General features: G+C 71.8%; 47 protein-coding genes, 1 tRNA gene and 2 pseudogenes (1 of these 50 only partly in view). 28 read left to right on the top strand and 22 right to left on the bottom strand.

Annotated elements, in window-relative coordinates; genetic code table 11:
* Positions 1-25 precede the first annotated feature (25 nt).
* Both A3Q37_RS09505 and A3Q37_RS09510 read right to left on the bottom strand, forming a co-directional pair.
* Positions 26-672: pseudogene (locus tag A3Q37_RS09505) on the bottom strand (uridine kinase).
* Between the two features lie 63 nt (positions 673-735).
* Positions 736-1452 (bottom strand): helix-turn-helix domain-containing protein, encoded by a 717-nt coding sequence (locus tag A3Q37_RS09510; RefSeq protein WP_176711384.1) that lies wholly within the window; start codon positions 1450-1452, stop codon positions 736-738.
* Positions 1453-1537: 85 nt separating this feature from the next.
* Here A3Q37_RS09510 and A3Q37_RS09515 point away from each other — a divergent pair, with 85 nt between their 5' ends.
* Both A3Q37_RS09515 and A3Q37_RS09520 read left to right on the top strand, forming a co-directional pair.
* Positions 1538-2749 carry a pyridoxal phosphate-dependent aminotransferase gene (locus tag A3Q37_RS09515; RefSeq protein WP_065480772.1) on the top strand — a complete coding sequence of 404 codons (1212 nt, stop codon included), beginning with the start codon at positions 1538-1540 and terminating at the stop codon, positions 2747-2749.
* Positions 2746-3393 (top strand): C39 family peptidase, encoded by a 648-nt coding sequence (locus A3Q37_RS09520; RefSeq protein WP_065480775.1) that lies wholly within the window; start codon positions 2746-2748, stop codon positions 3391-3393. The genes A3Q37_RS09515 and A3Q37_RS09520 overlap by 4 nt, the downstream gene beginning before the upstream one ends.
* A gap of 255 nt (positions 3394-3648) precedes the next feature.
* Here the strand turns inward: A3Q37_RS09520 and A3Q37_RS37180 are convergent.
* The 5 genes and pseudogenes from A3Q37_RS37180 to A3Q37_RS09540 form a co-directional block, all read right to left on the bottom strand.
* Positions 3649-3734 (bottom strand): annotated as a pseudogene (locus tag A3Q37_RS37180).
* 34 nt (positions 3735-3768) lie between these two features.
* Positions 3769-4500, bottom strand: coding sequence for a hypothetical protein (locus A3Q37_RS09525; protein WP_065480779.1), 732 nt, complete (start codon positions 4498-4500; stop codon positions 3769-3771).
* A gap of 44 nt (positions 4501-4544) precedes the next feature.
* Positions 4545-5924: an SWIM zinc finger family protein gene (locus A3Q37_RS09530; protein ID WP_065480782.1), complete on the bottom strand. Its 1380-nt coding sequence runs from the start codon at positions 5922-5924 to the stop codon at positions 4545-4547.
* Positions 5925-5932: 8 nt separating this feature from the next.
* Positions 5933-8974: a DEAD/DEAH box helicase gene (locus A3Q37_RS09535; protein WP_065480784.1), complete on the bottom strand. Its 3042-nt coding sequence runs from the start codon at positions 8972-8974 to the stop codon at positions 5933-5935.
* A gap of 139 nt (positions 8975-9113) precedes the next feature.
* Positions 9114-9308: a hypothetical protein gene (locus tag A3Q37_RS09540; RefSeq protein WP_065480787.1), complete on the bottom strand. Its 195-nt coding sequence runs from the start codon at positions 9306-9308 to the stop codon at positions 9114-9116.
* A 61-nt stretch (positions 9309-9369) separates the two neighbouring features.
* Here A3Q37_RS09540 and A3Q37_RS09545 point away from each other — a divergent pair, with 61 nt between their 5' ends.
* Complete coding sequence (locus tag A3Q37_RS09545; protein WP_065480795.1) at positions 9370-9723, top strand: hypothetical protein; 354 nt, start codon at positions 9370-9372, stop codon at positions 9721-9723.
* 25 nt (positions 9724-9748) lie between these two features.
* Here A3Q37_RS09545 and A3Q37_RS09550 read toward each other — a convergent pair whose 3' ends face one another.
* Entirely contained in the window at positions 9749-10447 is a 699-nt protein-coding gene (locus tag A3Q37_RS09550; protein ID WP_065480799.1) for a bifunctional 2-polyprenyl-6-hydroxyphenol methylase/3-demethylubiquinol 3-O-methyltransferase UbiG, read from the bottom strand.
* Positions 10448-10535: 88 nt separating this feature from the next.
* On the opposite strand from A3Q37_RS09550, the gene A3Q37_RS09555 reads away from it, so the two are divergent.
* Positions 10536-10901, top strand: coding sequence for a DUF6343 family protein (locus A3Q37_RS09555; protein ID WP_079137717.1), 366 nt, complete (start codon positions 10536-10538; stop codon positions 10899-10901).
* Positions 10902-10910: 9 nt separating this feature from the next.
* On the opposite strand, the gene A3Q37_RS09560 is transcribed toward A3Q37_RS09555, so the two are convergent.
* The 3 genes from A3Q37_RS09560 to A3Q37_RS09570 form a co-directional block, all read right to left on the bottom strand.
* Positions 10911-11279: a tetratricopeptide repeat protein gene (locus A3Q37_RS09560; RefSeq protein WP_065480801.1), complete on the bottom strand. Its 369-nt coding sequence runs from the start codon at positions 11277-11279 to the stop codon at positions 10911-10913.
* Positions 11280-11385: 106 nt separating this feature from the next.
* On the bottom strand, positions 11386-11988 hold the full coding sequence (gene coaE / locus A3Q37_RS09565) for a dephospho-CoA kinase (RefSeq protein WP_065480804.1): 603 nt from the start codon (positions 11986-11988) through the stop codon (positions 11386-11388).
* A gap of 31 nt (positions 11989-12019) precedes the next feature.
* The gene (locus A3Q37_RS09570) at positions 12020-12958 is read right to left on the bottom strand and encodes a PAC2 family protein (RefSeq protein WP_079137718.1); all 939 of its coding nucleotides are present in this window, start codon (positions 12956-12958) and stop codon (positions 12020-12022) included.
* A 274-nt stretch (positions 12959-13232) separates the two neighbouring features.
* Between A3Q37_RS09570 and A3Q37_RS09575 the strand changes: the two genes are divergently transcribed.
* Positions 13233-14192, top strand: coding sequence for a right-handed parallel beta-helix repeat-containing protein (locus tag A3Q37_RS09575; protein WP_065480807.1), 960 nt, complete (start codon positions 13233-13235; stop codon positions 14190-14192).
* A 94-nt stretch (positions 14193-14286) separates the two neighbouring features.
* Here the strand turns inward: A3Q37_RS09575 and rpsA are convergent, their stop codons facing one another.
* Positions 14287-15804 carry a 30S ribosomal protein S1 gene (gene rpsA / locus A3Q37_RS09580; protein WP_003969826.1) on the bottom strand — a complete coding sequence of 506 codons (1518 nt, stop codon included), beginning with the start codon at positions 15802-15804 and terminating at the stop codon, positions 14287-14289.
* Between the two features lie 408 nt (positions 15805-16212).
* On the opposite strand from rpsA, the gene A3Q37_RS09585 reads away from it, so the two are divergent.
* Positions 16213-17061 (top strand): class I SAM-dependent methyltransferase, encoded by an 849-nt coding sequence (locus A3Q37_RS09585; protein WP_065480811.1) that lies wholly within the window; start codon positions 16213-16215, stop codon positions 17059-17061.
* 63 nt (positions 17062-17124) lie between these two features.
* On the top strand, positions 17125-19716 hold the full coding sequence (hrpB, locus tag A3Q37_RS09590) for an ATP-dependent helicase HrpB (protein ID WP_065480814.1): 2592 nt from the start codon (positions 17125-17127) through the stop codon (positions 19714-19716).
* Here the strand turns inward: hrpB and A3Q37_RS09595 are convergent.
* The 3 genes from A3Q37_RS09595 to A3Q37_RS09600 form a co-directional block, all read right to left on the bottom strand.
* Complete coding sequence (locus tag A3Q37_RS09595) at positions 19703-20668, bottom strand: DUF3068 domain-containing protein (RefSeq protein WP_065480825.1); 966 nt, start codon at positions 20666-20668, stop codon at positions 19703-19705. The two genes, hrpB and A3Q37_RS09595, sit on opposite strands and share 14 nt — an antisense overlap.
* 26 nt (positions 20669-20694) lie before the next feature.
* Complete coding sequence (locus A3Q37_RS36410; protein ID WP_107471513.1) at positions 20695-20832, bottom strand: SPW_0924 family protein; 138 nt, start codon at positions 20830-20832, stop codon at positions 20695-20697.
* 157 nt (positions 20833-20989) lie between these two features.
* Positions 20990-22750: a lytic murein transglycosylase gene (locus A3Q37_RS09600; RefSeq protein ID WP_065480828.1), complete on the bottom strand. Its 1761-nt coding sequence runs from the start codon at positions 22748-22750 to the stop codon at positions 20990-20992.
* A 212-nt stretch (positions 22751-22962) separates the two neighbouring features.
* Between A3Q37_RS09600 and A3Q37_RS09605 the strand changes: the two genes are divergently transcribed.
* Positions 22963-23832: a DUF4184 family protein gene (locus A3Q37_RS09605; protein WP_065480836.1), complete on the top strand. Its 870-nt coding sequence runs from the start codon at positions 22963-22965 to the stop codon at positions 23830-23832.
* Positions 23833-23919: 87 nt separating this feature from the next.
* Here the strand turns inward: A3Q37_RS09605 and polA are convergent, their stop codons facing one another.
* Positions 23920-26631 carry a DNA polymerase I gene (gene polA, locus A3Q37_RS09610; RefSeq protein WP_065480839.1) on the bottom strand — a complete coding sequence of 904 codons (2712 nt, stop codon included), beginning with the start codon at positions 26629-26631 and terminating at the stop codon, positions 23920-23922.
* Positions 26632-26764: 133 nt separating this feature from the next.
* On the opposite strand from polA, the gene A3Q37_RS09615 reads away from it, so the two are divergent.
* The 7 genes from A3Q37_RS09615 to A3Q37_RS09645 all read left to right on the top strand — a co-directional run bounded on the left by A3Q37_RS09615 (position 26765) and on the right by A3Q37_RS09645 (position 35985).
* Positions 26765-29056: an FdhF/YdeP family oxidoreductase gene (locus A3Q37_RS09615; RefSeq protein WP_065481073.1), complete on the top strand. Its 2292-nt coding sequence runs from the start codon at positions 26765-26767 to the stop codon at positions 29054-29056.
* Between the two features lie 89 nt (positions 29057-29145).
* The gene (locus A3Q37_RS09620) at positions 29146-29616 is read left to right on the top strand and encodes a PaaI family thioesterase (protein WP_065480842.1); all 471 of its coding nucleotides are present in this window, start codon (positions 29146-29148) and stop codon (positions 29614-29616) included.
* Between the two features lie 625 nt (positions 29617-30241).
* Positions 30242-31477 (top strand): branched-chain amino acid ABC transporter substrate-binding protein, encoded by a 1236-nt coding sequence (locus tag A3Q37_RS09625; protein WP_065480845.1) that lies wholly within the window; start codon positions 30242-30244, stop codon positions 31475-31477.
* A 101-nt stretch (positions 31478-31578) separates the two neighbouring features.
* Positions 31579-32508: a branched-chain amino acid ABC transporter permease gene (locus tag A3Q37_RS09630; protein ID WP_065480848.1), complete on the top strand. Its 930-nt coding sequence runs from the start codon at positions 31579-31581 to the stop codon at positions 32506-32508.
* A complete protein-coding gene (locus tag A3Q37_RS09635; protein ID WP_065480851.1) occupies positions 32505-34340 on the top strand; it encodes a branched-chain amino acid ABC transporter permease in 1836 nt (611 codons plus the stop codon). The genes A3Q37_RS09630 and A3Q37_RS09635 overlap by 4 nt, the downstream gene beginning before the upstream one ends.
* Positions 34341-34342: 2 nt before the next feature.
* A complete protein-coding gene (locus A3Q37_RS09640) occupies positions 34343-35272 on the top strand; it encodes an ABC transporter ATP-binding protein (protein WP_065480859.1) in 930 nt (309 codons plus the stop codon).
* Positions 35269-35985: an ABC transporter ATP-binding protein gene (locus A3Q37_RS09645; protein ID WP_032778298.1), complete on the top strand. Its 717-nt coding sequence runs from the start codon at positions 35269-35271 to the stop codon at positions 35983-35985. The genes A3Q37_RS09640 and A3Q37_RS09645 overlap by 4 nt, the downstream gene beginning before the upstream one ends.
* Before the next feature lie 91 nt (positions 35986-36076).
* On the opposite strand, the gene A3Q37_RS09650 is transcribed toward A3Q37_RS09645, so the two are convergent.
* Positions 36077-36733, bottom strand: a complete 657-nt coding sequence (locus A3Q37_RS09650) for an ANTAR domain-containing response regulator (RefSeq protein ID WP_006123741.1) — start codon at positions 36731-36733, stop codon at positions 36077-36079.
* Between the two features lie 94 nt (positions 36734-36827).
* Here A3Q37_RS09650 and A3Q37_RS09655 point away from each other — a divergent pair.
* Positions 36828-36914, top strand: a tRNA-Leu gene (locus A3Q37_RS09655).
* A gap of 86 nt (positions 36915-37000) precedes the next feature.
* On the opposite strand, the gene pyk is transcribed toward A3Q37_RS09655, so the two are convergent.
* Positions 37001-38440, bottom strand: coding sequence for a pyruvate kinase (pyk, locus tag A3Q37_RS09660; RefSeq protein WP_065480862.1), 1440 nt, complete (start codon positions 38438-38440; stop codon positions 37001-37003).
* Positions 38441-38560: 120 nt separating this feature from the next.
* Positions 38561-39277, bottom strand: a complete 717-nt coding sequence (locus A3Q37_RS09665) for an SIMPL domain-containing protein (RefSeq protein WP_065480867.1) — start codon at positions 39275-39277, stop codon at positions 38561-38563.
* Positions 39278-39417: 140 nt separating this feature from the next.
* Here A3Q37_RS09665 and A3Q37_RS09670 point away from each other — a divergent pair, with 140 nt between their 5' ends.
* Complete coding sequence (locus A3Q37_RS09670) at positions 39418-41244, top strand: bifunctional UDP-sugar hydrolase/5'-nucleotidase (RefSeq protein ID WP_065480870.1); 1827 nt, start codon at positions 39418-39420, stop codon at positions 41242-41244.
* Positions 41245-41317: 73 nt separating this feature from the next.
* On the opposite strand, the gene A3Q37_RS09675 is transcribed toward A3Q37_RS09670, so the two are convergent.
* On the bottom strand, positions 41318-42745 hold the full coding sequence (locus A3Q37_RS09675; protein ID WP_065480876.1) for a lysine N(6)-hydroxylase/L-ornithine N(5)-oxygenase family protein: 1428 nt from the start codon (positions 42743-42745) through the stop codon (positions 41318-41320).
* Positions 42742-44187, bottom strand: a complete 1446-nt coding sequence (locus A3Q37_RS09680) for an aminotransferase class V-fold PLP-dependent enzyme (RefSeq protein ID WP_065480880.1) — start codon at positions 44185-44187, stop codon at positions 42742-42744. The genes A3Q37_RS09675 and A3Q37_RS09680 overlap by 4 nt, the downstream gene beginning before the upstream one ends.
* A gap of 331 nt (positions 44188-44518) precedes the next feature.
* Between A3Q37_RS09680 and A3Q37_RS09685 the strand changes: the two genes are divergently transcribed.
* The 5 genes from A3Q37_RS09685 (at position 44519) to A3Q37_RS09705 (ending at position 47964) form a co-directional block, all read left to right on the top strand.
* Positions 44519-44860, top strand: a complete 342-nt coding sequence (locus A3Q37_RS09685) for a metalloregulator ArsR/SmtB family transcription factor (protein ID WP_065480883.1) — start codon at positions 44519-44521, stop codon at positions 44858-44860.
* A gap of 77 nt (positions 44861-44937) precedes the next feature.
* Entirely contained in the window at positions 44938-46752 is a 1815-nt protein-coding gene (locus tag A3Q37_RS09690) for a SulP family inorganic anion transporter (protein WP_255311776.1), read from the top strand.
* Positions 46749-47201, top strand: coding sequence for an anti-sigma regulatory factor (locus tag A3Q37_RS09695; RefSeq protein WP_065480886.1), 453 nt, complete (start codon positions 46749-46751; stop codon positions 47199-47201). The genes A3Q37_RS09690 and A3Q37_RS09695 overlap by 4 nt, the downstream gene beginning before the upstream one ends.
* Before the next feature lie 51 nt (positions 47202-47252).
* A complete protein-coding gene (locus A3Q37_RS09700) occupies positions 47253-47474 on the top strand; it encodes an alkylphosphonate utilization protein (protein ID WP_006123749.1) in 222 nt (73 codons plus the stop codon).
* A gap of 118 nt (positions 47475-47592) precedes the next feature.
* Positions 47593-47964: a helix-turn-helix transcriptional regulator gene (locus tag A3Q37_RS09705; RefSeq protein WP_065481075.1), complete on the top strand. Its 372-nt coding sequence runs from the start codon at positions 47593-47595 to the stop codon at positions 47962-47964.
* Here A3Q37_RS09705 and pepN read toward each other — a convergent pair.
* Positions 47961-50510, bottom strand: coding sequence for an aminopeptidase N (gene pepN, locus A3Q37_RS09710; protein ID WP_065480889.1), 2550 nt, complete (start codon positions 50508-50510; stop codon positions 47961-47963). The two genes, A3Q37_RS09705 and pepN, sit on opposite strands and share 4 nt — an antisense overlap.
* Before the next feature lie 213 nt (positions 50511-50723).
* Between pepN and A3Q37_RS09715 the strand changes: the two genes are divergently transcribed.
* From A3Q37_RS09715 to A3Q37_RS09740, 6 genes are all read left to right on the top strand, one after another.
* The gene (locus A3Q37_RS09715) at positions 50724-51101 is read left to right on the top strand and encodes an ASCH domain-containing protein (protein WP_255311775.1); all 378 of its coding nucleotides are present in this window, start codon (positions 50724-50726) and stop codon (positions 51099-51101) included.
* A 77-nt stretch (positions 51102-51178) separates the two neighbouring features.
* Complete coding sequence (locus A3Q37_RS09720; protein ID WP_065480893.1) at positions 51179-52420, top strand: cytochrome P450, cyclodipeptide synthase-associated; 1242 nt, start codon at positions 51179-51181, stop codon at positions 52418-52420.
* Positions 52421-52524: 104 nt separating this feature from the next.
* Positions 52525-52917, top strand: coding sequence for a nuclear transport factor 2 family protein (locus A3Q37_RS09725; protein ID WP_065481079.1), 393 nt, complete (start codon positions 52525-52527; stop codon positions 52915-52917).
* A 16-nt stretch (positions 52918-52933) separates the two neighbouring features.
* On the top strand, positions 52934-54940 hold the full coding sequence (locus tag A3Q37_RS09730) for an AAA family ATPase (protein ID WP_065480896.1): 2007 nt from the start codon (positions 52934-52936) through the stop codon (positions 54938-54940).
* A gap of 138 nt (positions 54941-55078) precedes the next feature.
* Positions 55079-56611, top strand: a complete 1533-nt coding sequence (locus tag A3Q37_RS09735) for an MFS transporter (RefSeq protein WP_065480899.1) — start codon at positions 55079-55081, stop codon at positions 56609-56611.
* A gap of 123 nt (positions 56612-56734) precedes the next feature.
* Positions 56735-56857: the 5' portion of a carotenoid oxygenase family protein gene (locus tag A3Q37_RS09740; RefSeq protein WP_065480902.1), read on the top strand. It continues 1248 nt past the right edge of the window; the window shows 123 of its 1371 coding nt (coding positions 1-123); the start codon lies at positions 56735-56737; its stop codon lies off the right edge, out of view.

The raw sequence follows: 56857 nt of genomic DNA on the forward strand, positions 1-56857 counted from the left end.
CCCCCCCCCCCCCCCCCCCCCCGCTTCACCCCCTCCCCGGCACCCCCGACCACGCCGGGTGCGCCGGATCGTCCGCCCGGACCACCACGTCCGCCCGCTCCGTGGGCGCCACCTCGTCCTCGTACCGGGCGAAGGCGGGCAGCGTCCAGCGTTCCGGCTCCGCCGTGCGCCGCCGCAACGCCCCCGGCGACAGCCGCAGATGGACGGTGAGCGCGAACGGGAACCAGTGCCCCAGCAGGAACGGGCCGTGCACGACGACCACCCCGCCCTCGGGCAGCGGGTGGTACGGGGTGCGGGTGGCCCGGTCCCTCACGGGGTCCCAGAGGTCGGCAGCACCCGGCCGGAGCCGCCCGCCTCCAGCGGCCCGAACACCTCGCGCCACAGCGCCCCGGTGTCGAACCAGCCGTCGAGGTACGCGTCCGGGTCCCGCTTCCCGTACTCGAAGCGCAGACTCGCCGGGCGCAGGAATCCCTCGGTGGGGACCACCAGGACCGAACGACCGAGCAGCCGCAGCTCCTCGGCGAGACGTTCGGCGGTCTCGCCGGTGCGGGCGGCGGGCGCGCCGTCGACACCGAAGGCGAGCCAGGGCCCGCCGTCGGCGGCGGACAGTCCGTCGCCGTACCGGGCCAGTTCGCCGGCCAGCCGTTCCCAGGTGATCGCTTCGAGTCGCACGACCCCATCATCACCGGTCCGGAGGGAGACCGCCCCGGGCGGGCAGCTCACTCCCCGGGCAGGTCACTCCCCGCGCAGCTCCGCCGCAAGCGGGCCGTCGCCCAGCACCTCGACGCGGCCGCCCTTCACCGCCGCCGTGAGAGTCGCCGCGCCCTGCGCCAGCTCCAGGCAGACCTCCGCGCCGAGGACGATCCGGGCGTCGGGGCGGTCGGCGGGACCGTAGCCGTACACCGGCCCGTACGCCTCGGCGCCCGGCAGGACCGTCCCCGCTCCCCCACCGACATGCAGGTGGAACTCCCCCTCGTCGAGGCGGACTTCGAGGACACCCTCCCGGGTGAGCCCGGCGAGGGCGCCGAGCAGCGGCAGGGCGAACCAGTGCGCCCGCACCGCGTCGGTCGGGCGGCGCTCGGCCAGGGCGGGCGCGCCCCACTCGGCGAGGGCGGCGAGCACCGGCAGCAGGCCCAGGCCGCGCTCGGTCAGCTCGTAGACCGACGCGGCCGACGGGGGCGGCAGCTTGCGGCGCAGGGCCAGTCCGGACTGCTCCATGTCCTTCAGGCGGGAGGCCAGCACGTCCGTGCTGACGCCGGGCAGGTCGGCGTGCAGGTCCGTGTACCGGCGCGGCCCGCCCAGCAGTTCACGGACGATCAGCAGGGTCCACCGGTCGCCGACGGAGTCAAGGGCGCGGGCGGTGGCGTCGAACTGGTCGTAGCTCCGGCGACGGACGGGACGGGCCGCTGGACGTACTGCTGGACGCGCTGCTGGCTGCTGCTGACGTGGCATGCGACGCAGTCTAGACATGTTGTTGGACTTTCCAAGCTCAAGCTTGGTAAAACCAAGTACCGCAATTCGGCTCGGGAGGCAGCGCATGGAGTTCCGGCAGTCCAGCAAGCTCAACGAGGTCTGCTACGAGATCCGGGGCCCGGTCATCGAGCACGCCAACGCCCTGGAGGAGGCGGGCCACAGCGTGCTCCGGCTCAACACGGGCAACCCCGCGCTCTTCGGCTTCGAGGCCCCCGAGGAGATCGTCCAGGACATGATCCGGATGCTGCCCCAGGCCCATGGCTACACCGATTCACGCGGCATCCTCTCGGCGCGGCGGGCGGTGGCCCAGCGCTACCAGGCCATGGGGCTGACCGAGGTCGGCGTGGACGACATCTTCCTCGGCAACGGGGTCTCCGAGCTGATCTCCATGGCCGTGCAGGCGCTGCTGGAGGACGGCGACGAAGTGCTGATCCCGGCCCCGGACTTCCCGCTCTGGACCGCCGTCACCACGCTCGCGGGCGGCAAGGCCGTGCACTACGTCTGCGACGAGGAGTCCGACTGGAACCCGGACCTCACCGACATGGCGTCCAAGATCACCGACCGCACCAAGGCCGTCGTGATCATCAACCCGAACAACCCCACCGGCGCGGTCTATCCGCACGAGATCCTCGAAGGCATTCTCGATCTGGCCCGTCGGCACAACCTGATGGTCTTCGCCGACGAGATCTACGACCAGATCCTGTACGACGGCGCCGAGCACCACAGCGCGGCCGTCCTCGCTCCGGACCTGGTCTGCCTCACCTTCAGCGGGCTCTCGAAGACGTACCGGGTGGCCGGGTTCCGCTCCGGCTGGATGGTGGTGTCCGGTCCGCAGCAGCACGCCCGCAACTACCTGGAGGGCCTGACCATGCTGGCCTCCATGCGGCTGTGCCCCAACGCGCCCGCGCAGTACGCCATTCAGGCCGCGCTCGGGGGCCGGCAGTCCATCAAGGAGCTGGTCGCCCCGGGCGGCAGGCTGCACGAGCAGCGCGACCGGGCCTGGGAGCGGCTGAACGAGATCCCCGGCGTCTCGTGCGTGAAGCCGAAGGGCGCGCTGTACGCCTTCCCGCGCATCGACCCGAAGGTCCACCCGATCGTCGACGACGAGAAGTTCGTGCTGGACCTGCTGCTGCGGGAGAAGATCCAGGTGGTGCAGGGCACCGGTTTCAGCTGGCCGCGCCCGGACCACTTCCGCATCCTCACCCTTCCGTACGCCGATGATCTCGACGCGGCGATCAGCCGCATCGGCCGCTTCCTGAACGGATATCGCCAGTGACCTGTGCCCTCTGCTCCGTCCCCGTCCACACCCAGTTCGCCACGCCGGAGCTGGTGGGGGCGATCGTGGAGGGCGGGCTCGATCCGGCCGAGGACCCCGGCTGGGCCGGTTCGGGGGCCGGTTCGCCCGCCGAGTATGCGCGCTGGGCAGGTCATCTGTGCGGTATGACCTGCCTGCGCATGGCGCTCGGCGCCGACGCCCCGTCGCTGTTCGAACTGCGGGACGAGGCACTGAAGTACGGGGCGTACACGGAGGACGCGGACGGGACGATCCGGGGGCTGGTGTACGCCCCGTTCGCGGAGTACGTGAGCGAGGTGTACGGGCGCGAGGCCACGGTCCACCGGCACCTGGACGTGGCGGAGATCCCCGGGCTGCTGGACGCGGGCACGACCGTGCTGGCCTCCGTCCACTATGGGATCCGGCATCCGGAGCGGCCGGCTCCGGGGCGGGGCGGGCATCTGGTGCTGGTGACCGCGCGCACGGCCGACGGGTCCGGCGTCCACTTCCACAACCCGTCGGGGACGGACGCCGGGACGCGGGCGGCCGTGCTGCCGCTGACGGAGTTCGAGCGGTTCTTCGCGGGGCGGGGCGTGTCGCTGGGAGCAGCGGAGGCTCCGGAAACGGGAGCGGGCCCGGAGGCGTAGCCGGCCTCCGGGCCCTGTGAATGCCGCCCATGTCGCACGCCGGCACGTTTAAGGGTCCGGGTCAGTCATGATGTCGTCGCGTCCTGCCTTTGGACCACCGCAGATCGGAGCTCTGCGGGCCGGACTTGAACCGGCATCTCGACGCGCGCGGGCCCGGGCCCGTTCGATCCGGCGATCGGCGGCGAATGCTGAGTCTGGAGCAAGAGTCTGAGATTGACGGCGGCTGCCTCTGCCTGCTTGGGCTACTCCGGCCCGTGCCGGAGGGAGGAGTCGAACCTCCACTGGTACCGCGCCTTCACGACAAGCTTCAGTTTCAGCTTGCGCTCCTCGCGCACCCCGGCCCCCTTGATCGGCGACCGGGGAATCCATGGTCGGTCACCCGAAGAGGTAACCGAACACCGCATCACCCACCCGCTGGTCGGTGACCTCCGCGCCGTTGGCCTCCTCGCGGGCGAACTTCACGGCCTGCTGGAGCTTCTCGATCCGGTCCAGCAGTTCGTTGACGCGCCGCGCGGGCAGCGCCCCGGAGAACTTGACGGTCGTCCAGTACCCGACGGGGATGTCCTCGTAGTACACCTCGACCTGCGCCGGGTGCTTCTCCGTGGCCTCCGCCTTCACATGGTTGCGGGGCACCTTCTTGGTGCGGAGCGTACGGACCGGCTCGGTCTTCCAGGAGTCGGTCGACGGGTCCTGCACCCAGGCCTCGGCCGCGTCCAGGACGGGCAGCTTGCGGACGAAGGTGTTGAGGTCGGTCAGCTGCTTCTCCAGGAAGAGGAGATACGCCACCGGCACCTCGCTCACCAGCACCCGGCCGTCGACCTTCACATCGGCCCGGGCCGAGCAGTTCGCCCAGTCCTTCGTGGCGGTCACATCGAAGAGGCGGGTCAGCGTGGTCGCGGTCTCCCGCAGCACATCCTCGGCCTTGACCTGGACCAGCGTCGACTCGGGCGGAAGCTGTTCGCCCTCCTCGTCCTTGGGCTGGTAGGTACGGGAGATCCCGGCCAGCAACGCGGCCTTCTGGAGGCCGTGATGGGCCGCCGTCAGGTCCTGGTGCGCCTTGGACTTGACGCCCTTCTCCACTGCGATGATCTGATTGAGTTTCGCCACGTCGAGGACGCTAACAGGGTCAACGTCCTGCTGGCCAAAGCTTTTTACCGTACGTAGTGGGGGTCGTCGTCCCCGGCGGATTCCGGGACGGCGTCACCGGCGAGCAGCGCTTCGAGGGCGGACACCGGGTCGGGGTCCGGGGCGGCGCGCGGCCACCAGTCGTCGGCGCCGGGGTCGGACTCGTAGCCGTACCAGCGCAGGTCCTGGCCCAAGCGGAGCTGGAGCGAACCGGCCGGGTGGGTGAGGCGGTTGCGCCAGGGCGTGAAGCGCGGGAACCCGGCGGCGGCGAGCGCGGGCCGGGCCCGGTCGAAGGGGCCGGCCGGCGGGTCCCAGGGCTCTTCCAGGGCGGCCAGCCCCTCGGCCTCGCCCTGGCGCCAGGCGGCGACGGCGCGGGCCAGGTCGGTGGTGGTGCGGCCGGTGGCGTACGCCAGCTCGCGGTAGAGCGCGCGGGTGGTGGCGGTGAGTCCGGCGGTCGGGCGCGCGGCGGCGAGGCGGACGGCGTCCTGCCACTCGGTGAGCCCGGCCAGCGGATCGCGGCCGGTGGTCAGCAGAGCGTGGGCGCGGGCGACGGCGTCGGTGGCGAGGGCGTCCAGGCCCAGCGGGTCCCGGGCACCGGGCAGGTCCGGGTACGACGGTGGCTGGCCGGGATGCGGCGGGACGGGGCGGGGTGCCGGGAGCGGCGGCAGGAAGCGGGCGGCGAAGGCCTCGCCCGCCGCGACCGAGGGCATGGCCGGGGCGGCGGGGCGTTCACGGGCGGAGTGTTCGGCGTTGCGCCGGGCGAGCGCGTCCAGCAGTTCGCGTTCGCCCCGGCCGCGCATCAGCAGCAGGACGAACGGGTCGCTGTCGAGCAGCAGCGCCGTCTGGAAGCAGAGGGCGGCGACATGCTTGCAGGGCCGCCCGTGGTCGGGGCAGGTGCAGCTGGGGTCGAGGTCGTCGGCGGCGGGCAGCAGCCGGACTCCCGCTTCTTCCGCCGTACGGGCCAGGGAGTGCGGCATCTCCTTGGCCAGCAGCGCGGCCAGATGGCCGGGCCGGGCGGCGACCGCGTCGAGCAGGGCCTCCCAGCCCGGGTCGGCGAAGGTGCGCAGGCGCAGTTCAGCGCGGTAGGGGCGGGCCCGGCTGCCGTGCACATAGGCGACGACGCGGCCCGGGGTGACGGTGATCGCGGCGACCTGCCCGTCGTCGGCGTACACGCGGCCGCGGGCGAGGCGGGCCTCGTCCATCGACAGGGACTCCAGCGCGTCCACCCAGGCCCGGCCCCACCAACTGGCCGCGAAGGGCTCGCCCTCGGCTGAGGTGCGGGCGGGCACCGCCTCGAAGGTGCGCCGCAGATCGTCCGGGCCGATCCGGGCGCGCGGGGCGGATCGGCGGGCGGCCGGTCCGGTGGTCGGGCGCGGGGCGGGGCCGGTGGCCGGGCGGGGACTCATGCGCGGGCTCATGCGGGCCTCCGCAGGGACACGAGGTCGGCGAGGTCACGGTCGCTCAGCTCGGTCAGGGCGCTCTCCCCGCTGCCGAGCACCGCGTCCGCCAGGGCCCGCTTGGACTCCAGCAGCTCGGCGATCCGGTCCTCCACCGTGCCCTCGGCGATGATCCGGTGGACCTGGACGGGCTGGGTCTGGCCGATGCGGTACGCGCGGTCGGTGGCCTGCTCCTCCACGGCCGGGTTCCACCAGCGGTCGAAGTGGACGACGTGGGCGGCGCGGGTGAGGTTCAGCCCCGTGCCGGCCGCCTTGAGGGAGAGCAGGAAGACGGGGACCTCGGCGGACTGGAAGCGGTCCACCATCCGTTCCCGCTCGGCCACCGGCGTACCGCCGTGCAGGAGTTGGGAGGGGATCGCGCGGGAGGCGAGGTGCGCGGAGAGGAGCCGCGCCATCGACACGTACTGGGTGAAGATCAGGACCGAGCCGTCCTCGGAGAGGATCGTGTCGAGCAGTTCGTCGAGGAGGGCGAGCTTGCCGGAGCGGCCCGTGAGCCGGGTGGGCTCCTCCTTCAGATACTGCGCGGGGTGGTTGCAGATCTGCTTGAGCGAGGTCAGCAGCTTCATGATCAGGCCCCGGCGGGCGATGCCCTCGGCCGCCTCGATCTGCGCCATCGTCTCGCGGACGGCCGCCTCGTAGAGCGTGACCTGCTCACGGGTGAGAGGGACGGGGTGGTCGGTCTCCGTCTTGGGCGGCAGCTCGGGGGCGATGCCGGGGTCGGACTTCTTGCGCCGCAGGAGGAAGGGCCGCACCAGCCGGGACAGCCGCTCCACCGCCTCCTCGTTGCCGAGACCGGCGGCCGTGTCCGTGTTCTCCACGATCCGGGCGTGCCGGGCCCGGAACGCCTTGAGCGGGCCGAGCAGCCCGGGGGTCGTCCAGTCGAGGAGCGCCCACAGCTCGGAGAGGTTGTTCTCGACGGGGGTACCGGTCAGGGCGACCCTGGCCGGGGCGGGGATGGTACGCAGCGCCTTGGCGGTGGAGGAGTGCGGATTCTTGACGTGCTGCGCCTCGTCGGCGACGACCAGGCCCCAACTCTGCTCGGCGAGTTGGGCAGCGCTGGAGCGCATGGTGCCGTAGGTGGTGAGGACGAACCCGCCGTCCGGATCGCTCAGGCTCCGGTCCGTGCCGTGGAAGCGGCGCACGGGCACGCCGGGGGCGAAGCGGTTGATCTCGCGGTGCCAGTTGCCGAGGAGGGAGGCGGGGCAGACCACGAGGGTGGGCGAGGGGTGCGCCCGGTGCAGATGGAGAGCGATGAGGGTGATCGTCTTGCCGAGGCCCATGTCGTCGGCGAGGCAGCCGCCGAGCCCGAGCGACGTCATCCGGTCCAGCCAGGCCAGGCCGCGCAGTTGGTAGTCGCGCAGGGTCGCGTCCAGGCCGGGCGGCGGCGCGATCGCGGTGTCGTCGGCGAGGAGGCGGGTCCGGAGCGCGGCGAGGGCCCCGGCCGGGACGGCGTCGACCCGCTCGCCGTCCACCTCGGCGCTGCCGGTGAGGGCCACGGCCAGCGCGTCCACCGGATCCAGCAGCCCCAACTCCCGCTTGCGCGCCTTGCGTACGAGGGCGGGGTCGACGACCACCCACTGGTCGCGCAGCCGCACCACCGGGCGGTGCGCCTCGGCCAGGAGGTCCATCTCGGCCTCGGTCAGCCGCTCGTCGCCCAGGGACAGCTGCCAGTCGAAGGCGAAGAGGTGCTCGGCGTCGAAGAAGGACGTACCGTCGGTGGCCGATCCGGGCGCGGGCCGCACGACGGCGGCGGCGGTGAGCGAGCGGGCCAGCTCGCGCGGCCAGCGCACCTCGACCCCGGCGGCGGCCAGCCGGGATCCGGCGTCGCTCAGCAGCTCGTACAGCTCGTCCTCGGTGATCGCGAGCACATCGGGGACGGGCTGCCCCAGGAGCCGTTCCAGCGGGGCCCAGACGCGGGCGGCGCGGCGCAGGGCCAGCACCGCGTCGACCTGGGAGCGCGGCCCGAACGGCTCGCCCGCCCCGCCGTTCCACAGGGCCGCCGCGTCCACCACGTACGTCGGGTCGGCGAGGCTGTGCACCTGCACGATCGCCGCGGCGGCGGGGCGGACGGCCGGATCGTCCGCGCGCTCCGGGCGCGCGGGTCCGTCGGCGGTCTCCGTCTCCTCGCGGTCGGCGGTGAGGACGTAGGTGTCGGCGGTGTCGAACAGCTCGTACGCGGAGAGGTCCAGACGCAGCGAGACCCGCACGCCCGCGTCCAGCCCCGAGGCGACCTCGACGGCCCAGGCCGCGGCCTGGGGCAGATGCTGGGGCTCGCGGGCGGCGAACGGCGCGCCCATCGCGAACGCGGCGGCGGGCGTGCGCGGCAGTGTGTCGGCGACGGCGTCCAGGAACGCACCGATCAGCGCCTCGGCGTCGGGGAGCCGGGGCGGTACGGAGCCGGGGACCGGCACCGCGTGCCCCTCGGGCGGCAGGGCGGCGGCGACCGCCCGCAGATGCGCCACGTCCTCGGCGTCCGAAGGGCCGGCCCGCCAGGCGTCGTGGCCGTCCGCCGTGAGTCCGGGGAGGATCCGGCCGCGGGCGACGAGGTGGAGGGCGTGCAGGGCGGCGGCGCCCCAGCAGCGCGTGGCGGGGTGGGCGGACGCCTGCTGCCGGGCCCGGACGAGCAGGGGCAGCGCGTCGGCCACGGACAGCACGGCCGCGGACACCTCGGCGCTGCGGATGCCCCCGGGGCCCGCGGCGTCGTCCGGCCGGACGGCCGTGAGCCGGGCGGAGGTGTACGGGACGGTGTCGGGGCGCGCGGTGGCGTCCGCGTACGCGAAGGGCGTCCCGGCCCGCTCCGGCGCGGGGTCGGCGCGCCACGGGTCGCCGTCGGCGTGGGAGCCACCGTCGGCGTGGGGGTCCCAGAAGGCGATGCGGCCTTCCCGGGGCACCGGTCCTGGCAGGAAGACCGCGGGGTGGCGCAGAAGGCGGGCGACGTCGGCGGTCCGGGGCGCGCGGTCGGTGTCTGGCACCGCCGCCTCACGGATCTGTTCCGTCATGTCCACTCCCCTCCCACTCGATCCCGGTCTCCGGGTCTCCGATATCCGGGTCTCCGGTCTCCGTCGGCACGGAATGTGCTGACTCAGCGAGTCTAGGCGGGAGGTCTGACACTGCGGGCGCCCACCGCATCACCCCAGCTCAGCGGCGGATCGACCGGTTGGTCGGCCGGTCAGGAGTACGTCCGTGCGCGTCCGCCTCCGGGAGCGGGCCGCCACGCTGGGTGATGGCCGCAGGGCCGCGGTCGGCGAACCCCACCGCTCCCCGGCTCGCCCGGTCGGCCGCGCCCGGGATGCCGGGGGCGGCCGGGCCGGGCAGGGTGGCCAGCGCCAGCACGTCTTTTCCGGCGTACCGACTTCGCCGGACGAGCACCGGACGAGCAGACGAGGACCCGCCCATGTCCGTGACCGCTACCGTTCCCCGCCGACGCCGCCTCGCCGTCGCCGCCGGGGTCTCGCTCCTCGCCATCGCCGCCACGGGCTGTTCCGGGCTCGGCCGGACCGCGGTGGGCCCGGTGACGTACACGACGGAGCGCGAAGCGGTGATCCAGGTGAACAGCCCGTCGGTACGCGGCTGCCACCGGATCGCCCCGGCGGGGGCCCACGAGGTGGAGAACGGGACGCTGGTCGACGTGATCCTCTACCGCACCCGTAACTGCACGGGCCGGGGGACGACCTATGTGCCGACCCGGTTCAGCGATGTGACGGCGCCGGGCAGCGGCCCGTGGCGCAGCTACAGCTTCGTGCACTGACCCGCGAACAAAGGGGCCTTCCCGGTCAGAGCGCCGGGCGGGCCAGCAGCCAGGTGCCGTCGTCGGTGAGGGTGCGGTCCACCGTGAGCCCGGCCGCCGCGAGATGTCCGCCAAGGTCCTCGTCGGACAGCTCCCGCGAGAGGAAGGTCTGCGTCCACCGCGCGTCGTCGAAGTGATACTCCGCGCGCACCGAGCGCACGCCGTCGCCCACCGGGTCCACGGAGACGATCCGGACCAGGCACCCGGACGGGTCGGTCCGCTCCCACGGCAGCTCCGAGCGGTGCGCCACGCCCTCGCGCTGGACGAGGACGATCCCGTCGTCCCGCACATGGGCGCGGCAGACGCGCAGCATCCCGTCGCGCACCCGGTGGTCGCCCGCGTGGACCAGGAACGAGCCGAGCAGCACCACGTCGAACCGCTCGTCGCCCAGGTCCAGCGACTCGATGGGGCTGCGCACCGTGCGCGCCCCGACGATCTCCGCCAGCATCTCCGGCGACTCGTCCACCGCCGTCACCCGGAACCCGCGCCGCACCAGCGGATGGGTCACCCGGCCCGCCCCGCAGCCCAGTTCGAGAATGCTCGCCCCCTCGGGAGCCACGTCCGCGATCACGTCCGGCTCATCGCCGACGGCCAGCCGGCGGTACAGCTCCACCGCGCAGCCGTCCGGTGTGATGGCTCCGGGCCCCGTCCCCGCGTACCCCTCACGTACCAGTGATTCGCCCATGGTGGGGGTACGAGCCGCCCCCGGGCGCGGTTCCCCGCCCCGCCGCCGGTCCGTCCGCCGCTGTTTCGTCCCGCCGCCGGGTGGGTCCATGCTGGAGAGTGAGGTGATCGCCATGCGTACGGGCAGTGAACCCGTGACCGCCCGCAGTCCTCTCCGGATGCGGCTCTGGCTGAGCCTGTGGGGAACGGCCTGGGCCCTCTTCGGCCTGGTGGCCTTCTCGATGAACGGGCGGCCGGGCTGGGCGGCGGCCTGCGCGGTGGTACTGCTGCTCGCTGTGGTGGACCTCGGCGTGATCACGTACCGCATGCGCCAGGGCCCGCACTACCAGCCGGGCCGGGACGTCCCACCGTACGAACCGGACCACGGCGACGGCCGCCCGCGCAGGCCGGGACCTGGTCCCGACGGCGGGCGGCCGGGCGGAGAACGAACCGGTCCGCCCTACGGGCGACCCTGACGCGCCCCGTCAGTCCCGCTCGTCGAACTTCGCCGCCCGCAGGTACTCCGGCTTCGGGTCCAGCGCCGCCGCCAGGCGGAAGTGGCGGGTCGCCCGGTCCGGGTTGCCGGACCGTTCGAAGGTGCGGGCCAGGGCGAAGTGGGCGAACGCGTTGTCCGGCTCGCGTTCCAGCACCAGCTCGAATTCCAGCTCGGCGGGGCGCAGTTGGGCGGCGGCGAAGAAGGCGCGGGCCCGCAGCAGGCGGGCGGCGGTGTTCTCCGGGTGGGCGGCGATCACCGAGTCGAGGAGCTTGACGGCGCCCCGGGGGTCCCGGGCGTCGAGCAGTCGCTCGGCCGCGCGGAAGTCGATGACGTCGGTCTCCGGGTTCCTCTCGGGCACGGTCGCGTCCCTTCCTCTCCTCGCGATCTCCTCGCGATCTCCTCGCGCGGGTCCAACGTCCGTCCCGGCCGCGCTATTCCGGACGAAGCGTTCCCGTCGGCCGCGCTCAGCGGGCGGCGGCCCTGCGGACCAACTCGTCCCAGACCTCGCGGACCCGGGCCTCCAGCGCCTCCCGTGGTCCGTCGTTGTCGACGATCAGGTCGGCGACGGCCCGGCGCTCCTCGCGGGTGGCCTGGGCGGCCATCCTGGCGCGGGCGTCGGACTCGGTCATGCCGCGCAGGTTCACGAGCCGGTGGAGCTGCGTCTCGGCGGAGGCGTCGACGACCACGACCAGGTCGTAGAAGGGGGCGAGCCCGTTCTCGGTGAGGAGCGGTACGTCGTGGACGACGACGGCGCCCTCGGGGGCCGCCCGTTCCAGTTCGGCAGCGCGGGCGCCCACCAGCGGGTGGACGATCGCGTTCAGGGCGGCCCGCCGTCCGTCGTCGGCGAAGACGAGCGCACCGAGCGCCGGGCGGTCCAGGGTGCCTTCGGCGGTCAGGACGGCCGGCCCGAACTCCTCGACGACGGCCGCGAGTCCGGGGGTTCCGGGCTCGACGACCTCGCGGGAGATCAGGTCGGAGTCGATGAGGACGGCACCGTACGAGACGAGCAGCCGCGACACTTCGCTCTTGCCGGCTCCGATGCCGCCGGTCAGGCCCACTTTCAGCATGGGCCGCAGCCTACGGGCCGGTCCCGGGCGGTCAGCCCTCGCCCTCCCGCTCGGCGAGGAACCGCTCGAACTCGCGGCCGATCTCGTCGGCGGACGGCAGGTCGACCGGCTCGGCGACGAGGTTCCCGCGCGTCTCGGAGCCGGCGACGGCGTCGTACTGGTGCTCAAGGCCCTCGACGAGGGAGACGAGCTCCTCGTCGCCCTGGCCGATCTGCCGGTCGATCTCGGTCTGGGTGCGGTGCGCCTCGGTGCGCAGGGAGTGCGCGAGGGCGGGCAGCACCAGACCGGTCGCGGCGGTGATCGCCTCCAGCGCGGTGAGCGCGGCGTCCGGGTACGGGGAGCGGGCCACGTAGTGCGGTACATGGGTGGCGACCCCGAGGACGTCGTGGCCGGCCTCCATCAGCCGGTACTCCACGAGGGCCTCGGCGGATCCGGGCACCTGGGCCTCGTCGAAGGGGCTGCGGTGGCCGGGCATGAGGTCGGTGCGGTTGCCGTGCGGGGTGATGCCGACGGGGCGGGTGTGCGGGACGCCCATGGGGATGCCGTGGAAGTTCACCGCGAGCCGGACGCCGAGGCGCTCGACGATCTGCTCGACGGCGGCGGCGAACCGCTCCCACTCCACGTCCGGCTCCGGGCCCGACAGCAGCAGGAAGGGCGCTCCGGTGGCGTCCTGGACCACCCGGACCTCCAGGGCGGGTGCCGCGAAGGAGGCCCAGCGGTCGCGCCGGAAGGTGAGCAGGGGGCGCCGTGCGCGGTAGTCGACGAGCCGGTCGTGGTCGAAGCGCGCGACGACCTGGTGGGGCAGCGTCTCCAGCAGGCCCTCGACGATCTGCTCGCCGGTCTCACCCGCGTCGATGTAGCCGTCGAAGTGGTAGAGCATGACCAGGCCGGCCGACTCCTGCGCCAACGCCATGTCGACGACGGCCAGGCCCTTCGGCTCCCATTCGTACAAACTCTGCGGATCAGGCACGGTTACCGCTCCTCCTCGTATTCCTAGACAAGAACACGACCGGTGGCACGAGCATTCCCCGCGTCCTGATCTTTCCCCCGCGAGGGCGGGTCACGGCACGTCAGTTGCCGGTGGGGACACGACGCTTCCCCGCGTTCGGCGCCGCCCGCCGATCCTGGTCCAGACCTTGACGCGCCTCGCCGCCGTCCCTACCGTCACTGGGCAACACGTTCAGACACGCGTCTCATATTCATGTACGAGAACATCTGGACTCCTTCGACGGGAAGGCACCCCCATGCGCACCCGCTCCCCCCTCACCGTCCTGCTTGCCGCCGCCCTCGCCGCCGGTGGCCTCACCCTGGCCGGCGCCGGGCCCGCGAACGCCACGGTCATCGACGTGAGCACCGCGGCCCAGCTCAAGTCGGCGCTCACGACCGTCTCCCCCGGCGACACGATCCGGCTCGCCGACGGCACGTACACCGGCAACTTCAAGGCCACCCGGCCCGGCACCTCCGGCGCGCGGATCACCCTCACCGGCTCCAGCGGGGCCGTGCTCACGGCGGGCGGCGGCTACGGGCTGCATCTGAACGGCGCCTCGTACTGGACGGTCCACGGGGTCACGGTCAGGGGCGGGCAGAAGGGGATCATGGCCGACGCGGCGAACGGTGTCGTGATCGACTCGGTGACCGTGCACGACCTCGACATGGAGGGCGTCCACTTCCGTACGTCCAGCAGGGACGGCGTCCTGAAGAACTCCCGGATCTACGACACCGGGCAGAACGGGCGCGGCATGGGCGAGGGCGTGTACGTCGGTTCCGCCGGCGATCTGTCCGACCGGAGCGACAACGCGCAGATCCTGAACAACACCATCGGACCGGACGTCGGCGGCGAGTCCATCGACATCAAGGAGGGTACGACCGGCGCGCGGATCATCGGCAACACCTTCGACGGCCACGGCCTGACCGGGGCCAACTACGACGACTCCTGGGTCGACGTGAAGGGCAACAACGTCCTGGTCGAGGGCAACGAAGGGTCACGTACCACCAACAACGGCTACGAGACGCACACCCAGCAGAGCGGCTGGGGCTGCGGGACCGTCTTCCGGAACAACTCCTCGAACCTGACCGGGGCGACCGGCGACAAGCAGCTCGCCATCAACGTGACCAACCACAGCTCCAGTTGCCCCACCACGGTCTACGCGAGCAACACCGTCACCGGTGGCAAGGGGCTGACCAACATCGCCGTGACGCCATGACGGGCTGAACACGCGAGTGAGGCCCGCCCCCCGAAGGGGACGGGCCTCACTCTCCACGCTCTACCGCAGCCGATGAGCCCGCCGGGTCAGAGCGTCAGCTCTGGCCGCCCGCGAGCTTCTCGCGCAGCGCGGCAAGGGCCTCGTCCGACGCCAGGGCGCCGGAGTTGTCCGCCGACTCCGAGGAGTACGAACCGCCGCCGCCACCGCTGCCGCCGGAGGCGGCCGGAGCGGCGCCGGCCGGGGCGGCAGCACCCTCGGCAGCGGCGGCCTCGTCGGCCTCGCGGGACTTGATGACCTGGGCCTGGTGCTGCTCGAAGCGCTGCTGCGCCTCGGCGTACTGGGTCTCCCAGACCTCGCGCTGCGCCTCGAAGCCCTCGAGCCAGTCGTTGGTCTCGGGGTCGAAGCCCTCGGGGTAGATGTAGTTGCCCTGGTCGTCGTACGACGCGGCCATGCCGTACAGCGTCGGGTCGAACTCGACCGAGGCCGGGTCGCCACCGAAGGACTCGTTGGCCTGCTTCAGCGAGAGGCTGATGCGACGGCGCTCGAGGTCGATGTCGATGACCTTGACGAAGATCTCGTCGTTGACCTGGACGACCTGCTCCGGGATCTCCACGTGGCGCTCGGCCAGCTCGGAGATGTGGACCAGACCCTCGATGCCCTCGTCGACGCGGACGAACGCACCGAACGGAACGAGCTTGGTGACCTTACCCGGGACGACCTGACCGATCTGGTGCGTACGGGCGAACTGCTGCCACGGGTCTTCCTGCGTCGCCTTGAGCGACAGGGAGACGCGCTCGCGGTCCATGTCGACGTCGAGGACCTCGACGGTGACTTCCTGGCCGACCTCGACAACCTCGGAGGGGTGGTCGATGTGCTTCCAGGACAGCTCGGAGACGTGCACGAGACCGTCGACGCCACCCAGGTCCACGAAGGCACCGAAGTTGACGATCGAGGAGACGACGCCGGAGCGGACCTGACCCTTCTGGAGGGTGGTGAGGAACGTCTGGCGAACCTCGGACTGGGTCTGCTCGAGCCAGGCACGGCGGGACAGGACCACGTTGTTGCGGTTCTTGTCCAGCTCGATGATCTTCGCCTCGAGCTCCTTGCCCACGTAGGGCTGGAGGTCGCGGACACGACGCATCTCGACGAGCGACGCCGGGAGGAAGCCACGGAGGCCGATGTCGAGGATGAGACCACCCTTGACGACCTCGATGACGGTACCGGTGACGATGCCGTCCTCTTCCTTGATCTTCTCGATGGTGCCCCAGGCACGCTCGTACTGAGCGCGCTTCTTCGAGAGGATCAGGCGGCCTTCCTTGTCCTCCTTCTGGAGAACCAGGGCCTCGATCTCGTCGCCGACCTTGACGACCTCGTTCGGGTCGACGTCGTGCTTGATCGAGAGCTCGCGGCTCGGGATGACACCTTCGGTCTTGTAACCGATGTCGAGGAGAACCTCGTCCCGGTCAACCTTGACGATGACACCGTCAACGATGTCGCCGTCGTTGAAGTACTTGATCGTCTCGTCGATCGCCGCGAGGAACGCGTCCGCGTCGCCGATGTCGTTGACCGCAACCTGCGGAGTGGTGGCGGTGGTCTCGGTGCTGCTCGTCATGTGGGAAAGGGCTCCGGTACGGACAGAGAGTCGTAGGTACTGCTACGCCGAAAGCCCGTATCGCCTCTGCAGAAGCCGGACAGCCTGGAAAGCGCGCAATCCGTTTCCGGAGAGACGCCTCGACAACCGAGGGGACATGCAACAGACGCGAGCGCGGCCTGCTAGGTCTGAGGCGCGCAGGCTCGCAGCGCAACTTGTAGCATACGGGGGCAGCCGGACAGGGTCAATGCGCGAAGGCGCACGCCCAGGGCGCATCGCCCCAAACCCGGCACAACTCATGTTCTCCGAGGCCACATCGGCCCGAGAACACTACGGCACGGCGCCGCGGGCACGCCTCCGCACGCCCGGGGTACGCCCCTGGTACGGACCGCACGCGGCGGGTGAAGGCAAACTACAACGACGGGCACGATGAGCCAAGAGATCCACGGGACCTACTCCTCGGAACCCGGCGAACCCGCGGAGTCCGCGGAGCCGGAAGCCACGCGCCGGGCGGCGGACGAGGCCGAGAGCAGCCGGGCCAGCCGGGGCTGGTGGGACCGCAACGCCGACGAGTATCAGAGCGACCACGGCGGCTTCCTGGGCGACGACCGGTTCGTCTGGGGCCCGGAGGGGCTCGACGAGGCGGAGGCGGGTCTGCTGGGGCCCGCGGCCTCCCTCAAGGGGCTGGACGTCCTGGAGATCGGGGCCGGGGCCGCCCAGTGCTCGCGCTGGCTGGCCGCGCAGGGTGCCCGCCCGGTGCCGCTGGACCTCTCCCACCGCCAGCTCCAGCACGCCCTGCGCATCGGCGAGGGGCTCCCCCTGGTGGAGGCGGACGCGGGCCGGCTGCCGTTCCGGGACGGCTCCTTCGACCTGGCCTGCTCCGCGTACGGGGCGGTGCCGTTCGTCGCCGATCCCGTACGGGTGTTCCGCGAGGTCCACCGGGTGCTGCGCCCCGGCGGGCGCTGGGTGTTCTCGGTGACGCACCCGATCCGCTGGGCGTTCCCGGACGAGCCCGGGCCCGAAGGGCTCTCCGTCGCGGCCTCCTACTTCGACCGCGTCCCGTACGTCGAGCAGGACGAGGCCGGTAACGCCGTCTATGTGGAACACCACCGCACGCTCGGCGACCGGGTCCGGGATGTGGTGGCGGGCGGGTTCCGGCTGGTCGACCTGGTCGAACCGGAATGGCCCGCCTGGAACGACCAGGAGTGGGGCGGCTGGTCCCCGCTGCGGGGCAACCTGATCCCGGGAACGGCGATCTTCGTGTGCGAGCGGGACTGAGACCTTCGTGTGCGAGCGGGGCTGACCGTACGGACCGCATCCGCCCCGTACGACACTGGGGGCGTGATCCGCACCGAAGCCCTGGACCGTCTGCCCGTCCGCACCGCCGTGCCCGCCCTGCGGCGCGCGCTCGACGACCGGGGCGTGGTCGTCCTGTGCGCCCCGCCCGGCACCGGCAAGACGACGCTCGTTCCGCTGGTGCTGGCCGGGATGACCGGCAACGGGCCGGTGCGCCGGGTGCTGGTCGCCGAGCCGCGCCGGATCGCCGCGCGGGCGGCGGCCCGGCGGATGGCCTGGCTGCTGGGCGAGCGGCCGGGCGAACGGGTCGGCTTCACGGTGCGCGGCGAGCGTGTGGTGGGGCGGGAGACGGTGGTGGAGGTCGTGACCACCGGGGTGCTGCTCCAGCGGCTCCAGCGGGACCAGGAGCTGGCCAAGGTCGACGTGGTGATCATCGACGAGTGCCATGAGCGGCACCTGGACGCGGACACGGTGGCCGCCTTCCTCCTGGACGTACGGGAGGCGATCCGGCCCGATCTGCGGCTGGTGGCGGCGTCCGCGACGACGGACGCGGAGGGGTGGGCGCGGCTGCTGGGCGACGCGCCGGTGGTCGAGGCCGAGGGGGTCTCCTACCCGGTGGAGGTCCTCTGGGCGCCGCCCGCGCGGCCGGTGAAGCCTCCGCACGGGATGCGGGTCGATCCGGCGCTGCTCACGCATGTGGCGGCGACCGTGCGGCGGGCGCTGGCGGAGCGGGAGGGGGACGTGCTCTGCTTCCTGCCCGGCGTCGGGGAGATCGGCCGGGTGGCCGGGCAGCTGGCGGAGGTGGACGCGGAGGTGCTCCAGGTGCACGGGCGGGCTCCGGCGGCCGTGCAGGACGCGGTGCTGGCCGGGTCGTCCGGCGTACGGCGGGTGGTGCTGGCGACGTCGGTGGCGGAGTCGTCGCTGACAGTGCCGGGCGTCCGGGTCGTCGTGGACTCGGGGCTGGCGCGGGAGCCGCGTACCGACCACGCCCGGGGGCTGAGCGCCCTGACGACCGTACGAGCCTCGCAGGCGGCCGGGCGGCAGCGCGCCGGGCGGGCGGGGCGGGAGGCTCCGGGGGCGGTGTACCGGTGCTGGGACCAGGCCGAGGACGGGCGGCTCGCGCGCTTCCCCTCCCCCGAGATCAAGGTGGCCGACCTCGCGGCGTTCGCGCTCCAGGCGGCGTGCTGGGGCGATCCGGACGCCTCCTCGCTCGCCCTGCTGGACCCGCCGCCCGCCGGGGCGATGGGCGCGGCCCGGGAGGTGCTGGGCGCGATCGGGGCGGTGGACGCGGACGGCCGGGTCACCGACCGGGGCGTACGGATGTCCCGGCTCGGGCTGCACCCCCGGCTGGCGCGGGCGCTGCTGGACGGGGCGGCGGAGGTCGGGGCGCGGCGGGCGGCGGAGGTGGTGGCGCTGCTGAGCGAGGAGCCGCCGAGGGAGTACGGGGACGATCTCGCGGTGGCGCTGCGGACCGCCCGCCGGGGGCAGGACGGGTACGCGGCGCGCTGGAAGCAGGAGGTGCGGCGGCTGTCGGGGCAGGTGGACGGCCCCGACTCGGGGACCGCGCCGGGCTCCGGGACCGCGCCGGGCATCGGCACCGGCTCGGGTTCCGGCTCCGGTGAAGGCCGCTCCGGCCCCGGTCACTCCCGCGAAGCCCGTTCCGATGACGCCGTCGTCGGGCTCGTCGCCGCCCTCGCGTTTCCCGAGCGGGTGGCGCGGGCCCGGGGCGACGGGGCCTTCCTGATGGCGTCGGGGACGGGTGCGGAGCTGCGGGAGGGGTCGAGCCTGCGCCGTTCGCCCTGGCTGGCCGTGGCCGTCGCGGACCGGCCCTCCCACGCGGCCTCGGCGCGCGTACGGCTGGCGGCGGTGCTCGACGAGGACACCGCGCTGGCGGCCGCCGGACATCTGCGGGTGCGGGGCGAGGAGGTCCGCTGGGTGGACGGCGAGGTGGTCGCCCGGTCCGTGGACCGGCTGGGGGCGGTGGAGCTGGCGGTACGGCCGCTGAAGCAGCCCGATCCGGAGCTGGTGCGCGGGGCCCTGGTGGAGGGGCTGCGGCGCGAGGGGCTCGGGCTGCTGCGCTGGACCCGGGACACCGAACAGCTGCGGGCGCGCCTGACGTTCCTGCACCGGGTGCTGGGGGCGCCGTGGCCGGATGTGTCGGACGGGGCGCTGCTGGCGGACCCGGACGCGTGGCTGGAGCCCGAGCTGTCGCGGGCCCGGCGGCGCTCCGATCTGGGCCGGATCGACGCGGGCCAGGCACTGCGGCGGCTGCTGCCCTGGGCGACCGGAGAGGCGGCCCGGCTGGACGAGCTGGCGCCGGAGCGGATCGAGGTGCCGAGCGGGTCCCGGATCCGGGTGGAGTACGGCGGGGAACAGCCCGTACTGGCGGTGAAACTCCAGGAGTTGTTCGGGCTGAGCGAGACGCCCGAGGTGGCCGGGGTGCCGGTCCTCGTGCATCTGCTCTCCCCCGCCGGTCGCCCGGCGGCCGTCACCGCCGACCTGGCGTCGTTCTGGCGGGAGGGCTACAAGGCGGTGCGAGCGGAGCTGCGCGGCCGCTACCCGAAGCACCCGTGGCCGGAGGACCCCGCGACCGTACCGGCGACGCGGTACACCTCGGCGCGGCTCAAGCGCTCGTAACGCTCGCCGGCCGCCGCGACCGCGCCTCCAGCCACAGCGCGAGTGCGAGCAGTCCGATGCCGAGGCCCAGGAAGCCCCAGGGCAGGTACGAGGTGAGGAGGAGGACCAGGACGCGCTGGGACTTCACCAGGTCGACGGTGTCGGCGATGTAGTCCTCGCGCATCTTCACATGGCCGGAGAACGCGGTGACGGTGTCCTCGGACATGCCCATCTTCTTGGCGTCGCGCAGCTCTTCGCGGTGGATCTCCTCGCCGTTGACAGGGGCTCCGGTGACGGGGTCGACCCAGAACATGCGCTTGGTGGTGTACCAGCGGGTCATCCCGGTCTGCGCGATCTGCTCGGCGGTGATGCCCTCGATGGGCATCTTCTTCGGCATCGGGACCTTCGTCCACGGGATGGTCTGCTCGAAGTAGTAGACCTCCAGGCCCCGGAAGGTGCGGGTGCCCTTGTAGTGGATGGGGGCGGTGGTACGGGTCTGGGCGTCGAAGTACTCGTAGTCCCGCTTCTCGGTGAGGAAGGGCCACTTGAACTCGATGCCCTCGCGGCGGACCGGGTCGCCGTCGACCATCTCGCCGGTGGCGTTGACGGGGGCCTGGGTGTGGGCGTCGAAGATGTAGCGCTCGGGGATGGCGGAGACCATCTCGCCGTCGGGGCCCTCGATGTAGGAGAGCGCGTCCCAGACGACGACGTCGCGGCCGGCGCTGCGCTCGATCTTCTCGGACTCCTCCACGTTGCCCTTGAGCGTCTGGACGATGGTGACCTTGTCGACCTTCTTCGCCTTGAGGGTGGTGTAGTCGAGGAGAACGGCGGGCTTCGCCTCCAGGACGACTTCCTGGTACTGGCTCGGCGGGACCTTGGCCAGGCGCGGGAAGGCGTACCAGCGCAGCAGCGGTGACAGGGCGGCGAAGAACACGGCGAAGGCCAGGAGTACGAGACCGGCTCGGCGGCGCATGGTGGTGACCTCTCCCTCTGCGGCGGCTATCTCTTCGGTCCCGGGACGGTGGTCAGCAGGGGTTTCGGCGAGGTCTCCCCGGGCGGGGAGCCGACGGCGGAGACGGTGAACACGAGCGCGAGGGCGGCGGCCAGTCCGATGGCGGCGGCGACGAGGGCACGCATGCTCGGCCTCCCGGGGCGGTGGTCCGGCGACGGATACCTGATGGCCCGTCAGGGGTGGGGCACCGTAGCAACCGGGGCGCGAGATGAGAACACAGCGCACAGCCCCTCGGCCGGGTGGCCGAGGGGCTGTGCGACGCGCTGCGGGGAGAGCCGGGGGTCAGGGCTTGGTGGCCGCGGGGGTCTCCGTGGGCTCCGGGGCGGTCGTCTCGCCCGGTTCCTCCGGGGTCGTCTCCTCCGGGGCCTTGACGGTGAGTTCGACGACGATCGAGGCGCCGCCCTCGGTGGTGAGGCGCAGCAGGAACGTGCCCTCGTTGTCGTCGGCGAAGATCTCCGGGAGCCGCAGCTGACCGTCGGCGTCCGTGGTCAGGCCGGTCAGGGTGCGGACCGGCTCGCCGTCCGCGTCCTTGAAGTACGGGCCCTTGTCGTTGTCGATGACACCCAGGCGGTCCTTGACCATGGTGGCGGTGACGGCCACTCCGGCCGCGGCGGCGTCCTTGTAGGTGGCCTTGACGGTGACGGCGTCCGCGAACTTCTCGCCGGGGGCGGCGACGAGGTCCTTCTCGTCGGTCCGGGCGATCGCGTCGGCCTGGCGGGCGGTGACGGTCGCCGCGTACGTCAGGGTGCGCGGCCGGCCGGTGCCCGCGACGGCGGTCACGGTGAACTCCCCGGCCTTCTCGCCGGCCTGGAGCCGCGGTGCGGTGGCGGTGCCGTCGGCCCCGGTCCGTACCGTCACGGTCTTCTTGCCCCCGTCGAAGAGCGTGCCCGTGTCGCCGGTGACGGTGAAGGTGACGGGCACCTTGGCGAGCGGGGCGCCGACCGCGTTGCGCGCCAGGACGGTGACCCGCTCGTCGAACGCCTGGCCCGCGGTGGCGCGCAGCGGGCCGGTGCCCGCGTTCTCCAGGGAGCCGAAGGTCTCGGCCGGCGGCGTCGGCTTGGGCGTGGGCGGCTTCGGCTTCGGGCTGGTGGAGCCGCCGCCACCGGGCTTCGAGGGGTCCGGACTCGGCTTGCCGCCGGGCTTGGACGGGGAGGGCTTCGGGGTGGCGCTCGGGCCGGAACCGGTGCCCGGACTCGGGTTCGGCGTGGGGGTGCTCGGGGAAGTGGGAAGCGTGCCGGTGCCGTCGGGGATCTCGTGCGTACCGCGCTGGTAGTAGGAGAACCAGGAGCGGACCGTGCGCAGGTACTCCGTCGACCGGTTGTAGCTCAGCACGGCCTGGTCGAGGTCGGCGGCCAGCGCCAGATCGCGGTCGTTGGCGCAGAGGTAGCGGCCGGCGGCGAGCGCCGCGTCGTAGATGTTGTTGGGGTCCTTGCGGCCGTCGCCGTTGGCGTCCTGGCCCCAGGTGGCCCAGGTCGAGGGGATGAACTGCATCGGGCCGACCGCGCGATCGTGGACCGAGTCGCCGTCGTACGCCCCGCCGTCGGTGTCCTTGATCAGCGCGAAGCCCTGGCCGTTGAGGGCCGGGCCGAGGATCGGGGAGGTGGTGGTGCCGTTGGCGTCGACGCGTCCGCCGCGGGCCTGGCCGGACTCGACCTTGCCGATGGCCGCGAGGAGTTGCCAGGGCAGCCGGCAGGAGGGGTCGGTGGTCGCGACGGTCCGCTCGGCCTGCTTGTACGCGGCCAGGATGGACGCCGGAATGCCCGCTTCGGCACGGCCGGCCGCCGGAAGATTGCTGGACGAACCGGGCTTGTCGGGCGTGACCAGGGGCGGAAGGTCCGTGTAGTAGGGCGAGTTGCCGGTGGCGGCGCCGTCGGTCTCGCTCGCGGTGTCCTCGCCCGCCGCCTTCGGGTCGCCGCTGCCCGCGGATCCGTCAGCCAGGGTCGCCGCGGGCGCCTGCGAGGCCGCGAGCGCTGCCACGGCGGCCGCGGCCACGGCGGTGGTCGTGGCTCCCTTGCGCAGACGTCGGCGAATGTGCGCTGCCATACGTTCCGGTCCCTCCCCCTCGAAGGCTGCTCGCGCTCCCCAGCGCTACGACTCCAGCGACCCTACGGCACCTTGTGTCGCCCAGGCACCGAGGACTGACCGCTTCTTACTGTTTTTTCACGTTCGCGGGCGCACGTTGTGGCGAACGTTATGGGGCACGTTGTCCGGCGGGCCACGGAAGGGTGCCCCTGCGGTCCCGCATACTTGCCGCCATGCCGTTCACGCTCAGCCATGCCGCCGCCGTGCTCCCGGCGATCCGCCGCGACGGGACGGCCCGATGGCCGCTGTTCCCGTCGGCGCTCGTCGCCGGTTCGTTCGCGCCCGACATCACCTACTTCGCGGACACGGTGGTCCCCGGGGCGATGGAGTTCGGGTCGTTCACTCACACCCTCCCCGGGATCCTGACAGTGAACGTCGCGATCGCCGCGGTGCTGGTCGCGGTGTGGGCGCTGCTGCGGGAGCCGCTGGTGGCGTTGTTGCCGGTACGGGTACGGGGCCGGGTCCACGCGTTCGTCCGGGGGCGGCGGTGGACGCGGGCCTCGTTCGGTCCGTCCGCCTGGCTGTGGTTCGCCGTCTCGGGTGCGCTGGGTGCGGCCACGCATGTGGTGTGGGACGCGTTCACCCATCACAGCCGGTGGGGCACGGAGCTGCTGCCGTTCCTGAACCGGAGCGTCGGTGGCTTCCCGGTGTTCCAGCTCGTGCAGTACGGGAGTTCGGCGCTGGCCCTCGTGGTCATCGGCTGGTTCGCCGCGACCGGGCTGCGGCGGCCCCCGGCCGCCCCCGCGCCCGCGGAGGTGCCGGTGCTGGGCCGCCGGGAGCGGTGGGGTGCGCTCGGTCTGCTGGCCCTGTGCGTGCTGGCGGGTGTCGTCCACCGGTGCGCCCGCTGGTATGCGTACTTCGGCCGGGTGGAGAGCCCGCTCGACATCATCCCGACGGCCTGCTTCGGCGCGGGCGCGGGGCTGGCGGCCGGGCTGCTGCTGTACGGGGCGTGGATGCTGCCGCGCCGGAGGACACGGGGACCCGGCCGACCCGTCTCCGTACCGGAGGAACCCCGGACGCAGGCACCGGCGGGCCGGGGGTAGCGGCGGACAGCACGGACAGAAGGGCGGGCCCGGAACCATTGGTTCCGGGCCCGCCCTTCTGTCCGTGGCTCAGCGCGCGGCGGTCGCTCAGTGCGCGGCCGACTCCCAGTCCTTGCCGACGCCGACCGAGACGTCCAGCGGGGCGCGCAGCTCGACGGCGTTCGCCATCTCGTGGCGCAGGATCTCCTCCACCTGCTTCCGCTCGCCCTTCGCGATCTCCAGGACGATTTCGTCGTGGACCTGGAGCAGCATCCGCGAGGTCAGCTCCGCCTCGGTCAGCGCCTTGTCCACGCGCAGCATGGCGACCTTCACGATGTCCGCCGCGGTGCCCTGGATCGGGGCGTTGAGCGCCATGCGCTCGGCGGCCTCGCGGCGCTGGCGGTTGTCGCTGTTGAGGTCGGGGAGATAGCGGCGGCGGCCGAGGATCGTCTCCGTGTAGCCGGTGGCCCTGGCCTCCTCGACGACCCGGTGGAGATAGTCCCGTACCCCGCCGAACCGCTCGAAGTAGGTGTCCATCAGCACCCGGGCCTCGCCCGGGTCGATGCCCAGCTGCTGGGAGAGGCCGAACGCGGAGAGACCGTAGGCGAGGCCGTAGGACATGGCCTTGATCTTGCGGCGCATCTCCGCGTCGACTGCGTCCTTCCCGACGCCGAAGACCTGCGAGGCGACCGTGGTGTGCAGGTCCTCGCCGGAGGTGAACGCCTCGATGAGACCGGCGTCCTCGGAGAGGTGCGCCATGACCCGCAGCTCGATCTGGCTGTAGTCCGCCGTCATCAGCGTCTCGAAGCCCTCACCGACCACAAAGCCCCGGCGGATCGCCCGGCCCTCGTCGGTACGGACGGGGATGTTCTGAAGGTTCGGGTCGGTGGAGGAGAGCCGGCCGGTCGCCGCGACCGTCTGGTTGAACGTGGTGTGGATGCGGCCGTCGGCGGCGATCGTCTTGATCAGGCCCTCGACGGTGACCCGCAGCTTGGCCTGCTCGCGGTGGCGCAGCATCAGGACCGGCAGCTCGTGCTCGGTCTGCGCGGCCAGCCAGGCCAGCGCGTCCGCGTCCGTCGTGTATCCCGTCTTGGTCTTCTTCGTCTTCGGCAGACCCAGCTCGTTGAAGAGGATCTCCTGGAGCTGCTTGGGCGATCCGAGGTTGAACTCGCGGCCGACCGCCGCGTGCGCCTCCTTCACCGCCTGCTGCACGGTCCCGGCGAACTGCTGCTCCATGCCTTCGAGATGGGCGCGGTCCGCGGCGATGCCGTGCCGCTCCAGGCGGGCCAGGAGGATGGAGGTCGGCAGCTCCATGTCGTGCAGCAGCTCCGCCGCGCCGACCTCCTGGAGCCGGGTGGTGAACGCGTCGCCCAGGTCGAGCACGGCGCGGGCCTGGGCCATCAGGGCGTCCTGCTCGGCCCGGTCGTCCGCGCCGAAGGCCAGCTGCCCGTCGGACGCGGCGGCCGGGGCCAGCTCGCGGCCCAGATACTCCACGGCCAGCGCGTCCAGGGCGAAGGACCGGCGGCCCGGCTTCACCAGATACGCGGCGAGCGCGGTGTCCATCGTGACGCCTTCGAGCTGCCAGCCGTGCTCGGGCAGGACCCGCATGGCGTTCTTCGCGTTGTGCAGGACCTTGGGCCGGGCCGGGTCGGACACCCAGGCGGCGAACGCCCGCTCGTCGGCCTCCTCCAGCTGCGTCGGGTCCAGCCAGGCGGCGGCCCCGTCGGCGGCGGCGAGCGCGATCTCGGTGACCGTGCCGGCCCCGAGCGACCAGGTGTCGACGGTCATGACGCCGAGGGGCTGCGCGCCGTGCTCCTCCAGCCAGGGGGCGACCTCGCCGGAGCCGAGCACGGCCCCGTCCAGCTCGATCCCGGCGGCGGGCGCGGGCGGCTCGGCCTCGGCCGCCCCCGGGTCGACGGCGAGGAGGCGCTCGCGCAGGCTCGGGTTGCGGATCTCCAGTATGTCGAGGACGCCGGTGACCGCCGTGCGGTCGTACGGGGCGCGCTCCAGGTCGGCCGGGGTCTTCGGGAGCTCCACGTCCCGGACCATCTCGGTCAGCACGCGGTTCATCTTCACCGCGTCCAGGTGGTCGCGGAAATTCTGCCCGGCCTTGCCCTTGACCTCCTCGGCCCGCTCGACGAGCTCGGCGAACGAACCGAACTGGTTGATCCACTTCGCGGCCGTCTTCTCGCCGACGCCGGGGATGCCCGGGAGGTTGTCCGACGGGTCGCCGCGCAGGGCGGCGAAGTCCGGATACTGCTGCGGGGTGAGCCCGTACTTCTCGACGACCTTCTCCGGGGTGAACCGGGTCAGCTCGGAGACCCCCTTGGTGGGGTAGAGCACGGTGACATTGTCGGTGATCAGCTGGAAGGAGTCCCGGTCGCCGGTGACGATCAGCACCTCGAACCCGGCCGCCTCGGCCTGGGTCGCCAGCGTCGCGATGACGTCGTCCGCCTCGAACCCGTCCACCGCGAACCGGTCCGCGTGCATCGCGTCCAGCAGCTCGCCGATCAGCTCGACCTGCCCCTTGAACTCGTCGGGGGTCTTGGAGCGGTTCGCCTTGTACTCCGGGAACTCCTGGGCCCGCCAGGTCTTGCGGGACACGTCGAACGCGACCGCGAAGTGCGTAGGGGCCTCGTCACGCAGGGTGTTCGCCAGCATCGACATGAAGCCGTACACGGCGTTCGTCGGCTGCCCCACCGCCGTCGTGAAATTCTCCGCGGGCAGGGCGAAGAACGCCCGGTACGCCAGGGAGTGCCCGTCCATGAGGAGCAGGCGCGGTCGGTTGTCTGCCGTCTTCTTCGATGCCGTCTCAGCCACGCCCCCGATCCTGCCACGGACCACTGACAATCCGGACCGGCACGACTTCCGCGGGGCCGTGACAGGATCGATGGTGAGGACATGAACATCAGTACGCCGCCACGTGGACGAGCGCTCGAAGGGGAGCAGCATCATGGCCACCAAGCCGCCGACCGGTGACCCGGTCCAGGACGCCCCGCGGGTCGAAGCGGCCCCGCACGCCGCCGCCGGGCTGCCCGCCGTCGCCCACTCCCTGCGCATCGCCCAGCAGCAGATGGGCGTGCGCCGCACCGCGCAGACCCTCCTCAAGGTCAACCAGAAGAACGGCTTCGACTGCCCCGGCTGCGCCTGGCCCGAGGGCGACAAGCGGCACACCGCGGAGTTCTGCGAGAACGGCGCCAAGGCGGTGGCCGAGGAGGCGACCCTGCGCCGCGTCACCCCCGACTTCTTCGCCGCGCACCCGGTCGCCGACCTCGCGGAGCGCAGCGGCTACTGGCTGGGCCAGCAGGGCAGGATCACCCAGCCGGTGTACCTCCCCGAGGGCGCTGACCGGTACGAGGCCATCACCTGGGACCGGGCGTTCGCGATCATCGCCGAGGAGCTGACCGCACTCGGCTCCCCCGACGAGGCCCTCTTCTACACCTCGGGCCGCACCAGCAACGAGGCCGCGTTCCTCCTCCAGCTCTTCGCCCGCGAGTTCGGCACCAACAATCTGCCGGACTGCTCCAACATGTGCCACGAGTCGTCCGGCTCGGCGCTCACCGAGACCATCGGCATCGGCAAGGGCAGCGTCTCCCTGGAGGACCTGCACCAGGCCGACCTGATCATCGTCGCCGGTCAGAACCCCGGCACGAACCACCCCCGGATGCTGTCCGCCCTGGAGAAGGCCAAGCAGTCCGGGGCGAGGATCATCTCGGTGAACCCGCTGCCCGAGGCCGGGATGGAGCGGTTCAAGAACCCCCAGACCCCGCACGGCATGATCAAGGGGACCCCGCTCAACGATCTCTTCCTCCAGATCCGGATCGGCGGCGACCAGGCCCTCTTCCGCCTCCTCAACAAGCTGATCCTGGCCACCGAGGGCGCCGTCGACACCGCGTTCGTCGCCGAACACACCCACGGTTACGAAGAGTTCGCCAAGGCCGCCGAAGCCGCCGACTGGGACGAGACGCTCAAGGCCACCGGCCTCACCCGCGCCGAGATCGAGCAGGCGCTCGCCCTGGTCCTCGCATCCCAGCGCACCATCGTCTGCTGGGCCATGGGCCTCACCCAGCACAAGCACTCCGTGCCCACCATCCGCGAAGTGGTCAACTTCCTTCTGCTGCGCGGCAACATCGGCCGCCCCGGCGCCGGGGTCTGCCCGGTGCGCGGCCATTCCAACGTCCAGGGCGACCGCACGATGGGCATCTTCGAACGGCCCGCACCGGCCTTCCTCGACGCCCTCGACAAGGAGTTCGGGATCGTCTCGCCCCGCCATCACGGGTACGACGTGGTGCGCTCCATCCAGGCGCTGCGCGACGGCGAGGCGAAGGTCTTCTTCGCGATGGGCGGCAACTTCGTCGCGGCCACCCCCGACACCGCCGTCACCGAGGCCGCGATGCGCCGCGCCCGCCTCACCGTCCACGTCTCGACCAAGCTCAACCGCAGCCACGCCGTCACCGGGGCCCGCGCCCTGATCCTCCCGACGCTGGGCCGCACCGACAAGGACGTCCAGGCGGGCGGCAAGCAGTTCGTCACTGTCGAGGACTCCATGGGCATGGTCCACGCCTCCCGCGGCAACCTCACCCCCGCGAGCCCCCATCTGCTCTCGGAGCCGGCCATCGTCGCCCGCCTCGCCCGCGCGGTCCTCGGCGCCGGCTCCCGTACGGAATGGGAGGAGTTCGAGCGGGACTACGCCACCATCCGCGACCGCATCTCCCGCGTCGTCCCCGGCTTCGAGGACTTCAACAGCCGCATCGCCCACCCCGGCAGCTTCGCCCTCCCGCACGCCCCCCGTGACGAGCGCCGCTTCCCCACCGCCACGGGCCGCGCCAACTTCACCGCCGCCCCCGTCGAGTACCCCGAACTCCCCGACGGCAGGCTCCTGTTGCAGACCTTGCGCTCCCACGACCAGTACAACACCACCATCTACGGCCTGAACGACCGCTACCGGGGCATCAAGGGCGGCCGCCGTATCGTCATGGTCAACCCGGAGGACGCCGCCGCCCTCGGCCTCGCCGACGGCGCGTACACCGACCTCGTCAGCGAGTGGAAGGACGGCGTGGAACGCCGCGCGGCGGGCTTCCGCATCGTCCACTACCCCACCGCCCGGGGCTGCGCCGCCGCCTACTACCCGGAGACCAACGTCCTGGTCCCCCTCGGCTCCACGGCCGACACCAGCAACACCCCGGCCAGCAAGTCGGTCGTCGTCCGCTTCGAGGAGCCCCGGAGCGCCCCCGGCAGCGACTGAGAGCCGCCACTGCCTAAGCGTGCGCTCAGCCGTCTGATAAGAACAGTGCAGACACCAACGAACCAGCGCAGACGAACGGAGCCGGATCCATGGGCGAGCACACCGCACCCCTCTTCCCGCAGGAAGTCATCGACGAGTACGCGGCACTCGGCATCGACCTGCCCGCCCTGTTCTCCGCCGGTCACCTCGGCGAGCGCATGGGCGTGACCATCGTCGAGGCCGCCGCCGACCGCGTGGTCGGCACCATGCCCGTCGAGGGCAACACCCAGCCCTACGGCCTCCTGCACGGCGGCGCCTCGGCCGTCCTCGCCGAGACCCTCGGCTCCGTCGGCTCCATGCTCCACGGCGGCGTGAACAAGATCGCCGTCGGCGTCGACCTCAACTGCACCCACCACCGGGGCGTCCGCAGCGGCCTCGTCACCGGTGTCGCCACACCCGTACACCGGGGCCGCTCGACCGCCACGTACGAGATCGTCATCACCGACGAACAGGACAAGCGGGTCTGCACCGCACGCCTCACCTGCCTGCTCCGCGACGCCCCCCAGCCCGCAGCGGGCTGACCCCCGTCACAGCGCGCGAACGGCCCGCCGGCCTCGGTCGGCGGGCCGTTCGCATGCCACGACCGCTCCGCATTCCGGACCTCGCATCCCCATATCCGGTGCGGTTACCGGAAGTTGATGGAAACCCTCGGTCAACACCCTTGACGGACACCCCCGTTCCATGACCTGCTTCAACAGCGACATCGGTGCGACAAGGCCGCACACATATCCCACACATGTAACACTGTGTAACGTTTGCGCAATACACGAAAAACCGCGCACCCCCACCCCGGCACCCCCGGCCGCGCTCCCCCCGCCGCCCTCGCGCCCCGACCCGCGCGACAGCACCAAGATCGGCTCAAGCCCCTTAGCAGAGCTGCGCGTTCTCACTATGTGGGCAAGGCGCAGTCCAGGCGAAACCCGCACATCCCCTCACAGGAACCTCAAGCCTTGCTCAAGGGCATAACAAGAGAGTCACATCCCTAGCCGACCCGTCCCGATGGCCCCCGGCTGCGCTTAGAGTCACGGCCAGTCACCGCGCCGCCGGGCGCGTCTGCTGCACGGCCCTGTACCAACCCAGTACGGCCCGGCGATGATCACGGCACCTCATGCCCGAGGAGCGCCGCGCCAGGGAAAGGACCCTCTCGTGCGACACCGTTCTTTGCTCATCCTCACCGCAGTGCTCACCACCGGAGCACTGACGCTCACCGCCTGCGGGTCGCGCGACGACAACAACAGCGGCGACAGCGGCACCGGCGGCACGCAGACCGTCGTCATCGGCGTCGACGCCCCGCTGACCGGCGACCTCTCCGCCCTCGGCCTCGGCATCAAGAACTCCGCCGACCTCGCCGCCAAGCAGGCCAACGCCAAGAAGTACGTCGACGGCATCACCTTCAAGGTGCAGGCCCTCGACGACCAGGCCCAGCCGTCCTCCGGCCAGCAGAACGCGAGCAAGTTCGTCGCCAACAAGGAAGTCCTCGGCGTCGTCGGCCCGCTGAACTCCTCCGTCGGCGAGTCCATGCAGAAGGTCCTCGCCGACGAGAAGCTCGTCCAGGTCTCCCCGGCCAACACCTCGCCCTCCCTCACCCAGGGCCAGAAGTGGAACGGCGGCGAGAAGGTCCGCCCGTTCGCCTCGTACTTCCGCACCGCGACCACCGACGCCGTCCAGGGTCCGTTCGCCGCGCAGTACCTCTTCAACGACGCCAAGAAGAAGAAGGTCTTCGTCATCGACGACAAGAAGACCTACGGCGCGGGCCTCGCCGGCACCTTCAAGGCCGAGTTCACCAAGCTCGGCGGCAAGGTCGTCGGCACCGAGCACATCGACCCCGAGACCAAGGACTTCTCCTCGGTCGCCACCAAGGTCAAGAGCGCCGGCGCCGACGTCGTCTACTACGGCGGCGAGTACCCGGCGGCCGGCCCGCTCAGCAAGCAGATCAAGAAGGCCGGAGCCAAGATCCCGCTCGTCGGCGGCGACGGCATCTACAGCGGCGAGTACCTCAAGCTCTCCGGCGCGGAGGGCGTGGGCGACCTCGCCACCTCCGTCGGTGCGCCGATCGACACCCTGCCGTCCGCCAAGGAGTTCGTCGAGAACTACAAGAAGGCCGGCTACAAGGAGCCCTTCGAGGCGTACGGCGGCTACTCCTACGACGCCGCCTGGGCCGTCATCGAGGCCGTCAAGGCGGTCGTCGAGGCGAACGACGGGAAGCTCCCGAGCGACGCCCGCGAGAAGGTCGCCGAGGCCACCGGCAAGGTCGACTTCGAAGGCGTGACCGGCAAGGTCTCCTTCGACGAGTTCGGTGACACCACCAACAAGCAGCTCACCGTCTACGAGTACAAGGACGGCGACTGGGCCGCGGTCAAGTCCGGCGAGCTCACCAGCTGACCAGCTGAACCCACCAGCCTGAACCACCACCAGCAGCGCGGGGCGCCGCACCAAGCGCCCCGCGCCGCTCTATATCCGGCGAAAGACACGGAGGACCCGCGGTGAACGAACTGCCGCAACAGCTGGTCAACGGCCTGCTACTCGGATCGATGTACGGGCTCGTCGCCATCGGCTACACGATGGTCTATGGCATCGTCCAGCTCATCAACTTCGCCCACGGCGAGATCTTCATGACCGGCGGCTTCGGGGCCCTCACGGTCTGGCTCATACTTCCCAGCGGCACCAACGTGCTGCTCGCACTCCCCCTCATGCTCATCGGCGCCGTCATCGTCGCCACCACCATCGCCGTCGGAGCGGAACGATTCGCCTACCGACCGCTACGCGGCGGACCACGCCTCGCCCCCCTCATCACGGCCATCGGCCTCTCGCTGGCACTCCAGCAGGCCGTGTGGGCCTGGTACCCGGGCGCCAAGTCCGCCCGTACCTTCCCCGAGATCCCCGGCGGCCCCTTCGAGCTCGGCCCCGTCACCATCCAGACCGGTGACGTCTTCCTGCTCATCGCCGCGCCCCTGTCGATGGCGTTCCTCGGCTACTTCGTCATGAAGACCCGCACCGGCCGCGGCATGCAGGCCACCGCGCAGGACCCGGACACCGCCAAGCTCATGGGCATCAACACCGACCGCATCATCGTGGTCGCGTTCGCCCTCGGCGCCGCGTTCGCCGCCATCGGCGCCGTCGCCTACGGCCTCAAGTACGGCGAAGTCCAGTTCCGCATGGGCTTCCTCCTCGGTCTCAAGGCCTTCACCGCGGCCGTCCTCGGCGGCATCGGCAACATCTACGGAGCCATGATCGGCGGCCTCACCCTCGGCGTCGCCGAGACCATGGCCGCCGCCTACATCTCCGAAGTCCCCGGCCTCGAACAGCTCGGCGGCCAGTCCTGGGCCAACGCCTGGGCGTTCGTACTCCTCATTCTCGTGCTCCTCTTCCGGCCCCAGGGCATCCTGGGCGAGCGCGTCGCGGACAGGGCGTGACCACGATGACCACCACACAGAACACCACCACGGCCGCACCCGCGCAGGCCGCCCCGGCCCCCCGGCGCCCCCTCACCCTCCCCACGAACATCGCCCGGGCCACCGCCACCGCCGGCGGCGCACTCACCGTCGTCTCCGCCTTCCTCGCCTGGACCTGGACCGCCGCGTTCCCCGGCAACCTCACCGTCTACGGCTACCCCGGCGGCCTCCAGTGGCTCGTCCTCGTCAGCGGTGCGCTCCTCACCCTCTTCGGCCTCTCCTCCTACGGGATCAAGGGGCTGACCTGGCTCACTCCCCAGGGCGCCGACGCCGCGATGCGGCTCGCCGCCTACGCGGGACTGGCCACCGCCTGGTTCACTATGATCGCCATCAGCGTCCAGCTCGGCGGCTTCGTCAACCTCGAACCCGGCGGCTACGTCGCCCTCGCGGCCACCCTCATCGGCTGGATCGGCACCCGTTCGCTCCCCTACGAGCGTCCCGAGACCACCCCCGCCGACGCCGAGGACACCGCCTTCGGGCAGTTCAAGCACAACCTCGGCAACCGCTGGGAGACGTACAAGGGCGCTTTCGCCACCGGCACCGCCCGCCCCGCGAAGGCCCTCCCCTCCTACGTCGAGATCGTCATCGTCGCCGTCGTCCTCGCCCTCGGCCTGGTCGTCTTCACCTACGGCATCACCACCGAGTACGACGAACTCTTCATCGGCTTCCTGATCACCGCGGGCTTCGGCTTCGCCGCCATCGGCAAGGCCGGACTCATCCAGCGCGTCGCCACCCTCACGGCACGCCACCGCAACGTGACCCTCGTCGGCGCCTTTGCCGCCGCCGCGGCCTTCCCGTTCACCCAGTCCGACGACCAGTACGCCACCATCGGCGTCAACATCCTCATCTTCGCGACCGTCGCCCTCGGTCTGAACATCGTCGTCGGCCTCGCCGGACTCCTCGACCTCGGCTACGTGGCCTTCCTCGGCGTCGGCGCCTACGCCGCCGCCCTGGTCTCCGGCTCGCCGACCTCCCCGTTCGGCATCCACCTGCCCTTCTGGCAGGCCATCCTCGTCGGCGCCGTCGCCTCGATGGTCTTCGGCGTCCTCATCGGCGCCCCCACCCTCCGGCTCCGCGGCGACTACCTCGCCATCGTGACCCTCGGCTTCGGTGAGATCTTCCGTATCGCCGTCCTCAACCTCGACGGCACCTCCGGCCCCGACGTCACCAACGGCTCCAACGGCATCTCCTCGATCCCGAACCTCAACCTGTTCGGCTTCGACTTCGGCGCCACGCACTCCATCGCCGGGTTCACCATCGGCCGCTTCGCGAACTACTTCTTCCTGATGCTGCTCGTCACGCTCATCGTGGTCGTGGTCTTCCGCCGCAGCGCCGAATCCCGTATCGGCCGCGCCTGGGTCGCCATCCGCGAGGACGAGACGGCCGCCGAGGCCATGGGCATCAACGGCTTCCGCACCAAGCTCATCGCCTTCGCCCTCGGCGCCACCCTCGCCGGGCTCGCCGGAGCCGTCCAGGCCCACGTCACGTACACCGTGACGCCCGAGCAGTACCAGTTCGCCCACGCGGTCCCGCCCAACTCGGCCTTCCTCCTCGCGGCGGTCGTCCTCGGCGGCATGGGCACCATCAGCGGACCCCTCGTCGGCGGCGCCCTCCTCTTCCTCATCCCGGCGAAGCTCCAGTTCATGAGCGACTACCAGCTCTTCGCCTTCGGGCTCGCGCTGGTCCTCCTCATGCGCTTCCGCCCGGAGGGCCTCATCGCCAACCGGCGCCAGCAGCTGGAATTCCACGAGAAGGACGAAGCACCCGCCACTCTCACCAAGGCAGGGGCCTGACGATGACCACCGACACCACCACCGCCGAGCCCACCACCGTGAGCACCCCCGGCGAGACCGTCCTCGACGCCCGCGGCGTCACGATGCGGTTCGGCGGCCTCACCGCCGTCCGGTCGGTCGACCTCACCGTCAACTCCGGAGAGATCGTCGGCCTCATCGGCCCCAACGGCGCGGGCAAGACCACCTTCTTCAACTGCCTCACCGGCCTCTACACCCCCACCGAGGGCGAGGTCCGCTACAAGGGCACCGTGCTCCCCGCCAAATCCTTCAAGATCACGGCGAGCGGCATCGCCCGCACCTTCCAGAACATCCGGCTCTTCTCCAACATGACCGTCCTGGAGAACGTGCTCGTCGGACGCCACACCCGCACCAAGGAAGGCCTCTGGTCCGCCCTCCTCCGCGGCCCCGGCTTCCACCGCGCCGAAGCCGAGTCCAAGGCCCGCGCCATGGAACTGCTGGAGTTCGTCGGCCTGGAGCACAAGGCCGAGCACCTCTCCCGCAACCTCCCCTACGGTGAACAGCGCAAGCTGGAGATCGCCCGCGCCCTCGCCAGCGAGCCCGGCCTTCTCCTGCTCGACGAGCCCACCGCCGGCATGAACCCGCAGGAGACCCGGGCGGCCGAAGAGCTCATCTTCGCCATCCGCGACAAGGGCATCGCCGTCCTCGTCATCGAGCACGACATGCGGTTCATCTTCAACCTCTGCGACCGCGTCGCCTGTCTCGTCCAGGGCGAGAAGCTCGTCGAAGGCACCGCCGCCGAGGTCCAGGGCGACGAGCGCGTCGTCGCCGCCTACCTCGGCGAACCCTTCGAGGGCGACCCGGGCGCGGCCGAGGTCGCCGAGGTCGAAGCCGCCGAAGCCGCCGCGGCGGAGACCCCCGAGGCCACCCCGGCCGCACCCGGCGAGAGCACCAGCAAGGAGAACGACCGATGACCGCACTTCTCGAAGTCGAGGACCTGCGCGTCGCCTACGGCAAGATCGAGGCCGTCAAGGGAATCTCGTTCAAGGTCGAAGAAGGCGAAGTCGTCACGCTCATCGGCACCAACGGCGCCGGCAAGACGACCACGCTCCGCACCCTCTCCGGACTGATCAAGCCGCTCGCGGGCCAGATCAAGTTCAACGGCAAGTCCCTGCGCAGGGTCCCGGCCCACCAGGTCGTCTCCCTCGGGCTCGCCCACTCCCCCGAAGGCCGCCACATCTTCCCCCGCATGACCATCGAGGACAACCTGCGCCTCGGCGCGTTCCTCCGCAAGGACAGCGACGGGATCAACAAGGACATCCAGCGCGCCTACGACCTCTTCCCCATCCTCGGGGAACGCCGCAAGCAGGCCGCCGGTACCCTCTCGGGCGGTGAGCAGCAGATGCTCGCCATGGGACGCGCCCTGATGTCCCAGCCCAAGCTGCTCATGCTCGACGAGCCCTCCATGGGCCTCTCCCCGATCATGATGCAGAAGATCATGGCGACCATCACCGAACTGCGCGAGCAGGGCACCACCATCCTGCTCGTCGAGCAGAACGCCCAGGCGGCGCTCTCCCTCGCCAACCACGCGCATGTGATGGAGATCGGCAGCATCGTCCTCTCCGGCACCGGCCAGGACCTGCTGCACGACGACTCCGTCCGCAAGGCGTACCTGGGCGAGGACTGACGCCCCTGCCGTACGGAAGAGGCCCGCACCCGGAATGAACCGGGTGCGGGCCTCTCTCGTACATACGCGTACGAATACGTCGTGTACGCGGCTACTCGGCCGACTTCTTCTTCTCCTCGGCGTCCGCGATCAGCGCCTCCGCGAGCTGCTGCATCGACATCCGGCGGTCCATCGACGTCTTCTGGATCCACCGGAACGCGGCCGGCTCGGAGAGCCCGTAGTCGGTCTGGAGGATGCTCTTGGCCCGGTCCACCAGCTTGCGGGTCTCCAGCCGCTGGGACAGGTCCGCGATCTCGCTCTCCAGCGCCTTCAGCTCGGCGAACCGGGAGACGGCCATCTCGATGGCGGGCACGACGTCGCTCTTGCTGAACGGCTTCACGAGGTACGCCATGGCCCCGGCGTCCCGGGCCCGCTCGACGAGGTCGCGCTGCGAGAAGGCGGTGAGCATGAGGACCGGGGCGATGGACTCCTCGGCGATCTTCTCGGCGGCGGAGATCCCGTCGAGGACCGGCATCTTCACGTCCAGGATGACCAGGTCGGGCTTGTGCTCCCGGGCCAGCTCGACGGCCTGCTGCCCGTCGCCCGCCTCACCGACGACGGAGTAGCCCTCCTCCTCCAGCATCTCCTTGAGGTCGAGGCGGATGAGGGCCTCGTCCTCGGCGATGACGACGCGGGTCGTCAGCGGCGGGACGTGCGACTTGTCGTCGTCGACGGCGTCTACGGGCTGGGGCGACTCGGGGGTGGTCACGGGGCTCCTTGATTCAGGGCAGGCGCTGCTGCGAAGCAGCCTACCTACCTGCTGCCGCCTTCTGACACCAGGTACACTGCTGATCGGTTACCACGCCGGGTTGGCGCAATTGGTTGACGCGGAGGTCTCAAACACCTCTGTCCGCAAGGACATGTGGGTTCGAATCCCATACCCGGCACCACCGAGGAAAAGCGGACGTTCACTTCATGTGAGCGTCCGCTTTCGCGATGTGAGCGTCCGCTTTCGCGCACCGCCATCCCGGGCCGCCTACTTCGGGCTGTCGTCCTCGCCGATGTGGTGGACGCGGACCAGGTTCGTGGAGCCGGGGACGCCGGGCGGGGAGCCGGCCGTGATGACGACCACGTCGCCCTTCGCGCAGCGGCCGATGCGGAGGAGTTCCTCGTCGACCTGGGCGACCATCGCGTCCGTGGAGTCGACCTTCGGGCCGAGGAAGGTCTCGACGCCCCAGGTGAGGTTGAGCTGGGCGCGGGTGGCTTCGTCGGGGGTGAAGGCGAGGAGCGGGATGGGTGAGCGGTAGCGGGAGAGGCGCTTGACCGTGTCGCCGCTCTGGGTGAAGGCGACGAGGAACTTCGCGCCGAGGAAGTCGCCCATCTCGGCGGCGGCGCGCGCCACGGCTCCGCCCTGGGTGCGGGGCTTGTTGCGTTCGGTGAGGGGCGGGAGGCCCTTGGCGAGGAGGTCTTCCTCGGCGGCCTCGACGATGCGGGACATGGTGCGCACGGTCTCGATGGGGTACTTGCCGACGCTGGTCTCGCCGGAGAGCATCACCGCGTCCGTGCCGTCGATGATCGCGTTGGCGACGTCGGAGGCCTCGGCGCGGGTGGGGCGGGAGTTGTCGATCATCGAATCGAGCATCTGGGTGGCGACGATGACCGGTTTGGCGTTGCGCTTGGCGAGCTTGATGGCGCGCTTCTGGACGATCGGGACCTGCTCCAGCGGCATTTCGACGCCGAGATCGCCGCGGGCGACCATGATGCCGTCGAAGGCGGCCACGATGTCGTCGATGTTGTCGACGGCCTGGGGTTTTTCGACCTTGGCGATGACGGGGAGGCGGCGGCCCTCCTCGTCCATGATCCGGTGGACGTCGTCGATGTCGCGTCCGGTGCGGACGAAGGAGAGGGCGATGATGTCGGCGCCGGTGCGCAGGGCCCAGCGGAGGTCGTCGATGTCCTTCTCGGAGAGGGCGGGGACGGAGACGGCGACGCCGGGGAGGTTGAGTCCCTTGTTGTCGGAGACCATGCCGCCTTCGATGACGGTGGTGTGGACGCGGGGTCCGTCGACTCCGGTGACTTCGAGGGTGACGCGGCCGTCGTCGACGAGGATGCGTTCGCCGGTGGTGACGTCGGCGGCGAGTCCGTCGTAGGTGGTGCCGCAGATGTCGCCGGTGCCTTCGCCTTCGAGGGGTTCGACGGTGATGGTGAAGGTGTCGCCGCGTTCAAGGAGTACGGGGCCTTCGCGGAAGCGTCCGAGGCGGATCTTCGGGCCTTGAAGGTCGGCGAGGATGCCGACGCTGCGGCCGGTTTCCTCGGACGCCTTGCGCACGTGGTGGTAGCGCTCTTCGTGTTCGGCGTAACTGCCGTGGCTGAGGTTGAAGCGGGCGATGTCCATTCCCGCCTCGACCAGGGCCTTGATCTGGTCGTACGAGTCGGTTGCGGGTCCCAGGGTACAAACGATTTTCGCTCGGCGCATACATCGAGCCTAAACCTTACCTACGGGTAGGTATTTGGCTCCGCATGACACCTCAACAACCTTTGGATGAAGGGTTATTGACAAGTGTTGAATTGTGCGCCGGGGTGCTCTGATGAGCGTTTATCCGAGGTCCGGCGGGATGAGGGTGAAGGCCGCTTCGACCTGGGCGTCGACGTTCTGGCGTACGGGTTCGAGGTCGATCGGGGCCGCTTCGGCGGCGCCTTCCGCGCGGGCGGAGCGGAAGGGCATGGCCCCGCCGTAGGACGCGGCGGCGAAGGTGGCCCCGCCGACGGCGCCGGTGTCGCCGAGTTCGAGGAGGGCGCCGATGCGGGTGTCCAGGGCCTCGGCGTACTCGCGGGCGCGCTGGAGCGCTTCCTGGACGGCCTGGCGGCGGGCGGCCGCGTGGTGGGGGGAGGTGGGGCGCAGCGCCCACCAGGGGCCGTCGACGCGGGTGAGTTCCTGGTCGGCGAGGCGGGCGACGATCTCCCCGAGAACGGTGAAGTCGCTCAGGGTGACGGTGAGTTGGATGCTGCCGTGGTAGGCGCGGATGCGTTCGCCGCGGCCGTGGCGGGCGAGTTCGGGGCGGATGGTGAGGGTGCCGGTTTCGAGTTTTTCGACGGCGTCGCCGTAGCCCTTGACGAGGTCGAGGGTGGCGGTGTTGCGGCGGTTGAGGTCGTCGAGGGTGGTGCGCCGGTCGGTGTTGCGGGCGGTGAGGGTGACGGCGATACGGGCGATCTCGGGGTCGACTTCGAGGTGCGCTTCGCCGCGGACGGTGACGCGGGGGGCCGTGGGGGTGCCGTGGGAGGGGTGGGGTGCGGGGGTGGGGGTGTCGGTCATGTGTTCACTGTGGCACGGCGGGTGGCGGTACGGGGTGCCTGTCGGGTGGTCATCAGATCGAAACCTGCGCGGGGTGTTGTGGGCGGTGGTGGCTGGGCCAGAATCTACGCGCGTTGCCGTACTGAACGAGGAGTGAAGAGATGCCGTTGAACCGTAGGACGTTTCTGGGCCGTTCGGCCGCCGCGGGTGCGGGAGTGGCGATGGCGGGCGGTGCGGTGGCCGGCTCGGCCGGTGCGGCGCAGGCCACGGGGCACGGCCATGGGCACGGTCACGGACGTCCTCCGAAGCGGTACTCGTTCACCGTGATGGGCACGACCGACCTGCACGGGAACGTCTTCAACTGGGACTACTTCACGGACAAGGAGTACGACGACTCCGCCCACAACGACGTCGGCCTGGCGAAGATCTCGACGCTGGTGGATCAGGTGCGCCGGGAGAAGGGCCGCCGGAACACGCTGCTGATCGACGCGGGTGACACGATCCAGGGCACCCAGCTGTCGTACTACTACGCGAAGGTCGACCCGATCACGGCGCGGCGCGGTCCGGTGCACCCGATGGCGCGGGCGATGAACGCGATCGGTTACGACGCGGCGGCGCTCGGGAACCACGAGTTCAATTACGGCATTCCGGTGCTGCGGAAATTCGAGGAGCAGTGCGATTTCCCGCTGCTGGGGGCGAATGCGCTGGACGCGAAGACGTTGCGGCCGGCGTTCGCCCCGTATGTCATCAAGCGGATGCACACGCCGTGCGGGCGTGATGTGCGGGTGGCGGTGCTGGGGCTGACGAATCCCGGTATCGCGATCTGGGACAAGGCGAATGTGAGCGGGAAGATGGTGTTCCCGGGTCTGGAGGAGCAGGCCGCGAAGTGGGTGCCGAAGCTGCGGTCGATGGGTGCGGACGTGGTGATCGTGTCGGCGCACTCGGGTTCCTCGGGGACGTCGTCGTGGGGTGACCAGCTGCCGTACGTGGAGAACGCGGCGGCGCTGGTGGCGGAGCAGGTGCCCGGTATCGACGCGATCCTGGTGGGCCACGCGCATGTGGAGATCGCGGAGCACTTCGTGACGAACAAGGAGACCGGCAAGCAGGTCGTGCTGTCGGAGCCGGCGAAGTGGGGGCAGCGGCTGACGCTGTTCGACTTCGACCTGGTGTGGGAGAAGGGCCGCTGGACGGTGGAGAAGGCCGGCTCCCGCGTGCTGAACTCCAACACGGTGCCGGAGGACCCGAAGGTGACGTCGCTGCTGCGCCGCGAGCACCGCAAGGTGGTGGAGTACGTCAACCAGGTGATCGGTACGTCGGTGGTGGCGATGTCGACGGCGGACGCGCCGTGGAAGGACGAGCCGATCATCGATCTGATCAACGTGGTGCAGACGGAGACGGTGAAGGCGGCGCTGGCGGGCGGGGAGTACGCGGCGCTGCCGGTGCTGTCGCAGGCGTCGTGCTTCTCGCGTACGGCGGGGATTCCGGCCGGCGATGTGACGATCAAGGACGCGGCGGGGCTGTATCCGTTCGAGAACACGCTGGAGGCGCGGCTGATCACGGGTGCCCAGCTGAAGGACTACCTGGAGTATTCGGCGCGGTATTACGTGCAGACGCCGGCGGGCGGTCCGGTGGACACGGCGAAGCTGACGAACGCGGACGGGATTCCGGACTACAACTACGACGCGGTGTCGGGCGTGACGTACGACGTCGACATCGCGAAGCCGGCGGGTTCGCGGATCGTGGGGTTGTCGTTCGACGGGAAGCCGATCGACCCGGCGGCGCGGTTCGTGTTCGCGGTGAACAACTACCGGGCGAGCGGCGGCGGGAACTTCCCGCATGTGCCGGGTGCGCAGCAGCTGTGGGCGGATTCGGACGAGATCCGGAACACGATCATCGGGTGGGTGCGGGAGAAGGGTTCGGTGGACCCGGCGGCGTTCGCTTCGGTGGGGTGGCGGCTGACGCGTGAGGGGACGCCGGTCTTCCCATAGCGCTGGTTGGTTCGTTCGGCCCGGGTCTCCCTCCGTGGGGGCCCGGGCCGTTCGCTGTCCCGGGGGGCCGGGGCTAGAGGGGCTGGCTCAGGGGGACGAGGGCGGGGGCCTGGGTCGGGATTCCGGGTGGTTGGGGCGTGAGGCCGAAGGTGGTGAAGGCGGTGCGTTCGGGGAGGGGGTAGGGGTTGGCGCCGGTGAGGTTGTTGAGGATGGTGGCGCTGCGCCAGGCGGCGAGGCCGAGGTCGGGGGCGCCGACTCCGTGGGTGTGGCGTTCGGCGTTCTGTACGTAGACGTGTCCGGTGACCGTGGGGTCGAGGACCAGGCGGTACTGGTCGTCGATGCGGGGGCGGTGCGAGGCGTCGCGGCTGAGGTAGGGGGCGAGGCCGCCGAGGACGGCGTCGAGGGGGCGTTCGCGGTAGCCGGTGGCGAGGATGACGGCGTCCGTGGTGAGACGGCTGCGGATGCCTTGCTGGGTGTGTTCGAGGTGGAGTTCGACGCGGGTGTCGGCGAGGCGTCCTGCGGTACGGACATGGACGCCGGGGGTGAGGGTGGCGTCGGGCCAGCCGCCGTGGAGGGTGCGGCGGTAGAGCTCGTCGTGGATGGCGGCGATGGTGTCGGCGTCGATGCCTTTGTGGAGCTGCCACTGCCGGGGAACGAGTTCGTCGCGGGCGGATTCGGGCAGCGCGTGGAAGTAGCGGCTGTAGTCGGGGGTGAAGTGCTCCAGGCCGAGCTTCGAGTACTCCATGGGCGCGAAGGCCTGGGTGCGGGCGAGCCAGTGGATCTTCTCGGCGCCCTCGGGGCGGGCGCGCAGGAGGTCGAGGAAGATCTCGGCGCCGGACTGGCCGGATCCGATGACGGTGATGTGGTCGGCGGCGAGGAGGCGTTCGCGGTGGCGGAGGTAGTCGGCGGAGTGGAGTACGGGGACGGCCTCGGCTTCGGCGAGGGGTCTGAGGGGTTCGGGGACGAAGGGTTCGGTGCCGATGCCGAGGGCGATGTGGCGGGTGTAGGCGCGGCCGAGTGCTTCGGCTTCGCCGTCGCGGTCGAGCTGGGTGAAGTCGACCTCGAAGAGGGCGCGTTCGGTGTTCCAGCGGACGGCGTCGACCTGGTGGCCGAAGTGCAGGCCGGGAAGTTGTTCGGTGACCCAGCGGCAGTAGGCGTCGTACTCGGCCCGTTGGATGTGGAAGCGCTCGGCGAAGTAGAAGGGGAAGAGGCGGTCGCGGGTGCGGAGGTAGTTGAGGAAGCTCCAGGGGCTGGTGGGGTCGGCGAGGGTGACGAGGTCGGCGAGGAAGGGGACTTGGAGGCTGGCCCCGTCGAGGAGGAGGCCGGGGTGCCAGTGGAAGGCGGGGCGTTGTTCGTAGAAGGTCGCGGCGAGGGGGCGGGGGTCGCCGGGGGCGGCGGGGATGTGGTGGGCGAGAGCGGCGAGGGAGAGGTTGAACGGGCCGATGCCGATGCCGACGAGGTCGTGTGGCTGGTCGGGTTCGTGGGCGGGCCGGTCGGTCATCGCGGGGTGTCGCCTTCCGTGGGGTGCGGGGTGGGGGCCGGCGCCGCCGGTGCGGGTGGGCCGGTGAGGAGGTCGGTGGTGGTGGCGGTGACCAGGTCCAGGAGGGTCCGGAGGTCCTGGGGGGTGGTGTGGGGGTTGAGGAGGGTCGCCTTGAGCCAGAGGCGGCCTTCGGCGTGGGCGCGGCCGAGGACGGCGTGGCCGCGTTGGAGGAGGGTGCGGCGGACGGTGGCGACGGTGTGGTCGTCGGCGTCGGTGGGGCGGAAGAGGACGGTGCTGATGGTGGGGCGGTCGTAGAGGTCGAGCGCGGGGTTCTTGGTGATGAGGTCGGCGAGGTGGTGGGCGGTGGCGAGGGTGCGGTCGATGAGGTCGGCGAGTCCGCTGCGGCCGAGGGCCTGGAGGGTGACGGCGATCTTGAGGGCGTCGGGGCGGCGGGTGGTGCGCAGGGAGCGGCCGAGGAGGTCGGGGAGGCCGGCTTCGGTGTCGTCATCGGCGTTGAGGTAGGGGGCGTGGTGGTGGAGGGGGGTGAGGAGGTGGTGTTCGGGTACGGCGAGGAGGCCGGCGGACGCGGGCTGCCAGCCGAGTTTGTGGAGGTCGAGGGTGACGCTGTGGGCGCGGTCGAGGCCCTGGAGGAGGGGGCGGGCGGTGGGGCTGAGGAGGAGCGGTCCTCCGTAGGCGGCGTCGATGTGGAGTTCGGCGTCGTGGGTGGTGCAGAGGTCGGCGATGGCGTCGAGGGGGTCGATCTCGCCGGTGTCGGTGGTGCCGGCGGTGGCGACGACGAGGAGGGGGCGGTGGAGTTCGGTGAGGGCGTCGTCGAGGGCGGCGAGGTCGAGGGTGCCGGTGGGGGCGGGGACGACGACGGGTTCGGGGAGGCCGAGGAGCCAGGCGGCGCGGGCGACGCTGTGGTGGGCGTTGGCGCCGCAGACGGTCTGTACGGGGCCGTGGCGTTCGCGGGCGAGGAGCAGGGCGAGCTGGTTGGCCTCGGTGCCGCCGGTGGTGATGACGGCGTCGGGCGAGGGGGCGCCGGGGTAGATCTCGGCGGCGAGTGCGCTGGTGAGGTCGGCTTCGAGGGCGGAGGCGGCGGGGGCCTGGTCCCAGGAGTCCATGGAGGGGTTGAGGGCGCTCGCGGCGAGGTCGGCGGCGGCTGCCAGGGCGAGGGGCGGGGTGTGCAGGTGGGCGGCGCAGTGGGGGTGGGCGGGGTCGGCCGCGCCCGCGGCGAGGGCGGTGACGAGGGAGCGCAGGGCGTGGTGGGGGCCGGTGCCGTGGTCGGGGATGAGGGGGTGGGTGGCGGTACGGGTGCGCGGGGTGACGGTGTCGGGTCCGCCGGCGGGGAGGGGGCCGCCGCGGAGGGCCGCGCCGTCGTGGAGTGCGGCGAGGACGGTGTCGAGGAGGGGGCGCAGGGCGGCGGGGCCCGCGGTGTCTCCGGCGAGGGGCGGGGTGGGCATGGGTGGGGTGGTCCTTCGGATGCGCGGGGGTGGACATGCCAGCTTGTCCCCGGTTTCGGGTGGCGCGGCCGAAGAGCCCAACGATCTGAACTCGAAAGGGGTACTGGCGGCCGATGCGGCCGGACAGGCGAGGGCCGGGATGGTATGGGCGTGCGAATGCTGGATGAACGTGCGAGCGGAGAGCCCCCGCACGACATTGCTCAATGAGTGAATTGCGAAATTCTGCAATTCACTACATGCTGTGGGGGCCGTTCCGCCGTCGTGCGCGGTTCACGGCCCCCGCCCGGCTCCTGCCCGTGGCGGTGACGTACTGCCGAGGAGAGGTTCCTCCGTGCCGGTCCCCCTGTACCAGGCCAAGGCCGAGTTCTTCCGGATGCTCGGGCATCCGGTGCGCATCCGGGTCCTGGAGCTGCTCCAGTCGGGGCCGTCGCCGGTGCGGGATCTGCTGGCCGCGATCGAGGTGGAGCCCTCGGCGCTCTCGCAGCAGCTGGCGGTTCTGCGCCGGTCCGGCATCGTCAACGCGACCCGGGAGGGTTCCACGGTGGTGTACGAGCTGGCGGGCGGCGATGTCGCCGAGCTGATGCGGGCCGCGCGGCGGATCCTGACGGAGATGCTGTCCGACCGGGACGGGCTGCTCGCCGAGCTGCGGGAGGCCGAGGTGTCCGCGCCGTGAACGGGTTCCCGGATGTGGCGGCGCGGGGTTGGGCGCGGGTGCGGGCGCTGCTGCCCGTGCGTGCCGACTTCGCCGCGATGGCCCGTGCCCCGCGCCGTGATCTGCTCGCCGGTCTGACGGTGGCGATCGTGGCGTTGCCGCTCGCGCTGGGCTTCGGCGTGGCGTCGGGGCTGGGCGCGGAGGCGGGGCTCGCGACCGCGGTGGTGGCGGGGGCGCTGGCCGCGGTGTTCGGCGGGTCGAACCTCCAGGTGTCGGGGCCGACCGGGGCGATGACGGTGGTCCTGGTGCCGATCGTCGCGGAGTACGGTCCGGGCGGGGTGCTGACGGTCGGGCTGCTGGCGGGGGGCCTGCTGATCGTGCTGGCGCTGCTGCGGGCGGGCCGGTCGATGCGGTATGTCCCGGCGCCGGTGGTCGAGGGGTTCACGTTCGGCATCGCGTGTGTGATCGCTCTCCAGCAGATCCCGAACGCCCTGGGGGTGGCCGCCCCGGAGGGCGACAAGGTGCTGGTGGTGGCGTGGCGGGCGGTCGAGGAGTTCGCGTCCGCCCCGAACTGGACCGCGCTCGCGATCACCCTCGGGGTGGCGGGGCTGATGCTGACGGGGGCCCGGCTGCGTCCGGGGGTGCCGTTCTCGGTGGTGGCGGTGGCCGCGGCGACGCTGGCGGCGCAGCTGTTCCACCTGGACGGGGCGACGCCGATCGGTGCGCTGCCCGCCGGTCTGCCGGCTCCTTCGCTCGGGTTCCTGGATCTGTCGGCGGTGGGTTCGCTGCTGGCTCCGGCGGTCGCGGTGGCGGCCCTGGCGGCGTTGGAGTCGCTGCTGTCGGCGACGGTCGCCGACGGCATGACGACCGGCCAGAAGCATGATCCCGACCGGGAGTTGTTCGGGCAGGGCATCGCGAATCTGGCCGCGCCGTTGTTCGGCGGAGTGCCCGCGACGGCGGCGATCGCGCGGACGGCGGTCAATGTCCGTACGGGCGCGCGTTCACGGCTCGCTGCGCTGACGCATGCCGCGGTGCTGGCGGTGATCGTGTTCGCGGCGGCTCCCCTGGTGTCACGGATCCCGCTCGCCGCGCTGGCCGGGGTGCTGCTGGCCACGGCGGTACGGATGGTCGAGGTGGGAGCGTTGCGGGCGATGGCGCGGGCGACGCGGTCGGACGCGGTGGTGCTGGTGCTGACGGCGGTGGCGACCCTGGTGCTGGACCTGGTGCTGGCGGTCGTGATCGGGCTGGCGGTGGCCGGGGCACTGGCCCTGCGCGCGGTCGCGGCCGAGGCGCGGCTGGACCGGGTGGATCCGTACGACGACAGCGTGCCGGACCGGCCGGGCCCGCCGACGTACGACAACGGCACCGTGCCGGATCTGCCGGGCTCGGCGACGTACGGCAAGAGCGCCACGGACCGGACGGGCTCCCCGACGTACGACGACGGCACCGCGCCGGACCTGCCGAGCCCGCCGACGTACGACAACGGGGGCGGCGGCCGCGAGCGCACCGACGCGACCGGGCAGGTCGTGGCCTACCGGATCGAGGGGCCGTTGTTCTTCGCCGGGGCGCACCGTTCGCTGCTGGAGCTCGGTGAGATCTCCGGCGTACGCGTGGTCATCCTGCGCATGTGCCGGGTGACCACGCTGGACGCCACCGGCGCGCTCGCGCTGAAGGACACCGTGCACCGGCTGAACGGGCGGGGCATCGTGGTGCTGGCCTCCGGGATCCGGCCGGGTCAGCGGCGGGCGCTGGAGTCCGTGGGGGCGCTGGAGCTGCTGCGGCGGGACGGGCGTGAGTACGCCACGGCCGCCGAGGCGTTCGGCGGCGCCCGGGAGCGGCTGGCGACCGCCGGGGTGGGGCTGGCCCGTGACGGCCGGGAAGCATCCGTGGCGGCCGAGAAGGCGGCCCGATGATCACGCCTCCGGACACCTTGCCGTACCGGCATGTGCTGACGCTGCCCACGACGGGGCCGGCCGTGCGCGTCGCCCGGGAGACCGCCGAACAGGTGCTGGCGGAGTGGGGCGTCGGGTCGCAGGACCCGTGCCGGGATCCGGCGCTGCTGATCGTCAGTGAGCTGGTGGCCAACAGCGTGCGGCACGCGGCGGTGCTCTCGCCGAACGTGACGGTGGTGTTCGCGGGCGGCCCCGACACGTTCGCGTTCGGTGTGCACGACCGCCATCCGTACCGCCCGGCGCTGTTCGCGTCCGCCGGGATAGCGCCGGGGCGGGGGCTGGCGACCGTGATGGAGCTGACCCACGGCCTGGGCGGCAGCGCGGTGGTGCGGGGCGATGCCGACGAGGGCGGCAAGAGCATATGGATCACCCTCCCGCTGCGGCGGAACGGCCGGTCCCATGATCGTTGAGAGATGTCCGGTGCAAGAGGTGCACCGGGTGGAGAAGGGCAGGAACGCGCCATGAGCGACATCGTCGTGAAGGACAGCAACGGGACCGTGCTGGTGGACGGTGACTCCGTGACCACGGTCAAGGACCTGAAGGTGAAGGGCACGTCGGAGACGCTCAAGCGCGGCACGCTGGTGAAGAACATCCGGCTCACCGGGCGCGCCGGTGAGATCGAGTGCAACACGAAGAAGGTCAAGGGGCTCGTGCTGAGGACCGAGTTCCTGAAGAAGGCCTGACCCGGCCGGTCCCCGGGTTCATCCTCGTGGCGCGAAGGCGCGAGGATGAACCCATGGAGAAGAGTTCGGGTCAGCAGGGGTGCGGCGGGTTCCCGTCGTACGGAACGGGGTGCCGCCGGTGAGCACGCCGCTGTACCGCTTGAAGGCGGAGTTCTTCAAGACGCTGGGGCACCCGGTCCGGATCCGGGTGCTCGAACTGCTCAGTGAACGCGATCACGCGGTCTCGGAGATGCTGAACGAGGTGGGGGTCGAGGCCGCGCATCTCTCGCAGCAGCTGGCGGTGTTGCGCCGGGCCGGTCTGGTGACCGCCCGGCGGGAGGGGTCGGCCGTCCACTACACGCTGGCCGACCCGGGGGTGGCGGAGCTGCTGCGGGTGGCGCGGACCATTCTGACCGGGGTGCTGGCGGGCCAGGCGGAGCTGCTGGCCGATCTGCGGTCGGGGACCGACGGCCCGGACGACGCGCGTCCGGGCCGTACAGGAGCCCCTTAGCCGGTGGCCGACGTGCGTACGGCGAGGGCGCGGCGGAGGTCGTCGAGCTGGTCGACGAGCTTGCGGCGCAGGGCCGGGATGAGATCGGGGTCCTCCAGGGCCCGGGTGCCGGTGGCGAGGCTGTCGGCGTCGATGGCGTACAGGGGGAAGGCGTGGCGTCCGGCGGCCTCGGCGATGGCGGGGCCGCGGCGGGCGGCGAGCGCGGTGGCGTCCGGGTAGAAGCGGGGCACGTACGCGGCGAGGATCTCCTCCTGGCCCGGCTGCCAGAAGCCCTGGGCGGTGGCCGTGAAGAGGTAGTTGGACAGGGTGTCGTCGGTGAACAGGGCGTCCCAGGCGGCGGCCTTGGCCTCGGGGGTGGGCAGGGCGGCGCGGCAGCGGGCGGCGCCTTCGCGGCCGGTGGCGCTGGGGTCGGCTTCGAGGGCCGCGGCGATGGTGGTCTCGTCGGTGGCGCCGAGGACGGCGAGGCGGGTGAGGATGCGCCAGCGCAGTTCGGGGTCGAGCTCGGGTCCGCCGTGGACGGTGCCTTCGTCGAGCCAGCTGCGCAGGGTGTCGGGCTGGGTGGCGGCGTCGATGAAGTGGCGTACGGCGATGAGGCGCAGGCCGGGGTGGGAGCCGTCCTCGGTGCGGCGGATGAGGTCGCGGCAGAGGTCGGCGAGGGTGGCGAGGGCCGCGGGGCGGTCCTCGGGGGCGACGTAGCGGTCGGCGATCTGTCCGGCGGCGAAGGACAGGACGCCCTGGACGAGGGCGAGGTCCGTCTCGTGCGGGAGGTGGGTGCGGGCGGTCGCGAGATAGGTGGCGGGGGCGAGGTCGCCGTCGCGGACCATGTCGCGGGCGGCGTTCCACAGGACGGCCCGGGTGAGGGCGTCGGGGACGCCGGAGAGGCTGGTGAGGACGGTGTCCCAGGAGGCGGTGTCCAGGCGGACCTTGGCGTAGGTGAGGTCGCCGTCGTTGAGGACGACGAGGGCGGGGCGGCGGCCGGGGCGGATCGTGGGTGTCCCGTCGCCGGGTACGTCGATCTCGAAGCGGTCGCGCGGGGCGAGGTGGCCGGGGCCCGCCTGGGTGTTCAGGGCGTGGTCGTAGGCGCCGACGGTGATGCGGTGGGGGCGGGAACCGTCGCGGGTGACGGTGAGGGCCCAGGACTGTCCGTTGCCGTTGCCGTTCGACGTGGGTTCGGTGCCGGTCTCGGGGGTGCCGGTCTCGGCGGTGAGGGTGTCGATGCCGGTGGTGCGCAGCCACTGTTCGGCCCAGGCGTGGACGTCGCGGTCGGTGGCGGAGGCCAGGTTGTCGATGAAGTCGGCGAGGGTGGCGTTGGCGAACTTGTGGCGGGCGAAGTGGGCGTTGATGCCGGCCAGGAAGTCCTTCTCGCCGAGCCAGGCGACGAGTTGGCGCAGGGCGGAGGCGCCCTTGGCGTAGCTGATGCCGTCGAAGTTGAGGAGGGCGGACGCGGTGTCGGGGACGGCGTCGGGGTCCGGGGCGACGGGGTGGGTGGAGGGGCGCTGGTCGGCGTCGTAGCCCCAGCCCTTGCGGGCGACGCCGAAGTCGACCCAGGTGTCGGTGAAGTGCGTGGCCTCGGTGAGGGTCTGGTAGCCCATGTACTCGGCGAACGACTCGTTCAGCCAGATGTCGTCCCACCAGGTCAGCGTGACGAGGTCGCCGAACCACATGTGGGCCATCTCGTGGGCGATGACCATGGCGCGGGTCTGGCGCTCGGTGTCGGTGACGGCGGAGCGGAAGACGAACTCGTCGCGGAAGGTGACGAGTCCGGGGTTCTCCATGGCGCCCGCGTTGAACTCGGGGACGAAGGCCTGGTCGTAGGAGTCGAACGGGTAGGGCTCGTCGAACTTCTCGTGGTAGCGGTCGTAGCAGGCGCGGGTGATGCCGAGGATCTCGTCGGCGTCGGCGTCCAGGTAGGGCGCCAGCGAGCGGCGGCAGTGGATGCCGAAGGGCAGTCCGGCGTGCTCGGTGGTGATCGAGTGCCAGGGTCCCGCGGCGATCGCGACGAGATAGGTGGAGATGAGCGGGGTGGGGGCGATGGTCCAGCGCCCCTGCCCGGTCTGTTCGGCGACGCCGTTGCCGAGGACGGTCCAGCCCGTGGGGGCGGTGACGTCGATGGCGAAGACGGACTTGAGGTCGGGCTGGTCGAAGGCGGCGAAGACGCGCTGGACGTCCTCCATGAACAGCTGGGTGTAGAGGTAGGTCTCGCCGTCGGTGGGGTCGGTGAAGCGGTGCATGCCCTCGCCGGTGCGGGAGTAGTGCATCGCGGCGTCGACGCGCAGTTCGTGGGGGCCGGCGGTGAGTCCGGTGAGGGGGTAGCGGTTGCCGTCGAGGAGGGCGGGGTCCAGGGGCTGTCCGTCGAGGCTGATCGAGCGCAGGGTGGCGGGCTTGACCTCGACGAAGGTGTCTCCGGCCGCGCGGGCGGTGAACCGGATGGCGGTGGCGGAGTCGAAGGTCTCCTCGCCGGTGGTGAGGTCGAGGGCGATCGTGTACCGCTCCACGTCGAGGAACTGGGCTCGGGTCTGCGCTTCGTCGCGCGTCAGTACGGACATGGCCCCATGCTGCCGTACGGGGGACGGCGGGCGCAGCGGGGTTCTCCCTGGGCGGACCCGGCACCGGGTCCGCCGGACACGCCCTGGGAGGAGGTCCGGGAAGGCAACGGGGATCGTGGACTGCCGGCTGGCTACCATGGGGTGCGAATGGCCGGGGTGTGCGGGCAGGGGCCCGGGGACGGGGACGGGATTGTGTGGCCACGGGTGGACGGCATGCGGGCGTTGGAGCTCGGCACAGCCGGTGACGTGCGGGACCGGCTGAACTCCCTCGTCCTCGATGGGAAAAAGACCGCCACGACCGGCCTCCTGGCCGAGTATGCCGAAGAGACCGAGGGCCTGGAATTCGCCGGGGAACGGCTGGCGCTCCTCGGCAACGACGGGAGCCGCGTCGCCACGATCGAGATCACCCGGGTGGAAGTGACCCCGTTCCGCGAGGTCACCTGGGACCATGCGGCGGCCGAGGGCGAGGGGGACCGGTCCCTGGAGGAGTGGTGCGAGGGTCATCGCCGGTTCTGGGACAGCATCGGCACCCCGGTCGGGGAGGAGACGCCCCTGGTGTGCCTGACCTTCCGGAGGGTCGGGTCCGGCTGACGCCTCCCGCTCGTGGTCGTCGTCCCTTCGGGGGCACGGCGGATGGTTGTCAGCCCGGCCCTGCGAGAGGTTCTTCCATGTCACTGGTACGTCCCGGCTTCAGCGTCCTGTCGGACGAGTTCGACGCCGACCCCTACGGGCACTTCGCCCGGCTGCGGGAACAGGCCCCGGTGCACTACGACCCGGCGATCGGCAGCTACTTCCTCTCCCGCCACCGGGACGTCAGGCAGGTGCTGACCGACCATCGGGCGTTCACCACCAAGACGTTGCAGGCACGCGCCGAGCCGGTGATGCGCGGGCCGGTCCTCGCCCAGATGACCGGGGCGGAGCACACCGCCAAACGCAAGATCATCGTCCGGGCGATGACCGGCGAGGCTCTGCGCGAGCAGGTCCGCGCCGTCCGCGTGCACGCGGCCGAGCTCCTGGCGCCCCTGCTGGCCCGGGGCCGGATGGATCTGGTCAACGACTTCGGCAAACCCTTCGCCGTCCACATGACGCTGAACCTCCTCGGCCTGGACAGCAAGGACCGGCAGCGGGTGGCCGCCTGGCACAGCGGGGTCGCCGAGTTCATCACCAGCCTGGCCCTCACGCCCGAGCGCCGCCGGCACTGCATGGACTGCGCCCGGCAGCTGGAGGCCTATCTCCTCCCCGTCGTCGAGCGGAGGCGCCGCGCCCCGGGCACGGACCTGATATCGCAGCTGTGCACCGCGGAGTTCGAGGGCACGGCCCTGAGCGATCGGGACATCATCGCGCTGATCATCAATGTGCTCGCCGCCGCCACCGAGCCCGCCGACAAGACCCTCGCCCTGCTGTTCAAGCACCTGATCGACCATCCCGGGCAGTTGGCGCAGGTGCGCCGGGACCCGGCCCTGCTGCCCGCCGCGATCGCCGAGACGCTGCGCTACACCCCACCGGTCCAGCTCGTTCCCCGCCAGGCGGAGAAGGACACGGTGATCGCCGGCACCACCGTCCCCGCGGGTGCCACGGTGTTCTGCATGATCGGCGCGGCCAACCGTGACCCCGGCGTCTTCGCCGATCCGGACACCTTCGACATCCACCGCCCCGACCTCGGCACCGCCCGTTCCTTCACGGCGGCGGCCCAGCACCTGGCCTTCGGCACCGGGCTCCACCAGTGCGTCGGCGCGGCCTTCGCCCGCGCGGAGATCGAGACCGTCGCCGCGATGCTCCTGCCCCGGCTCGACCGGGTCCGCCACAGCCCCGGCTTCCGCTACCGGGAGACCGGCCTGTACACCCGCGGCCCCGTCTCCCTGCCGCTGGACTTCACGCCCCTGCGCGCAGGTGGAACCCGCGCGGGCTGACCGCCGTCTTGCACGACGCCCCCGGCCGGGGACGGACGCACCAGGTGCCCTGCCCGCCCCGGGAGCAGTACCCCGCACCCGAACTCTCCCAGGCGACCGAGACGATGACTTCGACCGACATCACCAGAGCCCTCAACGACCTGCTGTTCACCCCGGACCTCGGCCTCGCCGAGGCCGTCGACCGGCACTTCGCCCCCGACTACCGCCAGCGCACCAACGGCGTGTGGAGCGACCGGGATTCCTTCGTCCAGCACATGGCCCGGCTGCGTTCCCTGATCCGCGACGGGCACATGGAGGTCCACGAGGAACTGCGCGACGGACCGCGCTACGCCGACCGCCACACCGTGACCGTCACCCGGCACGACGGCCGCGTCGCCGTCACGGAGGTCTACCTCTTCGCCGAGATGGCCCCCGACGGCCGCTTCCGGCGGGTCGAGGAGACCACCCGCCTGGTCTCCGGTCACCCCGACGACGGCAACCTCGGACTCGTCAAGTAGCGGGGGGGGAGCCGGGATGGCGTCTGTCGGGGAGAGACTGAGCCGAGCGCGCGTACAGGCGTTCGTCGGCCGGGAAAGGGAACTGGAGCGTTTCGGGGAGGCCCTGGCCGGTGACCCGCGGTCCCCGTTCGCGTTCTTCGTGTGCGGGCCGGGTGGCATCGGGAAGTCGACCCTGCTGCGGCGCCTGGCGGACCACGCCCGTACGGCGGGCCGACGGCTCGTCGAGTTCGACGGCCGGTTCGTCGGCCGGGACCCGGCCGACTTCGAACAGGCCGCCGGCCCCTTCCTCGACGTTCCGGGAACGGTGCTGCTGGTGGACTCCTTCGAGCACTGCCAGTGGCTGGAGAGCTGGCTGCGGCACCGCTTTCTGCCCCGCGCCGCGGACGACGCCCTGGTCGTCCTGGCCGGCCGGCACCCGCCGCGGCCGCAGTGGACCTCCGACCCGGCGTGGTCCGGGCTCCTGCACGTCACCGAACTGGAGCCGTTCACCGAGGAGCAGGCCGACGGCCTGCTGGCCTCGGCCAGGATCCGGCCCGAACTGCGCGACCGGGTGCTGCGCTTCGCCGGGGGCAACCCGCTGGCGCTGTCCCTCGCGGCCGCGGCGGGATCGAAGGGCTGCGGCCGGGAGGAGATCTGGACCCCGTCGGCGGACGTCCTGCGCACCCTGCTGTCGGGGCTGATCGGCGAGGTGCCCACGGCCGCCCACCGGCGCGCCCTGGAGGTGGCGGCGCAGACCCACTCGACCTCCGAAGAACTGCTCGCCGCGGTACTCCCCGAGGAGGACGTCCATCCGCTCTTCGCCTGGCTGAGGGACCTGCCGTTCATGGAGTCCACGGACCGGGGGCTCCATCCGCACGACGCCGCACGGGAGACCCTCGTCGCCGACCTGCGCTGGCGGGCCCCCAACGCCTTCGAGACGATGCGCCGGCGCCTGGCGGACGAATACCTGCGCATCCTGCGCGAGGCCCCGGAGGAACGGGTCTGGACCGTCACCGACGATCTCTTCCACCTCTTCCGGGAAGGCAAGGTCCTCTCCCGGCTGCGCACATGGGCCCGCGAGGACGAGGTCCACGACAGCCCCCTCCACCCGGACGACCTCGACACGGTGCTCGCCATGGCCGAGGAGACCGAGGGCGCCGACTCCGCGGCGCTGGTCCGCTACTGGGCACGGCGCCAGCCGCAGGCGTTCAGTGTCTACCGCCTCGTGAGCACGGGCCGGACGGTGGCGTTCACCGCCCGCCTCGTGCTGCCCGCCCCGCCCGACCCCGAGGTCCTGGAAACCGATCCCGTGGTCGCCGCCGCCTGGCGGCACACCGAGTCCACCGCGCCCGTGAGCCCCGGCGAGCACATCGGCATCAGCCGTTTCTCGGTCTACCCCGAGCGGTACCAGGTTCCCTCGCGCGTCACCGATCTGAGCAGCTCCCGGGCCCAGGCGGAAGCCGCCCGCGCCCGTGGACGCGCCTACGGCTTCGCCGTCTACCGGGATGCCGAGACCTGGGCCGAGCGTGTCAAGGGCACCCTCGACGACACGGGGAAGCGCCCGCGGGTCGGTGAGCACACCTACGGACTGTTCAGTGTCGACTGGCGCCGCACGCCCGTGGAGGCGTGGTTGTGGAACTTCGTCTCCACGACCGGCGACGCGCCGGTCACGCCGGGACCGTCGCCCCTCTCCCGTACCGCGTTCGACCAGGCCGTACGCGAGGCGCTGACGCACTGGCGCGACCCTTCCGCCTTCGGCGTCTGCGCACTGCTGCGCAGCCGGCTGGTGGCCGACTCCGCGGAGCCCGTCACGGAACTGCGCGCCCTGCTGCGCCAAGCCGTCGACGAACTCGCTTGTGACCCGCGCGGTGTGCGCGCCCGCGACGCGCTGACGGCGGGCAACTTCTCCGGCGCGCCCACCCAGGAGGCGGCCGCCCGCCGGCTCGGACTGCCGTACGGCACCTACCGGCGCCATGTGCGTCAGGGCCTGGACCTGCTCTGTGACGCCCTGTGGCAGCGGGAACTGTACGGCCAACAGCGGTAGAACAGCGCGGCGTGCCCGCGCACCGGCTCGTCCCGTCCGGTGGACGGGTGCGGAGTGGACAGGTGCGGACAGGACTGGACAGCCGTTGCCCCCGCCGGGCATGGAATGTGGACACCGGGCGGCACGAGGCTGCGTGTCATGAACCTTGGACGCACAGAGGACAGGCCGACCGCCGCACCCCGCCCGGGGGCCGCGCTCGCGGCGCTCGCGGCGGCGCAGTTCACCGTCATGCTCGCCACCTCGATCGTCAACGTGGCCCTCCCGCAGATCCGCGACGGGGTGGGTCTCTCGGACGAGGGCGTCACCTGGGTGGTCAACGCCTACAGCCTGGCGTTCGGGGCGCTGCTGCTGCCCGGCGGCCGGGCGGGCGATCTGCTCGGCCGCCGCCGGGTGCTGGTCGCGGGCCTCGGGCTGTTCGCGGGGGCTTCGCTGGCCGCCGCCCTGGCGTCCTCGCCGGGCATGCTGATCACCGCCCGCACCGCGCAGGGGCTCGGCGCCGCCGCCATAGCCCCCGCCGCACTCGCCTTGACGGTCGACCTGTTCCCGCCGGGGCCCGCCCGGGGCCGGGCCCTCGGAGTGTGGGGGGCCGTCTCCGGCGCGGGAGGGGCGGCGGGCGTTCTGCTGGGCGGCATCCTCACCCAGGCGTGGGGCTGGCCGTGGATCTTCCACGCCGTCGCACTCGGAACGGTGCTGGTCCTCCTCGCCGTGGCGGCGCTGGTGCCCCGGGGCGGCGGCCGCGCGGCCGGACGGTTCGACGTGCCGGGTACCGTAACCGTCACCCTGGCCCTGACCTGCCTGGTCTGGGCTCTGACCAGTGCGCGGGGGGCCGGCTGGACGGACCCCGGAGTGCTCGGTGCCCTCCTCGCCGCCCTGGTGCTGTTCGCGGCTTTCGTCGGCACCGAGCGCCGTCGGCCGGACGCTCTGGTACCGCCCCGGTTGTTCGCCACGGGCCGCCTCGCCGGGGGCAATCTGCTGATGGCGCTCCTGGGCTCCGTGTGGATCGCGCTGTTCTTCTTCCTGCCGCTCTATCAGCAACAGGTGCTCGGTATGAGCGCGCTGGCCACCGGTGCGGGCCAACTCCCCTTCGCCGCAGCCAACATGCTGGGCGCGCTCGCCGCTCCGCGCCTCGCCCGCCGTACCGGCGGCACCGTGACGCTGACCGCGGCTCTGCTCTGCGAAGCCGCGGGGCTGCTGTGGCTGTCACGCGTCGACTCCGGCGGAAGTTACGCCGTTGACGTCCTCGGACCGATCGTCCTGGCCGGCCTCGGCCTCGGCGTCGCCTTCGTCCAGCTCACGGCGCTCTGTGTGGACGGCGTCCCGGGACCCGACGCGGGCCTGGCCGGCGGACTGGTGAACACCACCCGGCAGATCGGCGGAGTGATCGGCCTCGCCTGTCTCGCCACCCTGGCCGGGTCCGTGACCGCCCGGGTCTCGGGCCACGCGTCCGCCCCGGAGGCCCTGACCGCCGGCTACCGGGCCGCCTTCGCGGTCTCGGCGGCGATCCTGACCGTCACCGCGCTGCTCGCTCCGCTCCTGACCCGCCCGGGCCGCCGTACGAGCGGGGCCGATGCCGCCGGAGCCCCGGCCCGCACATCCCACCCGCCCCACGGACCGGGCGCCACGGCTCCGCCCCGGCGGTGCCAGGACCCCGACCGCGCACCCGCCACCTGACCCGGCCCCCGCCCGACGCTCCACCTTCACGCGCAGGGCAGCCCGCCTGATCCCAGGCCCTGTACCACCAGCCATTTCTGACAACGCCACAACCGGACGAACCGAGAAACCGAGGAACCCATCATGACGACCCCGCCTTTCCTGACCGGCCACTACACCCCCGTTCCCGACGAGATCACCGCCACCGGTCTCACCGTCGAGGGCACCCTGCCCCCCGAGCTGACCGGCCGTCTGATCCGCAACAGC

The organism is Streptomyces sp. PTY087I2 (assembly GCF_001687325.1).
GTDB lineage: Bacteria > Actinomycetota > Actinomycetes > Streptomycetales > Streptomycetaceae > Streptomyces.

What these genes read in the sequence shown, in the direction of transcription:
- A3Q37_RS09510 (WP_176711384.1), bottom strand. Translation starts at nt 1,452, where the DNA reads ATGCCACGTCAGCAGCAGCCAGCAGCGCGTCCAGCAGTACGTCCAGCG.
- A3Q37_RS09515 (WP_065480772.1), top strand. Translation starts at nt 1,538, where the DNA reads ATGGAGTTCCGGCAGTCCAGCAAGCTCAACGAGGTCTGCTACGAGATC.
- A3Q37_RS09530 (WP_065480782.1), bottom strand. Translation starts at nt 5,924, where the DNA reads ATGAGTCCCCGCCCGGCCACCGGCCCCGCCCCGCGCCCGACCACCGGA.
- A3Q37_RS09535 (WP_065480784.1), bottom strand. Translation starts at nt 8,974, where the DNA reads ATGACGGAACAGATCCGTGAGGCGGCGGTGCCAGACACCGACCGCGCG.
- A3Q37_RS09545 (WP_065480795.1), top strand. Translation starts at nt 9,370, where the DNA reads ATGTCCGTGACCGCTACCGTTCCCCGCCGACGCCGCCTCGCCGTCGCC.
- A3Q37_RS09550 (WP_065480799.1), bottom strand. Translation starts at nt 10,447, where the DNA reads ATGGGCGAATCACTGGTACGTGAGGGGTACGCGGGGACGGGGCCCGGA.
- A3Q37_RS09555 (WP_079137717.1), top strand. Translation starts at nt 10,536, where the DNA reads ATGCTGGAGAGTGAGGTGATCGCCATGCGTACGGGCAGTGAACCCGTG.
- coaE (WP_065480804.1), bottom strand. Translation starts at nt 11,988, where the DNA reads ATGCTGAAAGTGGGCCTGACCGGCGGCATCGGAGCCGGCAAGAGCGAA.
- A3Q37_RS09575 (WP_065480807.1), top strand. Translation starts at nt 13,233, where the DNA reads ATGCGCACCCGCTCCCCCCTCACCGTCCTGCTTGCCGCCGCCCTCGCC.
- rpsA (WP_003969826.1), bottom strand. Translation starts at nt 15,804, where the DNA reads ATGACGAGCAGCACCGAGACCACCGCCACCACTCCGCAGGTTGCGGTC.
- A3Q37_RS09585 (WP_065480811.1), top strand. Translation starts at nt 16,213, where the DNA reads ATGAGCCAAGAGATCCACGGGACCTACTCCTCGGAACCCGGCGAACCC.
- A3Q37_RS09595 (WP_065480825.1), bottom strand. Translation starts at nt 20,668, where the DNA reads ATGCGCCGCCGAGCCGGTCTCGTACTCCTGGCCTTCGCCGTGTTCTTC.
- A3Q37_RS36410 (WP_107471513.1), bottom strand. Translation starts at nt 20,832, where the DNA reads ATGCGTGCCCTCGTCGCCGCCGCCATCGGACTGGCCGCCGCCCTCGCG.
- A3Q37_RS09600 (WP_065480828.1), bottom strand. Translation starts at nt 22,750, where the DNA reads ATGGCAGCGCACATTCGCCGACGTCTGCGCAAGGGAGCCACGACCACC.
- A3Q37_RS09605 (WP_065480836.1), top strand. Translation starts at nt 22,963, where the DNA reads ATGCCGTTCACGCTCAGCCATGCCGCCGCCGTGCTCCCGGCGATCCGC.
- A3Q37_RS09615 (WP_065481073.1), top strand. Translation starts at nt 26,765, where the DNA reads ATGGCCACCAAGCCGCCGACCGGTGACCCGGTCCAGGACGCCCCGCGG.
- A3Q37_RS09620 (WP_065480842.1), top strand. Translation starts at nt 29,146, where the DNA reads ATGGGCGAGCACACCGCACCCCTCTTCCCGCAGGAAGTCATCGACGAG.
- A3Q37_RS09640 (WP_065480859.1), top strand. Translation starts at nt 34,343, where the DNA reads ATGACCACCGACACCACCACCGCCGAGCCCACCACCGTGAGCACCCCC.
- A3Q37_RS09645 (WP_032778298.1), top strand. Translation starts at nt 35,269, where the DNA reads ATGACCGCACTTCTCGAAGTCGAGGACCTGCGCGTCGCCTACGGCAAG.
- pyk (WP_065480862.1), bottom strand. Translation starts at nt 38,440, where the DNA reads ATGCGCCGAGCGAAAATCGTTTGTACCCTGGGACCCGCAACCGACTCG.
- A3Q37_RS09665 (WP_065480867.1), bottom strand. Translation starts at nt 39,277, where the DNA reads ATGACCGACACCCCCACCCCCGCACCCCACCCCTCCCACGGCACCCCC.
- A3Q37_RS09670 (WP_065480870.1), top strand. Translation starts at nt 39,418, where the DNA reads ATGCCGTTGAACCGTAGGACGTTTCTGGGCCGTTCGGCCGCCGCGGGT.
- A3Q37_RS09675 (WP_065480876.1), bottom strand. Translation starts at nt 42,745, where the DNA reads ATGACCGACCGGCCCGCCCACGAACCCGACCAGCCACACGACCTCGTC.
- A3Q37_RS09680 (WP_065480880.1), bottom strand. Translation starts at nt 44,187, where the DNA reads ATGCCCACCCCGCCCCTCGCCGGAGACACCGCGGGCCCCGCCGCCCTG.
- A3Q37_RS09690 (WP_255311776.1), top strand. Translation starts at nt 44,938, where the DNA reads ATGGCCCGTGCCCCGCGCCGTGATCTGCTCGCCGGTCTGACGGTGGCG.
- A3Q37_RS09695 (WP_065480886.1), top strand. Translation starts at nt 46,749, where the DNA reads ATGATCACGCCTCCGGACACCTTGCCGTACCGGCATGTGCTGACGCTG.
- A3Q37_RS09700 (WP_006123749.1), top strand. Translation starts at nt 47,253, where the DNA reads ATGAGCGACATCGTCGTGAAGGACAGCAACGGGACCGTGCTGGTGGAC.
- pepN (WP_065480889.1), bottom strand. Translation starts at nt 50,510, where the DNA reads ATGTCCGTACTGACGCGCGACGAAGCGCAGACCCGAGCCCAGTTCCTC.
- A3Q37_RS09715 (WP_255311775.1), top strand. Translation starts at nt 50,724, where the DNA reads ATGCGGGCGTTGGAGCTCGGCACAGCCGGTGACGTGCGGGACCGGCTG.
- A3Q37_RS09720 (WP_065480893.1), top strand. Translation starts at nt 51,179, where the DNA reads ATGTCACTGGTACGTCCCGGCTTCAGCGTCCTGTCGGACGAGTTCGAC.
- A3Q37_RS09725 (WP_065481079.1), top strand. Translation starts at nt 52,525, where the DNA reads ATGACTTCGACCGACATCACCAGAGCCCTCAACGACCTGCTGTTCACC.
- A3Q37_RS09730 (WP_065480896.1), top strand. Translation starts at nt 52,934, where the DNA reads ATGGCGTCTGTCGGGGAGAGACTGAGCCGAGCGCGCGTACAGGCGTTC.
- A3Q37_RS09735 (WP_065480899.1), top strand. Translation starts at nt 55,079, where the DNA reads ATGAACCTTGGACGCACAGAGGACAGGCCGACCGCCGCACCCCGCCCG.